Source organism: Blastococcus sp. SYSU DS0669 (assembly GCF_054050895.1).
In genome coordinates this window covers 171,185-226,877 of record NZ_JBJHAE010000004.1, presented here as the reverse complement: position 1 = coordinate 226,877, position 55,693 = coordinate 171,185, and the positions used below count along the sequence as shown (strand labels likewise).

General features: G+C 74.4%; 56 protein-coding genes and 4 tRNA genes (1 of these 60 only partly in view). 11 read left to right on the top strand and 49 right to left on the bottom strand.

Translation table 11 applies throughout. The annotated features are described in order from the left end of the window. Nucleotides 1-929: the 3' portion of a hypothetical protein gene (locus tag ACI792_RS07145; protein WP_456601987.1), read on the top strand. 97 nt of this gene lie to the left of the window's left edge; the window shows 929 of its 1,026 coding nt (coding positions 98-1,026); the start codon falls outside the window, past its left edge; it ends in the stop codon at nt 927-929. A gap of 154 nt (nt 930-1,083) precedes the next feature. Here the strand turns inward: ACI792_RS07145 and ACI792_RS07140 are convergent, their stop codons facing one another. From ACI792_RS07140 to ACI792_RS07065, 16 genes are all read right to left on the bottom strand, one after another. Then, a complete protein-coding gene (locus ACI792_RS07140; protein WP_456601986.1) occupies nt 1,084-3,234 on the bottom strand; it encodes an Ig-like domain-containing protein in 2,151 nt (716 codons plus the stop codon). Nucleotides 3,235-3,399: 165 nt separating this feature from the next. After that, nucleotides 3,400-3,807 (bottom strand): transcription antitermination factor NusB, encoded by a 408-nt coding sequence (nusB, locus tag ACI792_RS07135; protein ID WP_456601985.1) that lies wholly within the window; start codon nt 3,805-3,807, stop codon nt 3,400-3,402. 15 nt (nt 3,808-3,822) lie between these two features. After that, complete coding sequence (gene efp, locus ACI792_RS07130; protein WP_456582231.1) at nt 3,823-4,383, bottom strand: elongation factor P; 561 nt, start codon at nt 4,381-4,383, stop codon at nt 3,823-3,825. Then, a complete protein-coding gene (locus ACI792_RS07125) occupies nt 4,384-5,487 on the bottom strand; it encodes a M24 family metallopeptidase (protein WP_456601984.1) in 1,104 nt (367 codons plus the stop codon). It abuts the gene before it with no gap. Next, nucleotides 5,484-5,918 carry a type II 3-dehydroquinate dehydratase gene (gene aroQ, locus ACI792_RS07120; RefSeq protein ID WP_456582229.1) on the bottom strand — a complete coding sequence of 145 codons (435 nt, stop codon included), beginning with the start codon at nt 5,916-5,918 and terminating at the stop codon, nt 5,484-5,486. Before aroQ ends, ACI792_RS07125 begins: the two co-directional genes overlap by 4 nt. Next, entirely contained in the window at nt 5,915-7,003 is a 1,089-nt protein-coding gene (aroB, locus tag ACI792_RS07115) for a 3-dehydroquinate synthase (RefSeq protein ID WP_456601983.1), read from the bottom strand. The genes aroQ and aroB overlap by 4 nt, the downstream gene beginning before the upstream one ends. Then, a complete protein-coding gene (locus ACI792_RS07110; protein WP_456582227.1) occupies nt 7,000-7,533 on the bottom strand; it encodes a shikimate kinase in 534 nt (177 codons plus the stop codon). Before ACI792_RS07110 ends, aroB begins: the two co-directional genes overlap by 4 nt. Beyond that, nucleotides 7,530-8,714 (bottom strand): chorismate synthase, encoded by a 1,185-nt coding sequence (gene aroC, locus ACI792_RS07105; protein WP_456601982.1) that lies wholly within the window; start codon nt 8,712-8,714, stop codon nt 7,530-7,532. Before aroC ends, ACI792_RS07110 begins: the two co-directional genes overlap by 4 nt. A 92-nt stretch (nt 8,715-8,806) precedes the next feature. Then, a complete protein-coding gene (locus ACI792_RS07100; protein WP_456601981.1) occupies nt 8,807-9,472 on the bottom strand; it encodes a prepilin peptidase in 666 nt (221 codons plus the stop codon). A gap of 10 nt (nt 9,473-9,482) precedes the next feature. After that, the gene (locus ACI792_RS07095; protein ID WP_456601980.1) at nt 9,483-10,289 is read right to left on the bottom strand and encodes a shikimate dehydrogenase; all 807 of its coding nucleotides are present in this window, start codon (nt 10,287-10,289) and stop codon (nt 9,483-9,485) included. Then, nucleotides 10,282-11,880 carry an endolytic transglycosylase MltG gene (gene mltG, locus ACI792_RS07090; RefSeq protein ID WP_456601979.1) on the bottom strand — a complete coding sequence of 533 codons (1,599 nt, stop codon included), beginning with the start codon at nt 11,878-11,880 and terminating at the stop codon, nt 10,282-10,284. Before mltG ends, ACI792_RS07095 begins: the two co-directional genes overlap by 8 nt. A gap of 136 nt (nt 11,881-12,016) precedes the next feature. After that, the gene (gene ruvX, locus ACI792_RS07085) at nt 12,017-12,691 is read right to left on the bottom strand and encodes a Holliday junction resolvase RuvX (protein WP_456601978.1); all 675 of its coding nucleotides are present in this window, start codon (nt 12,689-12,691) and stop codon (nt 12,017-12,019) included. A gap of 5 nt (nt 12,692-12,696) precedes the next feature. Further along, the gene (alaS, locus tag ACI792_RS07080; RefSeq protein WP_456601977.1) at nt 12,697-15,381 is read right to left on the bottom strand and encodes an alanine--tRNA ligase; all 2,685 of its coding nucleotides are present in this window, start codon (nt 15,379-15,381) and stop codon (nt 12,697-12,699) included. Nucleotides 15,382-15,431: 50 nt separating this feature from the next. Beyond that, nucleotides 15,432-15,722 carry a hypothetical protein gene (locus tag ACI792_RS07075; protein WP_091931173.1) on the bottom strand — a complete coding sequence of 97 codons (291 nt, stop codon included), beginning with the start codon at nt 15,720-15,722 and terminating at the stop codon, nt 15,432-15,434. Beyond that, nucleotides 15,722-16,147 carry a DUF948 domain-containing protein gene (locus ACI792_RS07070; protein ID WP_456582219.1) on the bottom strand — a complete coding sequence of 142 codons (426 nt, stop codon included), beginning with the start codon at nt 16,145-16,147 and terminating at the stop codon, nt 15,722-15,724. Before ACI792_RS07070 ends, ACI792_RS07075 begins: the two co-directional genes overlap by 1 nt. Nucleotides 16,148-16,246: 99 nt before the next feature. Beyond that, entirely contained in the window at nt 16,247-17,584 is a 1,338-nt protein-coding gene (locus ACI792_RS07065; protein ID WP_456582218.1) for a replication-associated recombination protein A, read from the bottom strand. A gap of 35 nt (nt 17,585-17,619) precedes the next feature. Between ACI792_RS07065 and ACI792_RS07060 the strand changes: the two genes are divergently transcribed. Together ACI792_RS07060 and ACI792_RS07055 are read left to right on the top strand one after the other, a co-directional pair. Then, a complete protein-coding gene (locus tag ACI792_RS07060) occupies nt 17,620-18,480 on the top strand; it encodes an aldo/keto reductase (protein WP_456601976.1) in 861 nt (286 codons plus the stop codon). 818 nt (nt 18,481-19,298) lie between these two features. Further along, entirely contained in the window at nt 19,299-19,532 is a 234-nt protein-coding gene (locus tag ACI792_RS07055) for a DUF559 domain-containing protein (RefSeq protein WP_456601975.1), read from the top strand. A gap of 71 nt (nt 19,533-19,603) precedes the next feature. Here the strand turns inward: ACI792_RS07055 and ACI792_RS07050 are convergent, their stop codons facing one another. Then, complete coding sequence (locus ACI792_RS07050; RefSeq protein ID WP_456601974.1) at nt 19,604-20,695, bottom strand: pyridoxal-phosphate-dependent aminotransferase family protein; 1,092 nt, start codon at nt 20,693-20,695, stop codon at nt 19,604-19,606. A gap of 26 nt (nt 20,696-20,721) precedes the next feature. Between ACI792_RS07050 and ACI792_RS07045 the strand changes: the two genes are divergently transcribed. Continuing rightward, nucleotides 20,722-21,225, top strand: a complete 504-nt coding sequence (locus ACI792_RS07045; protein ID WP_456601973.1) for an ASCH domain-containing protein — start codon at nt 20,722-20,724, stop codon at nt 21,223-21,225. 65 nt (nt 21,226-21,290) lie between these two features. Here the strand turns inward: ACI792_RS07045 and aspS are convergent, their stop codons facing one another. The 4 genes from aspS to ACI792_RS07025 are packed head-to-tail and all read right to left on the bottom strand — an operon-like array spanning nt 21,291 to nt 26,044. Beyond that, nucleotides 21,291-23,066, bottom strand: a complete 1,776-nt coding sequence (gene aspS / locus ACI792_RS07040) for an aspartate--tRNA ligase (protein ID WP_456601972.1) — start codon at nt 23,064-23,066, stop codon at nt 21,291-21,293. Between the two features lie 40 nt (nt 23,067-23,106). Beyond that, complete coding sequence (locus ACI792_RS07035) at nt 23,107-24,090, bottom strand: aldo/keto reductase (RefSeq protein WP_456582212.1); 984 nt, start codon at nt 24,088-24,090, stop codon at nt 23,107-23,109. An 8-nt stretch (nt 24,091-24,098) separates the two neighbouring features. Then, on the bottom strand, nt 24,099-25,361 hold the full coding sequence (hisS, locus tag ACI792_RS07030) for a histidine--tRNA ligase (protein WP_456601971.1): 1,263 nt from the start codon (nt 25,359-25,361) through the stop codon (nt 24,099-24,101). Next, entirely contained in the window at nt 25,361-26,044 is a 684-nt protein-coding gene (locus ACI792_RS07025) for an MBL fold metallo-hydrolase (RefSeq protein WP_456601970.1), read from the bottom strand. Before ACI792_RS07025 ends, hisS begins: the two co-directional genes overlap by 1 nt. A 147-nt stretch (nt 26,045-26,191) precedes the next feature. On the opposite strand from ACI792_RS07025, the gene ACI792_RS07020 reads away from it, so the two are divergent. Next, nucleotides 26,192-27,031, top strand: coding sequence for a peptidylprolyl isomerase (locus ACI792_RS07020; protein ID WP_456601969.1), 840 nt, complete (start codon nt 26,192-26,194; stop codon nt 27,029-27,031). A gap of 61 nt (nt 27,032-27,092) precedes the next feature. Here ACI792_RS07020 and ACI792_RS07015 read toward each other — a convergent pair whose 3' ends face one another. Then, entirely contained in the window at nt 27,093-27,734 is a 642-nt protein-coding gene (locus tag ACI792_RS07015) for a TetR/AcrR family transcriptional regulator (protein ID WP_456601968.1), read from the bottom strand. A gap of 36 nt (nt 27,735-27,770) precedes the next feature. On the opposite strand from ACI792_RS07015, the gene ACI792_RS07010 reads away from it, so the two are divergent. Further along, a complete protein-coding gene (locus tag ACI792_RS07010) occupies nt 27,771-28,667 on the top strand; it encodes an NAD-dependent epimerase/dehydratase family protein (protein WP_456601967.1) in 897 nt (298 codons plus the stop codon). Between the two features lie 74 nt (nt 28,668-28,741). Here ACI792_RS07010 and ACI792_RS07005 read toward each other — a convergent pair whose 3' ends face one another. From ACI792_RS07005 to ACI792_RS06885, 25 genes are all read right to left on the bottom strand, one after another. Then, nucleotides 28,742-31,189, bottom strand: a complete 2,448-nt coding sequence (locus ACI792_RS07005) for a RelA/SpoT family protein (protein ID WP_456601966.1) — start codon at nt 31,187-31,189, stop codon at nt 28,742-28,744. Between the two features lie 92 nt (nt 31,190-31,281). Further along, the gene (locus tag ACI792_RS07000; protein WP_456601965.1) at nt 31,282-31,869 is read right to left on the bottom strand and encodes an adenine phosphoribosyltransferase; all 588 of its coding nucleotides are present in this window, start codon (nt 31,867-31,869) and stop codon (nt 31,282-31,284) included. After that, on the bottom strand, nt 31,866-33,200 hold the full coding sequence (gene secF, locus ACI792_RS06995) for a protein translocase subunit SecF (protein WP_456601964.1): 1,335 nt from the start codon (nt 33,198-33,200) through the stop codon (nt 31,866-31,868). Before secF ends, ACI792_RS07000 begins: the two co-directional genes overlap by 4 nt. Beyond that, the gene (secD, locus tag ACI792_RS06990; RefSeq protein ID WP_456601963.1) at nt 33,197-34,846 is read right to left on the bottom strand and encodes a protein translocase subunit SecD; all 1,650 of its coding nucleotides are present in this window, start codon (nt 34,844-34,846) and stop codon (nt 33,197-33,199) included. Before secD ends, secF begins: the two co-directional genes overlap by 4 nt. 14 nt (nt 34,847-34,860) lie before the next feature. After that, nucleotides 34,861-35,172, bottom strand: coding sequence for a preprotein translocase subunit YajC (gene yajC / locus ACI792_RS06985; protein WP_456601962.1), 312 nt, complete (start codon nt 35,170-35,172; stop codon nt 34,861-34,863). Nucleotides 35,173-35,319: 147 nt separating this feature from the next. Then, nucleotides 35,320-36,444, bottom strand: coding sequence for a Holliday junction branch migration DNA helicase RuvB (gene ruvB, locus ACI792_RS06980; RefSeq protein ID WP_456601961.1), 1,125 nt, complete (start codon nt 36,442-36,444; stop codon nt 35,320-35,322). A gap of 73 nt (nt 36,445-36,517) precedes the next feature. After that, nucleotides 36,518-37,156 carry a Holliday junction branch migration protein RuvA gene (ruvA, locus tag ACI792_RS06975; protein ID WP_456601960.1) on the bottom strand — a complete coding sequence of 213 codons (639 nt, stop codon included), beginning with the start codon at nt 37,154-37,156 and terminating at the stop codon, nt 36,518-36,520. Next, nucleotides 37,153-37,722 carry a crossover junction endodeoxyribonuclease RuvC gene (ruvC, locus tag ACI792_RS06970; protein WP_456602018.1) on the bottom strand — a complete coding sequence of 190 codons (570 nt, stop codon included), beginning with the start codon at nt 37,720-37,722 and terminating at the stop codon, nt 37,153-37,155. The genes ruvA and ruvC overlap by 4 nt, the downstream gene beginning before the upstream one ends. Nucleotides 37,723-37,933: 211 nt before the next feature. Then, a complete protein-coding gene (locus tag ACI792_RS06965) occupies nt 37,934-38,695 on the bottom strand; it encodes a YebC/PmpR family DNA-binding transcriptional regulator (RefSeq protein WP_456582199.1) in 762 nt (253 codons plus the stop codon). Further along, on the bottom strand, nt 38,692-39,333 hold the full coding sequence (gene pdxT / locus ACI792_RS06960; RefSeq protein WP_456601959.1) for a pyridoxal 5'-phosphate synthase glutaminase subunit PdxT: 642 nt from the start codon (nt 39,331-39,333) through the stop codon (nt 38,692-38,694). Before pdxT ends, ACI792_RS06965 begins: the two co-directional genes overlap by 4 nt. Nucleotides 39,334-39,356: 23 nt before the next feature. Continuing rightward, nucleotides 39,357-40,454 (bottom strand): heparan-alpha-glucosaminide N-acetyltransferase domain-containing protein, encoded by a 1,098-nt coding sequence (locus ACI792_RS06955; protein WP_456601958.1) that lies wholly within the window; start codon nt 40,452-40,454, stop codon nt 39,357-39,359. Next, nucleotides 40,451-41,359 (bottom strand): pyridoxal 5'-phosphate synthase lyase subunit PdxS, encoded by a 909-nt coding sequence (pdxS, locus tag ACI792_RS06950; RefSeq protein ID WP_456601957.1) that lies wholly within the window; start codon nt 41,357-41,359, stop codon nt 40,451-40,453. The genes ACI792_RS06955 and pdxS overlap by 4 nt, the downstream gene beginning before the upstream one ends. Nucleotides 41,360-41,407: 48 nt before the next feature. Continuing rightward, nucleotides 41,408-41,959 (bottom strand): hypothetical protein, encoded by a 552-nt coding sequence (locus tag ACI792_RS06945; RefSeq protein WP_456601956.1) that lies wholly within the window; start codon nt 41,957-41,959, stop codon nt 41,408-41,410. Nucleotides 41,960-41,970: 11 nt separating this feature from the next. Continuing rightward, the gene (locus ACI792_RS06940) at nt 41,971-43,182 is read right to left on the bottom strand and encodes a glycosyltransferase family 4 protein (protein ID WP_456601955.1); all 1,212 of its coding nucleotides are present in this window, start codon (nt 43,180-43,182) and stop codon (nt 41,971-41,973) included. Next, nucleotides 43,182-44,120: a phosphatidylinositol mannoside acyltransferase gene (locus tag ACI792_RS06935; protein ID WP_456601954.1), complete on the bottom strand. Its 939-nt coding sequence runs from the start codon at nt 44,118-44,120 to the stop codon at nt 43,182-43,184. The genes ACI792_RS06940 and ACI792_RS06935 overlap by 1 nt, the downstream gene beginning before the upstream one ends. After that, nucleotides 44,117-44,734 carry a phosphatidylinositol phosphate synthase gene (gene pgsA / locus ACI792_RS06930; protein WP_456601953.1) on the bottom strand — a complete coding sequence of 206 codons (618 nt, stop codon included), beginning with the start codon at nt 44,732-44,734 and terminating at the stop codon, nt 44,117-44,119. Before pgsA ends, ACI792_RS06935 begins: the two co-directional genes overlap by 4 nt. Beyond that, nucleotides 44,735-45,310: an HIT family protein gene (locus ACI792_RS06925; protein ID WP_456601952.1), complete on the bottom strand. Its 576-nt coding sequence runs from the start codon at nt 45,308-45,310 to the stop codon at nt 44,735-44,737. It lies immediately after the preceding gene. Next, the gene (thrS, locus tag ACI792_RS06920) at nt 45,307-47,337 is read right to left on the bottom strand and encodes a threonine--tRNA ligase (protein WP_456601951.1); all 2,031 of its coding nucleotides are present in this window, start codon (nt 47,335-47,337) and stop codon (nt 45,307-45,309) included. Before thrS ends, ACI792_RS06925 begins: the two co-directional genes overlap by 4 nt. A gap of 159 nt (nt 47,338-47,496) precedes the next feature. Further along, entirely contained in the window at nt 47,497-48,618 is a 1,122-nt protein-coding gene (locus ACI792_RS06915) for a CapA family protein (protein ID WP_456601950.1), read from the bottom strand. An 11-nt stretch (nt 48,619-48,629) separates the two neighbouring features. Further along, nucleotides 48,630-49,175 carry an MOSC N-terminal beta barrel domain-containing protein gene (locus ACI792_RS06910; RefSeq protein ID WP_456601949.1) on the bottom strand — a complete coding sequence of 182 codons (546 nt, stop codon included), beginning with the start codon at nt 49,173-49,175 and terminating at the stop codon, nt 48,630-48,632. Between the two features lie 10 nt (nt 49,176-49,185). Then, nucleotides 49,186-49,569, bottom strand: coding sequence for an HNH endonuclease (locus ACI792_RS06905; RefSeq protein ID WP_456582555.1), 384 nt, complete (start codon nt 49,567-49,569; stop codon nt 49,186-49,188). A 107-nt stretch (nt 49,570-49,676) separates the two neighbouring features. Next, nucleotides 49,677-49,748: transfer RNA gene (locus tag ACI792_RS06900), tRNA-Val, on the bottom strand. Between the two features lie 26 nt (nt 49,749-49,774). Next, nucleotides 49,775-50,239, bottom strand: a complete 465-nt coding sequence (locus tag ACI792_RS06895) for a TIGR02611 family protein (protein ID WP_456601948.1) — start codon at nt 50,237-50,239, stop codon at nt 49,775-49,777. A gap of 26 nt (nt 50,240-50,265) precedes the next feature. Beyond that, nucleotides 50,266-51,063 (bottom strand): anti-sigma factor, encoded by a 798-nt coding sequence (locus ACI792_RS06890; RefSeq protein WP_456601947.1) that lies wholly within the window; start codon nt 51,061-51,063, stop codon nt 50,266-50,268. Next, nucleotides 51,060-51,710 (bottom strand): sigma-70 family RNA polymerase sigma factor, encoded by a 651-nt coding sequence (locus tag ACI792_RS06885; protein WP_456601946.1) that lies wholly within the window; start codon nt 51,708-51,710, stop codon nt 51,060-51,062. Before ACI792_RS06885 ends, ACI792_RS06890 begins: the two co-directional genes overlap by 4 nt. Nucleotides 51,711-51,837: 127 nt before the next feature. On the opposite strand from ACI792_RS06885, the gene ACI792_RS06880 reads away from it, so the two are divergent. The 4 genes from ACI792_RS06880 to ACI792_RS06865 all read left to right on the top strand — a co-directional run bounded on the left by ACI792_RS06880 (nt 51,838) and on the right by ACI792_RS06865 (nt 52,712). Further along, entirely contained in the window at nt 51,838-52,302 is a 465-nt protein-coding gene (locus ACI792_RS06880; protein WP_456601945.1) for an SsgA family sporulation/cell division regulator, read from the top strand. A gap of 93 nt (nt 52,303-52,395) precedes the next feature. Beyond that, nucleotides 52,396-52,468, top strand: a tRNA-Gly gene (locus tag ACI792_RS06875). A gap of 41 nt (nt 52,469-52,509) precedes the next feature. Continuing rightward, nucleotides 52,510-52,580 (top strand) — tRNA-Cys (locus tag ACI792_RS06870). Nucleotides 52,581-52,637: 57 nt separating this feature from the next. Beyond that, a tRNA-Val gene (locus ACI792_RS06865) sits at nt 52,638-52,712 on the top strand. A 232-nt stretch (nt 52,713-52,944) separates the two neighbouring features. Here the strand turns inward: ACI792_RS06865 and coaE are convergent. Next, nucleotides 52,945-53,541 carry a dephospho-CoA kinase gene (coaE, locus tag ACI792_RS06860; protein WP_456601944.1) on the bottom strand — a complete coding sequence of 199 codons (597 nt, stop codon included), beginning with the start codon at nt 53,539-53,541 and terminating at the stop codon, nt 52,945-52,947. A gap of 147 nt (nt 53,542-53,688) precedes the next feature. On the opposite strand from coaE, the gene ACI792_RS06855 reads away from it, so the two are divergent. After that, nucleotides 53,689-53,949, top strand: a complete 261-nt coding sequence (locus ACI792_RS06855; protein ID WP_456582561.1) for a hypothetical protein — start codon at nt 53,689-53,691, stop codon at nt 53,947-53,949. 236 nt (nt 53,950-54,185) lie between these two features. On the opposite strand, the gene rpsA is transcribed toward ACI792_RS06855, so the two are convergent. Continuing rightward, a complete protein-coding gene (rpsA, locus tag ACI792_RS06850; protein ID WP_456582562.1) occupies nt 54,186-55,649 on the bottom strand; it encodes a 30S ribosomal protein S1 in 1,464 nt (487 codons plus the stop codon). Nucleotides 55,650-55,693 lie beyond the last annotated feature (44 nt).

Here is a 55,693-nt window from a genome sequence, read left to right as displayed (position 1 = left end):
GCCGGTTCATCCAGGTGCTCCTGGCGCTGGCCACCCTCGGCTGGCTCGGGGCGGTGGTCATCGGGCTGCTCAACTTCGGTGAACCGACCGCCGCCGACCTCGCCGCCGCGACCGAGCGCCGCGACGAGTTCCTCGCCGGCGAGCAGGAGTTCCGGCAGGTCTGCGAGCAGGACGCCGAGCAGGCGGGGCAGCCCGTGGACCAGTTCTGCGGCCCGCCCATCGACGCCTCGACCGTCCGCGTCGAGGACTTCGTCACCACGGCACCGTTCGACCTCGCCTCCTCCGGCGAGGCCGGCGCGGTGGGCTTCGCCGTCGCCGCGGCGGTGCTCGCCTTCCTGATCGGGGCCACCTGGATCGGGGCCGAGTGGTCCGCCCGCACCATCGTGGCGCTGCTCTTCTGGGTGCCCAGCCGGCTCCGGGTCATCGGCACCAAGACGGGCGTCCTCGCCCTCGCGGCGCTGATCCTCGGCGTCGCCGCGCAGCTCGGGTGGCTGGCCATGGCCTGGCTGCTGGACGCCCTCGTGGGCAGCGACGGCGGGGTCCCCGACGGGTTCTGGTCGGGGCTGCTCGCCGCCCAGGGCCGCGGGATCGTCCTCACGGTGCTGGTCGGCCTCATCGGCTTCGGCCTGGCGAACCTGGTGCGCAACACCGGGGCGGCCCTGGGCGTCGGCTTCGTCTACTTCGCGATCGCGGAGAACGCGCTGCGCATCCTCGAGCCCACGACGGACCGGTGGCTGCTGTCGACCAACTCCATCGCCCTGGTCCTCCCGGGCGGGCTGGAGCTCGTCGACTTCGGGGGCGGGCCCTCACCGGCCGCGCCGGCCACCTACCTGGTCACCAACCTGCAGGGCGGCCTCGTCGTCGGCTGCTTCGCCGCGGTGCTCGTGGGTGTCGGCACCTGGCTGTTCCTCCGCCGCGACCTGCACTGAGCACATCGTCGTCCTCCGGACGACACCGCGGCCAGGTGCCGTCTCGACCTGCGACGAGCGCGTCCGCCGACGTCTCGGGGACCCCTCCGGGGCCCCGCTCGACGCCGGCCCGGCATGACGGCGGGCCCCTGCGGAGAGGTCGGACGCGTCCGGGTCAGCGGGTGGTGAAGGACCACTCCTCGGCGGCGACGGGCAGGCCCGCGCGGTCCACGACCCCGGCCGTCAGCACCACCGTGTACGTCGTCGCCGCGGCGAGATCCGCATCCGGGTTGAGGACCACGGTGTTGTTCGTGGCGTTGTAGTTCACCGCCGTCGGCACCTGCGATCCGTCCGGTGCCTCGAGCCACACGACGGAGGCATCCGGTTTGGTCATCGGCTCGTCGAAGGTGATGAACACGTTCGCGGCGCGGCCGACGCCGGTGGTGTCGCGGTCCGGCGTACGGGTGGTCACCGTCGGCGCCACGGTGTCCTCCGAGGCCGCGCCGACGGTGAACGTCCAGCTGGTCGGTGCGAGCGCGTTGCCGGCCACGTCTTCCACCCCGTCTGTCAGCACGACCGTGTACGAGCCGGCCGCCAGGTCGCTTCCCGGGTTCAGGATGACCGTCCTGGTCGTGGCGTTGTAGTTGACCGCGGCGGGCACCCGCGACCCGTCCGCCGTCTCCAGCCACACCGCCGAGGAGTCCGGCTTGACGACCGGCTCGCTCATACCGGCCAGCACGTTGGCCCCCTTGGCGACGCCGGTCGCGCCCGGTGGAGGCGACTGGCTGGTGACCCTCGGCGGCACGGTGTCCCCGGACGCCGTCCCGCTCGTGGTGAACGTCCATGTCGTGGGCGCCAGCGCGTTGCCGGCGAGGTCCTTCACACCGTCGGTCAGGACGACCTGGTAGGTGGTGCCGGCGGCGAGATCGGCGTCCGGGTTGACGATCACCGTGTTCGTCGTGGCGTTGACGTTGACCACCGCGGGCACCGTCGAACCGTCCGGCGCGGCCAGCCGGACCGACGTCGCGTCGGGTTTCGCCACCGCCTCGCTCATGCCGACCAGCACGTTCACGCCCCGGGCCACGCCGGTCGCGCCGTCCTCCGGTGCACGGCTGACGACGGTGGGCGGGGTGCGGTCGTTGTCCGCGCCCTCGCCGCTGGTGACGAAGGACCAGCTGGTCTTCGGGAGCGGGTTCCCGGCGGCGTCGGTGACCGTCGCGCTGACGGTGGCGGTGTAGCGGGTGCCCGCTGCCAAGGGGGCGGTCGTGCCCGGGAACGGGTTGAGGGTGGCCACCCCGGTGGTCCGGTTGTAGGCGACCCCCGCCGTCACCGCCGTCCCGTCGGAGGCGGACAGCGTGAAGGTCGAGGCGCTCAGCCCGGTGACCGGCTCGTCGAAGCCGACGGTGACGTTGGTCAGCCGGCCCACGTCGCGGGCACCCGGTGCCGGCGTGTGGCTGACCGGCTTGGGCGGCAGCAGGTCCTGGGCGAAGGTCTCGCAGCCGGGCGCCGGGCCGGTGACGTCGGCGAGACCGTCGACCAGCATGGACTCCCGCGGCAGCGGCTCGGTGTGCCCGATCCCGATGGCGTGACCGTCCTCGGTGAGCAACGCCTGCCGCCGCTGGACCTCGGTCAGGCCGTCGCTGTTGCGGAAGCCGAGGTAGGGGGCGCGGTACCGCACGAGGAAGCCGCCGTGGACCCCCGGGTCGGCCTCGATGGCGTCCGGGGTGGCGCGGTACTTGCCGCTCTCGTTGCGGAACTCGCCGGAGTCGAGGACCGACGGCGGGATGACGGTGCCGTCGAAGCGCGCGGCGACCCCGCGGACGACGACGGAGTCGGAGGTCCCGTCCCCGTTCTCGTCCGCCGCCTCGGGGGTGCCGGTCCAGCGGATGTCGTCGACGGTGACCTCGTTGCGGATCGTCCCCGCGTACACCACGACCCGGTCGCCGGGCCTGATGTCGGGCGTGCCGCCGGCCCAGCAGTCGCCCGGGTACACCGGCGCCCCGGCCTCGACGCCGTGGTTGACCTCCAGGCCGACGCCTTCGTCGGTGTTCCAGGCCGGCCCCTCGGCGACGCCGATCACGGCACCGTCGCGGATCACCTCGACCCGCACGCTCTGGCCGACCGTGCCGTAACCGAAGACCCCGACGAAGTCGAGGTTGTGGAAGACGGTGATGTTCTTGTTCGGTCCGACCCCCGGACCGGTGAGGGACGCCGACGCCGGCGCCGTGCCGGCCAGAACCGGCGCGACGAGGGCCATCGCCGTCCCGGCGGCGGCCACGCCCCACCGACGACGACGGTCACGGGGTTGCTGCAGCTGGCGCGACAACGGACGCTCCTCGCACTCCGGTGGTCCGGGCCCCTGCCCTCACGGACCCCTGACGGCGCACCCCGCCGGACCCGGTCGACCACCTGCGACTGTGCTGCACCCCGTCGTCGGGGGGACCCCCCGGCAGGGGGGTGCCCCCACCCCCCGAGCCTGGCGAGGCCCGGGTCAGGTGGTGGGGACCTCGGCGGCGAGGATGGCGCCGAGCACGCCGTTCACGTAGCGGGGCGACTCGTCGGTCGAGATGGCCCGGGCCAGCTCCACCGCCTCGTCGATGACGACGGCGTCGGGCACGTCGTCCACCCACAGCAGCTCGTAGGTCGCCATGCGCAGGATCGCGCGGTCGACGTCGGGCAGCCGCTCCAGCGACCAGCCGGAGGTGTGTGCCTCGATCAGCTCGTCGATGCGGGCGCCGTGCTCGTCGACGCCCTCGACCAGGCGGATCGCGTGGTCCGGGACCGGCGGGTTGCCGTCGGCGACCCGCTCGCGGAGCAGCTCGACCCGCTCCCGGCCCCGGACGTCGGCCTCGTACAGGACGTCGACGGCGCGCTTGCGCGCCTTGGTCCGCGCAGCCACGGAGTCAGCCCGCGATCAGTTGACGCGGCCGAGGTAGCGGCCGTCGCGGGTGTCGACCTTCAGCTTCTCGCCGGTGCTGATGAACAGCGGCACCTGGATCTGCGCGCCGGTCTCCAGGGTGGCGGGCTTGGTGCCACCGGTGGAGCGGTCGCCCTGCAGGCCCGGGTCGGTGTGCTCGACGACCAGCTCCATGGTCACCGGGAGCTCGACGTACAGCGGGGTGCCGTCGTGGACCGCGACGACGACCTCGGTGTTGTCCAGCAGGTAGTTCGCGCCGTCGCCGACGGTCTCGGCCGGCACGTAGATCTGCTCGAAGGTGTCGCCGTCCATGAAGACGAAGTCGGTGCCCTCCTTGTACAGGTAGGTCATCGACCGCTTGTCCACGGTGGCCGTCTCGACCTTGGTGCCGGCGTTGAAGGTCTTGTCCACGACCTTGCCCGACAGCACGTTCTTCAGCGTCGTCCGCACGAAGGCCCCGCCCTTGCCGGGCTTGACGTGCTGGAAGTCGGTGACGGTCCAGAGCTGACCGTCCAGGTTGAGGACGATGCCGTTCTTCAGGTCGTTGGTGGTAGCCATCTAGAGGACCAGCAGTTCCTTGCTCGTGAGGGTCAACAACTCGGGCGCGTCATCGGTGACGATGAGGGTGTCCTCGATCCGGACACCGCCGTGGCCGGGCAGGTACACACCCGGCTCCACGGTGACGGCCATACCGGCGGCAAGCGTACCCGCGCCCTGCTGGCCGATGCCTGGCGCCTCGTGGATCTCCAGCCCCACGCCGTGCCCGAGGCCGTGGGTGAAGTGGTCGCCGTGGCCGGCCGCGACGATCACGTCGCGCGCCGCGGCGTCCACCGCGACGACGTCGGCACCGACGGCGAGCGCCGCCCGGCCCGCGGCCTGCGACTCGGCCACCAGCGCGTAGATCTCCCGCTGCCAGTCGGACGCGTGGCCGAGCACCAGGGTGCGGGTCATGTCCGAGTGGTAGCCGTCGACGGTGGCGCCGAAGTCCAGCTTGAGGAAGTCGCCGGCGCGCAGCTCGGTGCGGTCGGGCCGGTGGTGCGGCACGGCGGAGTTGGCCCCGGCCGCGACGATCGTCTCGAACGACGGCGCCTCGGCACCGAGCGCCAGCATCCGGGCGTCGAGCTCCCGGCCGACCTCCAGCTCGGTGCGCCCGGGGCGCAGCGCCCCCTCGGCGGCGAGCTCGGCCAGCGCCTGGTCGGCGACGGCGCACGCCCGGCGCAGCGACTCGACCTCCCCGGCGTCCTTGACCGCCCGCTGCCCCTCGACCGCCCGGCGCACCGAGGCGAGCTCCGGGACGGTGCCACCGGCGGCGGCGTCGGTGAGCACCCGCTCCAGGCCGTGCAGCCCGTCGACGGTGAGGTCGTGGGACTCGTAGCCGATCCGGCCCGCGCCGCGCCGCACCGCCTCCCGGGCCAGCGCCGGCACGGTCGCCCGGTCCACGAGCAGCTCCAGGTCGGGGACCTGGACCCCGGCCTGGGTCGTGTACCGGCCGTCGGTGCCGAAGAGGTCACCGCCGTCGACCCGCAGCAGCAGCGCGCCGTTGGAGCCGGTGAAGCCGGTGAGGTAGCGGACGTTCAGCAGGTTGGTGACGAGGACGGCGTCCAGCCCGCGCTCGGCGGCGGTGGCGCGCAGGACCTCCCGCCGTCCCGAGGCCGGGCTCACCGCACCCCCCGCAGCGTCATCCACTGCAGCGCCAGCACGTAGCCGTGCACCCCGAGCCCGGCGATGACGCCGTCGGCCACCCGGGAGACGTAGGAGTGGTGCCGGAACTCCTCGCGCCGGTGGATGTTGCTGATGTGCACCTCCACGACCGGCGCGGTCACCGCGGCCAGGGCGTCGTGCAGCACGATCGAGGTGTGCGACCAGCCACCGGGGTTGACCACGATGGGGTCGCCGGCGTCGGTGGCCTCGTGGATCCAGCGCAGCAGCTGGCCCTCGTCGTCGGTCTGGCGCACGGCCACCTCGATGCCGAGCTCCCGGGCGGCGGTCTCCACCAGCTCGACGAGCTGGTCGTAGGTCGTGGTGCCGTAGACCTCGGGCTCGCGGGTGCCGAGCCGGCCGAGGTTGGCGCCGTTGAGCACCTGGATCGTCATGGGTTCTCCGGATGGGGTGGCGGGGCGGGTGGGTGCTCGGCCACGGCGGCCCAGGCCGCGTCCAGCCAGGCCTGGTCGGGGTCGGTCAGGATGCGGGGGTTGCCCAGCCCGTCGAGGACGACGAAGCGCAGCGAGGCGCCGCGGGCCTTCTTGTCCACGCGCATCACCTGCTGCAGCCGCTCCCAGTCGCCGGCGTAGGTGGTGGGCAGGCCCATGGCGGTGAGGAGCTCGCGGTGCCGGTCGACCTCCGCGCGGGTCAGCAGCCCGGCCCGGCCGGCGAGCTCGGCGGCGAAGACCAGCCCGACGGCGACCGCCTCGCCGTGGCGCCAGCCGAAGTCCTCGACCCGCTCCACCGCGTGGCCCAGGGTGTGGCCGTAGTTGAGGAACTCGCGGACCCCGGTGTCGAGCAGGTCCTCCCCCACCGCGGCGGCCTTGACCCGCACCGCCCGCTCGATGAGCTCCTCGGTGTCGCGGCGGCCGGTCGGGTCGGCGGCGAGCAGCTCGAGGATGCGGCCGTCGGCGATGAAGCCGCACTTGACCACCTCGGCCAGCCCCGCGCGGAACTCGTCCCCGGGGAGGCCGGCCAGCAGGTCGGTGTCGGCCAGCACGGCGGCCGGCGGGTGGAAGGCGCCGACCAGGTTCTTGCCCGCCGCGGTGTTGATGCCGGTCTTGCCGCCCACGGCGGCGTCCACCATGCCGAGCAGGCTGGTGGGCACCTGGACGACGCGGATGCCGCGGGTCCACGTCGCCGCGAGGAAGCCGGCCAGGTCGGTGACGGCCCCGCCCCCGACGCCGACGACGGCGTCGGACCGGGTCAGCCCCAGACGGCCGAACTCCTCCCACACCTCGGCGGCGACCTGCGCGGTCTTGGCCGCCTCGCCGTCGGGGACCACGACCGCCTCGGCCGCGACGCCGGCGGTCTGCAGCGTCTCCACGGCGGCGCCGGCCGCGGCGGCGAGGGGCGGCGCGTGGACGACGGCGACCTTGGGCGTGCCGGCGAGCACGAGCGCCAGCTCCGCCTGGGCGCCGGGGCCGATGACGACCTCGTACGGCTGCTCCCCCGCGACCGGGACGCGCCGGGTCACCGGGCCTCCTCCGGGGTCAGGACGGCGAGCACCTCGGCGACGACCTCCTCCGGTGGGCGCCCCGCGGTGGGCACGCGGTGCGTGGCCACCTCCGCGTACAGGGGGGCGCGCTGTTCGAGCATGGACCGCAGCATGGCGCGCGGGTTGACGGCCAGCAGCGGACGGTCGCGGGAGAGCCCCACGCGGCGGGCGGCGGAGGCGACGTCGACGTCCAGCCAGACGACGGTGCCGCCGGCCCGGCCGTGGGCGACCAGCAGCTCCCGGGTGGCGGCGCTGGTCACCGCTCCGCCGCCGAGGGCCAGCACCCCGGTGTGCTCGCCGAGCGCCCGGGCGACCGCCCGCTCCTCGAGCGCGCGGAAGTGCGGCTCGCCGCGCTGGACGAACAGGTCGGCGACCGTCGCGCCGACCTCCTCCTCGACGTCGCGGTCGGTGTCCCGGAAGGGCAGCGCCCGCGCGGCGGCGACCGCCGTGCCGACCGTCGTCTTCCCCGAGGCCGGGGGACCGACGAGGACCAGGGCGGGACCGCTCACCGGTAGGGCAGGGAGTCGAGGTAGGCCTGGGCGTTGCGCCGGGTCTCGGCGACCGAGTCGCCGCCGAACTTCTCGAGCGCCGCGTCGGCCAGCACGAGGGCGACCATCGCCTCCATGACGACGCTGCCCCGGGGGACGGCGCAGGCGTCGCTGCGCTGGTTGATCGCGACCGCCGCCTCGCCGGTGGCGACGTCGACGGTCTGCAGCGCCCGGGGCACCGTGCTGATCGGCTTCATGGCGGCGCGGACGCGCAGCACCTCGCCGTTGGTCATCCCCCCCTCGATCCCGCCGGCGCGGTCGGTGAGCCGCTGGACCCGCGTCCCGCCGTCGGCGAGCACGATCTCGTCGTGGGCCACCGAGCCGCGGCGGCGGGCGGTCTCCAGCCCGTCGCCGACCTCCACGGCCTTGACCGACTGCACGCCCATGAGGGCGGCGGCCAGCCGCGCATCGAGGCGCCGGTCCCAGTGCACGTGGCTGCCCAGCCCCGGCGGCAGCCCGTGGACGACGACCTCGATGACGCCGCCCAGGGTGTCGCCGTTCTTCCGGGCGTCGTCGATCTCGGCGGTCATCCGGGCGCTGGTCGCGGGGTCGGCGCAGCGCACCGGGTCCTCGTCGAGCCGCGGGTTGTCGTCCGGACCGGGGACGATGCCGTCGGGGGCGACGACGGGGCCGATGCCCACGACGTGGCTGACCACAGAGACCCCGAGCGCCTGCCGCAGGAACGCCTGGGCGATCGCACCGAGGGCGACGCGAGCAGCGGTCTCCCGGGCGCTGGCCCGCTCGAGCACCGGCCGGGCGTCGTCGAAGCCGTACTTCTGCATGCCCGCCAGGTCGGCGTGGCCGGGCCGCGGGCGGGTCAGCGGCGCGTTGCGGGCCTGCCCGGCGAGGATCTCGGCGTCGACCGGGTCGGCGGACATGACCGTCTGCCACTTGGGCCACTCGGTGTTGCCCACCTGCACCGCGATCGGCCCGCCCTGGGTGCGGCCGTGGCGGACGCCCCCGGTGAGGGTGACGAGATCCTGCTCGAAGGACATCCGGGCACCCCGCCCGTGCCCCAGCCGGCGGCGGGCGAGCTGCAGGTCGAGGTCGGCCGTCTGCACCTCGACCCCGGCCGGGAGGCCCTCGAGGATGGCGGTGAGCTGCTGGCCGTGCGACTCACCGGCGGTCAGCCAGCGCAACATGCTGGGAAGTCTAGAAGCAGGAGGACCCCGGTCCTCCTCCCCCCTCGCAAGCTCGGGGCGAGCCTCTGGACCGGGGCCGTGCAGAGGGGCGATCACGGCACCGGCGGCAGCCCGCCGATCGCGAGCGCCAGGACGGCACCGGCGAGCAGCGGCGGGCCGAAGGGGACCGTGCTGCGCCAGCCCGCCCGCCGGGTCGCCACCAGGGCCACCGACACCGCCGCCCCGGTGAGCAGGCCGAGGAACACACCGGCGAGCAGCACCCCCCAGCCGAACCAGCCGAGCACCAGCCCCAGGAGCCCGAGCAGCTTGACGTCCCCGAGACCCAGGGCCGCGGGCGCGAGCAGCCGGAGCACCCCCGGGACGAGGAGGGCGACGGCGCCCGCCGCGCCGGCCCGCCCCAGCGGCAGCCAGGTGCCGAGCACGGCGGCGTCGACGAGCAGTGCGGCCCCGCACACGGCGGCGGCCGGCAGCACCACCCGGTCGGGCAGCCGGTGCGCCGCGAGGTCCACGCCGGCGAGCACGACCGCGGCCCCCGCGACCCAGAGCAGCGCCACGGTTGCGGGCCGGACGCCGCCCAGCAGGACGGCGGCGGCCAGCAGCGCGGCCGTGAGCGCCCCGGTCAGCGCGACCCGGGCCGGCGTGGGCAGGGCGGCGTCGTCCCGGGCGGCGAGCCGGACCGAGACGCGGGCCAGCACCGGTCCGAGGAGCAGCCCGGCGAGCACCGCGACGCCGGCGAGGACCGGGCGGGACACGTCCACGGCGGTCGGGTCAGCGGGCGTCGAGCGCGGCGCGCATGGCGCCGATGGGGGCCGGCTCCCCGGTCATCAGCTCCACCTGCACGGTGGCCTGCCAGAACAGCACCTCGAGCCCGCCGATCACCGTGCCGCCTGCAGCGGAGACGGTCTCGGCCAGCGGGGTGGGCCAGGGGGCGTACAGGACGTCCAGCACCGTCTGCCCGGGGTGCCACTCGAGGGCGGCCACGGCCGGCTGCCCGCCGACCGGCACGGTGCTGACGACGACGGGGGCCGTCACCCGGGCGCCCTCCAGGGGGAGCACCTGGGCCCGCACGCCGAGGGTCTGCAGCACCCGCACCACGTCACCCGCCCGGGCCGGGTCCCGCACGACGACGTCGACCTGCTCCGCGCCCAGCGAGGCCAGGGCGACGGCGGCGGCCGCCGCGGTGCCCCCGGCGCCGAGCACCGCCGCGTGCCCCACCTCGTCCACACCGGCCACCTGCAGGGCCGTGCCCACACCGGCGACGTCGGTGTTCTCCGCCCGCCAGCCGGCGTCGGTGCGGACGAGGGTGTTCGCCGCGCCCAGCAGCCGCGGGAGCGGCTCGACCACATCGGCGACCGCGACGGCGGCCTGCTTGCACGGCATCGTCACCGAGAACCCGCGCCACTCGTCCCCGAGGCCGGCGAGCAGCACCGGCACCTCCTCGGCCCCGACGTCCAGGGCGTCGTAGGTCCAGCCGGAGAGCCCCAGCGCCGCGTAGGCGGCGCGGTGCAGCAGCGGCGAGAGCGAGTGGCTCACCGGCCGCCCGAGGACCGCTGCCCGCTGCGGCCGGTCAGCCACCGCACCCGAGGCCGGCGTCGGCGCACCGCTGGCGGGCCTGCTGGAACTCGGCGTAGTCGCTGGTGAAGAAGTGCGTCCCGTCCTGCGACTCGAGCACGTAGTACAGGAGGTCGCCGGTGCTCGGGGCCAGCGCCGCCTCCAGGCTCGCCTCGCCCGGCGAGCTGATCGGCGTGGGCGGCAGGCCCTGGCGGGTGCGGGTGTTGTACGGGCTGTCGGTCTGCAGGTCGGTCACGGTGAGCTCGTTGCCGCTCTTGTCCAGGCCGTAGGCGAGCGTCGCGTCGATGCCGAGCGCGATGCCGGCCTCCAGCCGGTTGTAGATGACCTGGGCGACGTCGGCCCGCTCCTCGTCGAGGCGCGTCTCCGACTGGATCATCGAGGCGATGGTGACCACCTCACCGGGTGTGCGCCCGAGGGCGGCGGCCCGCTCCTCCAGCCGCAGCCGTGCGGCGACCCCGTTGAACGTCTCGACCATCCGCTGCAGCATCTCCTGCGGCGTGGTGCCGGGCTCGAAGTCGTAGGTCGCCGGGAAGAGATAGCCCTCGAGCTGCCCGCCCGCGTACGGGGGCAGGGGCAGCGCCGCGGGGTCGGCCGCCGCCTGCAGCTCCGCGAGCGGGGTGCCGGTCTCCTCCGCCAGCCGGGCGAGGACCTGGTCCACGGTGAAGCCCTCGGGCACGGTCACCCGCGAGACCTGGCGGGAGGCCGGGTCGAGGAGCATCTCCAGGGCCCCCTGCCCGCTCATCTGCAGCCGGAGGCTGTAGACGCCGGGCTGGATGCCCGTGGCCGCGGGCTCGGCCTGCGCGGCGTCCACGAACGGGCCGGTGGAGGCGATGACGTCGGCGTCGGCGAGGGTGCGGGCGATGTCGGTGAGGGTGTCGCCCTCCTGCACGCGCACGTCCACGCTCCCGGTGCCCGGGCCGGGGTAGTCCCGGGCGGCCGGGTCGATCATCGAGAGCAGCTGCTGGCCGGCGAGGACGATGCCCACGACCATGCCGCCGAGGATGAGCAGCGCCAGGCCGATGGCCAGCGGGCGGCGGCGCCGCCGCCGGCGCTGGGCGTCGGTGCGCGCGTCGTAGGGGGCGATCGGGATCTCGTCGTCGTGCAGCAGGCCGCCTCCGTCGGGGTCCTCGTGGACGGCGGAGTCGTCGTGCGCGCGCACGTCGGCCGGCTCGGGAGCGGACTCGTCGCCCCGGCGGCGGCGGAGCGCGCGCCGCCGCGGCCGGTCGTCGTCGACGTTCGCGCCGATGACGTCCAGCCCGCCGGTCGGGTCGTCCGCGGCGGACCGGGCCGGCGGCTCGTCGGGGATGTCGTCGGGGCCGGCGGAGAGCCGGGGCGCGGCGACGGTCGCGTCGTCGTCCACCGCGTCCTCGCGGGGCCGCAGCCGGCCCCACGCACCGCCCGGCAGCGGCGGCAGCGGCGCCGACGGGTGCTGGGCGCCGAAGCCGTGGTCGTCCCGGTCGGCGTGCCGCGAGGTCAGCGGGTGGTCCGACCACCCGCCCGCCGCGCCGAGCGGACCGGTCTCGTCGCCGGAGCGGCCCGGCGGGAAGCCACCCGCGGCAGAGGCACCGGAGCCGGTCCGGAACGGTGCCGGCATGCCGCCGGTCCCGTCGTCGGACGCGTGCCTCCCCCGTCGAGGCTTCCCGCCGGGCGCGGTCACGAGGACGCCTCGCTGCCGCTCGTCGTCCTCGAGACCGTGGCTGCTGCGCTCATGCATGCCCTCGCAAGCTCGGTCATGAGGGCGCCCGCCGGCTGTCGAGGTACTGCTGCAGGATGACCACGGCGGCGGCCTGGTCGATCACCGCGCGCTGGCGACGGCTGTCGACGCCGCCCTCCCGGAGGTGGCTGGCTGCGGTCACGGTCGAGAGCCTCTCGTCGATCAGGTTCACGGGCACGTCCGGGATCCGGTCGGCCAGTTCCTGTGCGTAATCGGCAGCATCCTGCGCGGAGGCACCGGAGGCGCCCGACAGGTGCACCGGCTCTCCCACCACCACCTCTGACACCTCGTGCTCCACGACCAGGGCGGCCAGCCGGTCCAGGTCCGAGCCGTCCTTGGCCCGGCGGAGGGTCTCCAGCGGGCTGGCGAGGGTCCCCGTGGCGTCCGACAGGGCCAGCCCGACCCGCACGGTGCCGACGTCCACGCCGAGCACCCGGCCGCGGGCGCGCCCGGCGCCGGAGCGGCGCGGGGGGATCTGCAGGTGCTGCGGCCAGCCGCCCGAGAGGTCGATCTCGGTGGTCTCGTGCTTCACCGGGGGGAAGCCCTGGCTCAGGTCGATCTCGGTGGTCGGGTGGTACGTCGGCTGCTCCCCCGTCGTCGGGCGCGGACGCGCCGGCGGGACCGCCGGCAGCTCGCGCCGCCGGCCACCGACGGGGCCGGTGTCCTCGCGGTTGTACTCGGTGTCGGACACGTTGGTCACCTTCCCGTGGCGGTCGCGACCGCCTGCTCGCCGGCCTGCAGTGCCGCGGGGATACCCGCGGGGTCGGTTCCGCCCCCCTGGGCGACGTCGGACTTGCCGCCTCCGCGGCCACCGACGGGAGCCGAGGCCGCCTTGAGGACGTCGTCGGCCGACAGCCCCCGGGTGACCGCGGCCGGGTTCAGTGCCGCCACCAGCGCCACCTTGCCACCGGACTCCGACGCCAGCAGCACGACCGCCGCCCGATCGGCGCCCAGCCGGCCGCGGACGTCGAGCGCCAGGGTGCGCAGATCACCCCCGCCGAGGCCGGCCGGCGAGCCGGTGACGACGGCGACGCCACCGACGTCACGGGCCGACGCGGCCAGCTCACCGGCGGCCGCCAGCGCCTGCTGCGCGCGCAGGTCGGCGAGCTCCCGGTCCAGGTCGCGCATGCGGGAGACCATGCCGCTCACCCGCTCGACGAGGCCGTCCTGCGGCGACTTGAGGATCTCGGCCAGCTGGCGCACCAGGTCCCGCTCGCGCGCCAGGTAGCGGAAACCCTCCAGCCCGACGACGGCCTCGACCCGGCGCGAGCCCGAGCCGACCGAGGACTCACCGGTGAGCGCGAGCGTGCCGATCTGGGCGCTGCCGCGCACGTGGGTGCCACCGCAGAGCTCCCGGGACCACGGGCCGCCGATCTCCACGACCCGCACCTGTTCGCCGTAGGTCTCGCCGAACAGCGCCAGCGCGCCCAACGCCTGCGCCTCGGGCAGCGTCATGTACTGGGCGGTGACCTTGTGGTCGGCGCGGACGGCGGCGTTGGCGACGTCCTCGATGTCGCTGCGCTGCTGGGGGGTGAGCGCACCCTGCCAGGCGAAGTCCAGCCGCAGGTAGCCCGGCCGGTTGTAGGAGCCGGACTGCAGCGCCTGCGGGCCCAGCACCTGGCGCAGCGCGGCGTGGACCACGTGGGTGCCCGAGTGCGCCTGGCAGGCCGAGAGCCGCCACTCGCGGTCGACCTCGGCGGTCAGCTCGGCGCCGGCGCGCAGCTCCCCTTCGAGCACCCGCACCTGGTGGGCCACCAGACCCTTGACCGGTCGCTGGACGTCGATCACCTCGGCCCGGCCGCCGTCCCAGGTGAGGATGCCGGCGTCGGCCACCTGGCCGCCCGACTCGGCGTAGAACGGCGTGCGGTCCAGCACGACCCGGGTGATCTCGCCCGGCCCGGCGGGGCGCGCACCCTCGTCCTCGCCCTCGGCGACGATGCCGAGCACGCGGGAGTCGGTGCGCAACGCCTCGTAGGCCCGCCAGTCGGTCGGCCCGTGCTCGGCGAGCAGCCGGCGGTAGGCCAGGACGTCGACCGACCCGGTGCGCTTGGCGCGGGCGTCGGCCCGGGCGCGGTCGCGCTGCTCCTTCATGAGCGCGCGGAACCCCTCCTCGTCGACGGTGACGCCCTGCTCGGCGGCCATCTCGAGGGTGACGTCGATCGGGAAGCCGTAGGTGTCGTGCAGGGAGAACGCCTGCTGCCCCGACAGCGTCGGGGTGCCCGCCTTCTTCGCCTGCGTCACGGCGGTGTCGAACAGCGCCGTCCCGGAGGCGAGGGTGCGGCGGAACGCCTCCTCCTCGGCGTAGGCCACCGCCGAGATCCGCGCGAAGTCCGTCTCCAGCTCGGGGTAGCTGGCCTTCATGGCGTCCTTGGACACCGGCAGGAGCTCGGGCAGGGTCGCCTCGTCGACGCCGAGCAGCTTCATGGAGCGGACGGCGCGGCGCAGCAGCCGGCGGAGGATGTACCCGCGCCCCTCGTTGCCCGGGGTCACGCCGTCGCCGATGAGCATCAGCCCGCTGCGCACGTGGTCGGCCACGACCCGCAGCCGGACGTCGGCCTCGACGTCCTTGCCGTAGGTGACGCCCGACAGCTCGGCGGCCCGGCGCAGCACCGGCGCGACCTCGTCGATCTCGTACATGTTGTCGACGCCCTGCAGCAGGAAGGCCACCCGCTCCAGGCCCATGCCGGTGTCGATGTTCTTCTTCGGCAGCTCGCCGAGGACCGTGAACTCCTCCTTGCTGCGGACGTCGGCGAGCTCGTACTGCATGAAGACGAGGTTCCAGATCTCCAGGAACCGGTCGCCCGCGGTGTCGACCAGCGGCCCGCCGTCCGGGCCGAACTGCGGGCCGCGGTCGAAGTAGATCTCCGAGCAGGGGCCGCCCGGGCCGGCCGCCCCGGTGTGCCAGTAGTTGTCCTTCTTGCCCAGCCGCTGGATGCGCTCGACCGGCAGGCCCGCGATGCGGCGCCAGGCCTCGGCGGCCTCGTCGTCGTCGAGGTAGACCGTCACCCAGATGCGGTCGGGGTCGAAGCCGAGCCCGCCGTCCTCGAGCCGCCCGGTGATCAGCTCCCAGGCGTGCTCGATGGCTCCTTCCTTGAAGTAGTCGCCGAAGGAGAAGTTGCCGTTCATCTGGAAGAACGTGCCGTGGCGGGTGGTCTTGCCCACCTCCTCGATGTCGAGGGTGCGCACGCACTTCTGCACGCTGGTGGCCCGCGGGAAGGGGGCGGGCTCGCGGCCGGTCAGGTACGGGATGAACGGCACCATGCCGGCGACCGTGAACAGCAGCGAGGGGTCGGGCGACACCAGCGAGGCGCTGGGGACGACGGTGTGCCCGCGCTGGGCGAAGTGCTCGAGGAAGCGGCGGCGGATCTCGGCGGTCTGCATCTCAACTCAGTTCTGCGGGGCCCGCTGCGCGTGCGGAGCGGGCCGGTGGGTCAGAGGTCGGCGGCGTGCGCGCCGCCGCGGCGGGCCGGGAGCTCGACCTGGGACGGGTCCGGTAGCGGAGCGTCGAGCCCCGTGCCGGCGCGCAGCTCCTGCTCCCGCTCGCTCATGGCCTCGCGGACGTCGGCGCCGAAGTCACCGATCGCGTCGGCGAGGTCGCGCAGCCCCTCGGCGATCGAGGCCCCGATGCCGGCCGGCGTCATCTTCTCGGCGGCGGCGGAGAGCTTGCGGACGACGAGCGCCCCGATGGTGATCCCCATCGCGAGCCAGAACAGCCGGCGCATCAGGCGGCCCGCCGGGCGGCCCGGCGCGCACGGCGCGCGTCCTTGTCGCGGCGGGCGGCCTCGGCGATCGCCTGGCCCTCCCGCTTCTTCTTCGCGGCGCTGCGGACGCCGTAGCTGAACGCGGCGACCTTGATCAGCGGGCTGCCCAGGGTGGCGGCGACGACGCTGGTGAGCGCGGCGACGTTGCTGGAGACGTTGGCGGCGTTGCCGGTGATGTCGTCGACGCGCTCCAGGTTGCTGTTCACGTGCGCGACCGTGGTGCTGGCCTGGCCGAGGATCGGCGCGCTCTGCTCGCGGACCTGGCGGATGGTCAGGGTGGTCTCGTCGAGCGTGCGGCCGAGCTTCAGCAGCGGGACGGCCACGAGCACCACCAGCAGCACCAGGGCCCCGGCTGCGATCAGCCCGGCGATCTCTCCTGCGGACACGCGTGCTCCTGTTCTGAGGGGGTGGGGCGCCGGGGGCGACGTTCCGGCGTCGTCACACTAGTCGCGGGCCCGCCGAGCCGTCCGTGCCCCGCCGTGGGCTCAACGCGTGCGGCGCAGGATCGCGCGCAGCTTCGCCAGCCGCTCCCCCAGCCGGGCCTCGACGCCGCGGTTGGTCGGGCGGTAGTAGTCCCTGCCCACCAGCGCGTCGGGCGGGTACTGCTGGGCCACGATGCCGTCCGGGTGGGCGTGGGGGTAGGAGTAGGTCTTCCCGTGGCCGAGCTTCTTCGCCCCCGCGTAGTGCGCGTCCCGCAGCCCGGGGGGCACGGGCCCGGCCAGCCCCGCGCGGACGTCGGCCACCGACTCCCCGATCGCCACCGTCACCGCGTTCGACTTCGGCGCGGTGGCCAGGTGGACGACGGCCTGGGCGAGCGGGAAGTGGCCCTCCGGCATGCCGATGAACTGCACCGCCTGCATGGCGGCCACCGCCGTGGTCAGGGCGGTGGGGTCGGCCATGCCGATGTCCTCGCTGGCGCTGATCACCAGGCGCCGGGCGATGAAGCGCGGGTCCTCCCCCGCCTCGACCATCCGGGCCAGGTAGTGCACGGCCGCGTCGACGTCGCTGCCGCGGATGCTCTTGATCAGGGCGCTGGCGACGTCGTAGTGCTGGTCGCCCTGCCGGTCGTAGCGGACCGCTGCCTGAGCGACCGCCGTCTCCAGCGTGGCGAGGTCGATCTCGGTGGCGCCCACCGCCCGGGCGGCACCGGCGCCGGACTCGAGGGCGGTCAGCGCCTTGCGGCCGTCGCCGCCGGCGATGCGGACCAGGTGCTCCTCCGCCTCGGGGGTCAGCGTGACCGCGCCGTCGAGGCCCCGCTCGCTGGTGAGCGCCCGGTGCAGCAGCCGGCGGACGTCGTCGTCGGTGAGCGGCTGCAGCGCCAGCACCAGGCTGCGGGACAGCAGCGGGCTCACCACGGAGAAGAACGGGTTCTCGGTGGTCGCGGCGATCAGGCTGACGATCCGGTCCTCGACCGCCGACAGCAGGCTGTCCTGCTGGGTCTTGGAGAAGCGGTGCACCTCGTCGATGAACAGCACGGTGCGGCGGCCGGCGTAGGTGAGCTCCCGCTTGGCGCTCTGGATGACCGCCCGCACCTCCTTCACCCCGGAGTCCAGCGCCGACAGCTGGACGAACTGGCGCTTGGTGGCCAGCGAGATGACGTGCGCGAGGGTGGTCTTGCCGGTGCCGGGCGGGCCGTACAGGACCAGCGACATCGGCTCGTCGGACTCGACCAGGCGGCGCAGCGGCGCGCGGTCGCCCAGGAGGTGCTGCTGCCCGACCACCTCGTCCAGCGAGCGCGGGCGCATGCGCACCGCCAGCGGCGCGCCCGGGTCGACGACCGGCGCGCCGGCGTCGTCCGGGGACGGGTCGAACAGCGAACTCACGAGTCGGAACGCTACCCGCGGGGCACGACAGCCCCATGGAGCAGCGACGCATCGGGGACGTGACCGTGGGCGCCATCGGGCTGGGCGCGATGCCCCTGTCCACCAAGGACGGGCGCCCGTCGGAGGAGGACGCCGTCGCCGTCGTGCACGCCGCGCTCGACGCCGGCATGACGCTGATCGACACCGCCGACGCCTACGCCCGAGACGAGGCGGAGTTCGGGCACAACGAGACGCTGGTCGCGCGGGCGCTGGCCGGCTTCGGGGGCGACACCTCCTCGGTGCTCGTGGCGACCAAGGGCGGGCACACCCGCCGCGGCACCGACTGGGAGCTCGACGGGACACCGGCCTACCTGCGGCGGGCCTGCGAGGACTCGCTGCGGCGCCTCGGCGTGGACGCCATCGGGCTCTACCAGTTCCACCGGCCCGACCCGGCGACGCCCTGGGAGGAGTCGATGGGGGCGCTCCGGCAGCTGGCCGACGACGGGCTGGTGCGCATGGTGGGCATCTCCAACGCCGACATCGCGCAGATCGACGTTGCCCGGTCGATCGTCGGCGACGCGCTGGTGAGCGTGCAGAACCAGTTCTCGCCGGGCTGGCGCTTCTCCGCCGACGAGCTGGCCCACTGCGCGGGCCACGGCCTGGCCTTCCTGCCGTGGAGCCCGTTCGGCGGCGTCTCCGCCGCGGGGTCGCTGGGCTCGACCGCGCCCGCGTTCGCGGAGGTGGCCGACGAGCTGGGGGTGTCGGTGTACCAGGTCACGCTGGCCTGGCACCTCGCCCAGAGCGACGCCGTCGTCCCGATCCCGGGCGCGTCGCGGGTGCAGTCCGTAGTCGACTCGGCGGCCGCCGCCGAGGTCGCCCTCTCCCCCGAGCAGCTGGCCCGGCTCGACGCCGCCTGACCCTCGCCCTCTCCCCCTTCTCCTCGTTGATCATCGTCATCCGGTCGGCCCGACCGGCGTGTCGGCCAGCCGGATGACGAAGGTCAAGGCGCGGTGGCCGCATCCACAGCACCCGTGGCGATCCACAGATCCCTGCGACGCCTCGGCCGGCGCCACGAGGGCGACCAGCGTCGGCGGCATGTCCCTCCCCCCGACCTGGACGACGAGCGAGGCGCGGGCGGCCGGTCTCACCCGCGCTCGCCTCCGTGGCCCCTCCTTCGTGCGACTCGCACACGGTTTCACCGCCCGGCTGGACGACGCCGTCGACGAGGCCGAGCGGCTGCAGCTGCTCGCCCGCGTGCTCCCCGCGGACGCGGCCTTCAGTCACGGGACCGCCGCCGCACTCCTTGGCGCGCCCGTCGACACACCACGCCGGGCGCACATCGTCCTGACCCCGCGACGGGTCCTCCCGCAGCGAGCTGAGTTCGTGACGCACGCGCGCCGGCTGCTGGCCGAGGACGTCGTCCAGCACCTGGGTCTGCGCCTCACCTCCGGTGCGCAGACCTACCTCGACCTCGCCGAGACGCTGCGGCCGTGGGACCTGGTCGCGGTCGGTGACGCGCTCATGCGGGCCCGGCCACCTCGACCCGGTCTCCCTGGCGCGACGCCTGGCACGGGCGGCCCGGGTGCGCGGCGTCGTCCGCGCGCGGGAGTGCGCGCCTCTGCTGTCGCCGCTGGCCATGTCTCACCCGGAGAGCGTCATCCGGTACCGGCTGGCGGTGAGCCACCTCCCGACACCGGTACCACAGGCGCCGGTGCACGACCGGCGGGGTCGGGCCGTGACGCACGCCGACCTGGGCTACGAGGAGTGGAAGGTCGCGCTGGAGTACGAGGGCAGGCAGCACGCAGAGGGCGACCAGTTCGACCGCGACATCGACCGCTACTCGCTCATGGCGGCCGACGGCTGGCTCGTCCTGAGGTTCGCCCGGCGGCACCTGCGGACCCCGTCCGTGGTGCTCGACCGCACCCGTCGGGCGTTGCTCAGCCGCGGCTGGCGGGACCCTCGCGGTTGATCATCGGCAGGTGGCCGGCCGACGCGCCGCCAGGGCCAGCCAGATGGCGATGATCAACCGCAGGCGAGCCATCAGCGGCCGAGGACGTCCCGCAGCGCCGCGACCACGAGCGCGACCCGGTCGGGAGCGGCGTTGGGCCCCATGAGGCCGATCCGCCAGACGGTCGAGGCGTAGGCACCCACTCCCCCGCCGATCTCCAGGTCGTACCGCTCCAGCAGCTCCTTGCGGACGGCAGCCGGGTCGACGCCCTCGGGCACCTTCACCGTCGTCAGCTCCGGCAGCCGGTGGCCCTCGGCGGCGAAGAGCTCCAGACCCAGCTCGGCCAGCCCCTCGTGCAGCAGCCGGCCCGCCTCGGCGTGCCGCGCGTGCACGGCGTCGAGCCCCTCGTCGAGGATCCGGCCGAGCCCGGCGTGCAGCGACACGACCATGCCGGTCGGCGCGGTGTGGTGGTACGTGCGCCCGCCCGACCCGGCGGCCTCACCCGCGTAGCCACCGAGCATCCCGAGGTCGAGGTACCAGCTCTGCGGCCTCTCGACCCGCCGCTCCCAGGCCCGGTCGGAGATGGTGAACGGGGCCAGCCCCGGCGGCACGCCCAGGCACTTCTGCGAGCCTGCGTACGCCAGGTCCACACCCCACTCGTCCAGCCGCACCGGGATGCCGCCCAGCGAGGTGACGCAGTCGGCCAGCAGGAGCGCGTCACCCTTGCCGGCGGCCAGCGGCTCGAGGTCCGAGCGGACCCCGGTGGAGGTCTCGGCGTGCACGGCCGCGATGAGCTTCGGCGACGGGTGCGCCGCCAGGACGCGCTCGGCGTCGACCGGCTGCCCCCACTCGTGGTCGACCGCGACGACCTCGGCCCCGCACCGGGCGGCGACGTCGGTCATCCGCTGCCCGAACAGGCCGTTCACCGCGACGACGACGACGTCGCCCGGGCCCACGGTGTTGACGAAGGCGGCCTCCATCCCCGCCGAGCCGGTGGCCGACAGCGGGAGCGTGCGGCGGTTCGCCGTGCCGAACACCTGTCGCAGGCGGTCGGATGTCTCGTCCAGGATCTGCAGGAAGAGCGGGTCCAGGTGGCCGAGCAGCGGCTGCCCGAGGGCGACCATGGCCTCCGGGTAGGGGTTGGACGGACCGGGACCGAGCAGGGTGCGGGCACGCAGCGGCATGCCCCGGACGCTACCGAGAGGCCACGATGAGCGCCGAGTCACCGGAACCGCTCCGCCACGACGAGGCCCGCGCCATGTGGTCGGCCTACGTCGAGGGGCGGGGCGAGCCCGTCCCGCCCGGTGACCAGCCCCCGGTCGAGCGGTTCGGGGACAACCCGCCGCTGGCCGACGAGCTGATCGGCCTGGTGCTGGCCGGCACCAAGCGCGCGACGGCGGCACTGGTCGTGGACTTCCTCGACGACGACCAGCCGCTGCCGCGCATCGGCGGGCACTGGATCGCCTGCGACGGCAGCGGGGCGCCGCGCTGCGTCCTCCGGACGACGGAGCTGCGGCTGGGCCCGCTGCGCAGCGTGGACGACGCCTTCGCCCGGGACGAGGGCGAGGGCGACCGGACGCGGGACAGCTGGCTGCGCGAGCACGACCGCTACTTCCGGCGCACCCTTCCCCGGCGCGGCCGGAGCTGGTCCGACGACCTCGAGGTGGTCTTCGAGCGCTTCCGGGTCGTCTGGCCGCCCGAGGTGGCCGACTGACGGTAGGCGTCGTCGGGTTCCATCGCCCGAGGAGCCGGGACGGCCCACCGCCCCGGGCCGGTCGGCTACTTCGTGGGGTCGGACGGGCCCGGGGCGCCGGGCTCGCCGGGCAGCGGCGGCTCCTCCGGCTTCGCGTCGATCCCCGCCTCCTTGCGCTGCGCCTCGGTGATCGGTGTCGGCGCGCCGGTCAGCGGGTCGAACCCGGCGCCCGTCTTCGGGAAGGCGATGACCTCGCGGATCGAGTCCACCCCCGACAGCAGCGCCGAGAGCCGGTCCCAGCCGAGCGCGGCGCCCGCGTGCGGCGGCGGCCCGTAGGCGAACGCCTCCAGGAAGAAGCCGAACCGCTCGCGGGCCTCCTCGCGGGACATGCCGAGGGTCTCGAACACCCGCTCCTGCAGCTCGGCGTCGTGGATGCGCACCGAACCGCTCATCACCTCGTTGCCGTTGATCACCATGTCGTAGGCGTCGGACAGCGCCGCGCCCTTGTCCTCGGCGAACCGGTCGCGCCACTCGGGGGTGGGCGAGGTGAAGGGGTGGTGCATGAAGGTCCAGTCGCCGTCCTCGGTCTCCTCGAACATCGGGAAGTCGACGACGAACAGGAACGACCAGGAGCCCGGCTCGATCAGCTCCAGCCGCTTGGCGATCTCGTTCCGCGCCGCCCCGAGCAGCTCCTGCGAGGAGCGGCGGGCGCCGGCGGCGAAGAAGACGCAGTCACCCGGCTTCGCCCCGACGGCCTCGACCAGCCCCGCGCGCTCGGCGTCGGAGATGTTCTTGGCGACCGGCCCGCCCAGGGTGCCGTCCTCGGCGATCGTCACGTACGCCAGCCCGCGGGCGCCGCGCGACTTCGCCCAGTCCTGCCACGCGTCGAACGCCCGCCGCGGCTGCGAGCCGCCACCGGGCATGACGACGGCGCCGACGTAGGGCGCCTGGAAGACGCGGAACGGCGTCCCGGCGAAGTAGGAGGTCAGCTCGGTGAGCTCGATGCCGAAGCGCAGGTCGGGCTTGTCCGAGCCGAAGCGGTCCATCGCCTCGCGGTAGGTCATCCGCGGGATCTCGGGGATGTCGTAGGACGCCAGCTCCCGCCACAGCGCCCGGACGACGTCCTCCGCGATCGCCAGCACGTCGTCCCGCTCGACGAAGCTCATCTCGAAGTCCAGCTGGGTGAACTCCGGCTGCCGGTCGGCGCGGAAGTCCTCGTCCCGGAAGCAGCGGGCGATCTGGTAGTAGCGCTCCAGGCCGCCGATCATCAGCAGCTGCTTGAACAGCTGCGGCGACTGCGGGAGGGCGTACCACTTGCCCTGCTGCAGCCGCACCGGCACCAGGAAGTCGCGCGCGCCCTCGGGGGTGGAGCGGGTCAGGTTCGGCGTCTCGACCTCGGTGAACCCGTGCCCGGCCATCACCCCGCGGGCGATGCGGCTGATCTCCGAGCGCAGCCGCATCGCCCTGGCCGGGCCCTGGCGGCGCAGGTCGAGGTAGCGGTACCGGTACCGGACGTCGTCCGACGCCGCCTGGTCGGTCTCGATCGGGAACGGCAGCGGCGCAGCGGTCGACAGCACCCGCAGCTCGGAGGTCGCCACCTCGACCTCACCGGTGGGCAGCTCGGGGTTCTCGTTGCCCTCCGGGCGGCGCCGCACCTCGCCGGTGACGAGCACGCAGTACTCGTTGCGCAGGTGGTGGGCCTCCTCCTCGCGGACGACGACCTGCACGTACCCGGAGGCGTCGCGCAGGTCGAGGAAGACCACCCCGCCGTGGTCGCGGCGGCGGGCGACCCAGCCGGCGAGGGTGACGGTGGTGCCGGCGTCGGACGCGCGCAGCGTTCCGGCGTCGTGGGTGCGGAGCACGGAGGATTCCTTCGGGTGGGTGGAGGGAGCGGTGGAGCGGTTACCAGCGGTCGTGCACGTGGGCGCGGATGCGCTCGTCGTACAGCCGCTCGAGGTCGGCGAGCTGCGCGTCGGAGAGCGGCGCCATGGTGGCGGCCGCGACGTTGCCCCGCACCTGGGTGACGTTGCGCGCCCCCGGGATCACGGTGGTGACGCCGGGCTGGTCGATGACCCAGCGCAGCGCGAAGGCGGCGGTGGGCACGGCGTCGCCGGCGATCTGGGCGACCTCGCGGGCCGCCGCGACGCCGACGTCGAACGGCACGCCGGCGAAGGTCTCCCCGACGTCGAAGGCCTCGCCGTTGCGGTTGAAGTTCCGGTGGTCGTCGGCGGGGAACGTCGTCGACTCGTCGTACTTGCCGGTGAGCAGCCCGCTGGCCAGCGGCACGCGGGCGAGGACGCCCACCCCGGCGGCGGCAGCGGCGGGCAGCAGCTCCTCCAGCGGCTTGCGCCGGAAGATGTTGAGGATGACCTGGATGGTGGCGACGCCCTCGTGCTGCAGCGCGGTGAGCCCCTCCTGCACCGTCTCCACCGAGACGCCGTAGGCCGCGATCGAGCCGTCGGCGACGAGTGCGTCGAGCGTGTCGTACACGCGCTGGTCGGAGTAGACGGCGGTCGGCGGGCAGTGCAGCTGCACCAGGTCGAGGGTGTCGACCCCGAGGTTGCGGCGCGAGCGGTCGACCCAGGCGCGCAGGTTCTCCGGTGTGTACTGCGCCGCCTCGAACGGGTCGGCGCGGCGGCCGGCCTTGGTGGCCACGAACGGCCGGTCGGCCCGGGGGGCGAGCGCCTTGCGGATCCGCTCCTCGGAGCGGCCGTCGCCGTAGACGTCGGCGGTGTCGAGCAGGGTCACCCCCGCGTCGAGCGCGGCGTCCAGGACGTCGGTGGCGGTGTCCTCGTCGACGTCACCCCAGTCGCCGCCGAGCTGCCAGGTGCCCAACCCGATCACGCCGACCTCGGCGCCGGTCTTCCCGAGCGGTCGCTGCTCCATCGAAGTACTCACTCCCCCACACTCGCACGCACCGTCTCGAACAGCTCGGCCACGGGGACGGGCCGCTGCTCGCCGGTGCGCATGTCCTTCAGCTGGCCGACGCCCTCGGCCAGGTCCCGCTCCCCCACGACGACGACGTGCGTCGCGCCGGAGCGGTCGGCGGCCTTCATGGCGCCCTTGAGCCCGCGGTCGCCGTACACGGTGTCCGCCGCGACCCCCGCCTGGCGCAGCTGCCCGACCAGCCGGACCGCCACCCGCTTCGCCTCGGCCCCGAGCGGGACGACGAAGGCCTGCACGCCGGCCGTCGCGCCGATGTCCAGCCCCTCGGCCTGCACCGCCAGCAGCGTCCGGTCCACCCCGACGGCGTAGCCGATGCCGGAGACGTCCGGCCCGCCCAGCGCCGCCGACAGCCCGTCGTAGCGCCCGCCCCCGCCGATGGCCGACTGCGCGCCGAGCCCGGAGTGCACGAACTCGAACGTCGTCTTCGTGTAGTAGTCCAGCCCGCGCACCAGCCGCGGCGCCTCCGTCCAGCTCACGCCGAGGTCGGTGAGGTGCTGGCGGACGGCGTCGTAGTGGGCCTTCGTGGAGTCCGAGAGGTGGTCGACCATCAGCGGGGCGTCGCCGAGCTGCGCCTGCACCTCGGGACGCTTGTCGTCGAGCACCCGCAGCGGGTTGATCGCCGCCCGGCGCCGCGTCTCCGCGTCGAGGTCCAGCTTCTCCAGGAAGGCGACCAGCAGCTCGCGGTACTGCGGGCGGCAGGTCGCGTCGCCCAGCGAGGTCAGCAGCAGCTCGAAGTCGGTGAGCCCCAGGTCGCGGAAGCCCTGCACGCCCAGCGCCACCACCTCGGCGTCCAGCGCCGGGTCGTCGACGCCGAGGGCCTCCATGTCGACCTGGGTGAAGTGCCGGTAACGACCGGCCTGCGGGCGCTCGTAGCGGAACGCGGTGCCGACGGTCCAGAGCTTCGCCGGCAGCGCACCGCCGTGCAGCCGGTGCTCGATGAACGCGCGCATCAGCCCGGCGGTGAGCTCGGGGCGCAGCGTCAGCGAGCGGCCGCCGCGGTCGGTGAAGGTGTACATCTCCTTCGTGACGACGTCGGTCGACTCGCCCACGCCCCGGGAGAAGACCTCGGTGTGCTCGAACACCGGCGTCTCGACGTACCCGTAGCCCGCCCGCCGGAGCGGGGCCGTCAGCGTGTCGCGGACGGCGAGGAAGCGCGCGGAGTCCGGCGGCAGCGTGTCGAAGGCGCCCTTCGGGGCGGTGAGGCCGGTCATCAGAGCCCTCGTCCCCTCGGCGCCTGTGCGGCCTCGGCCAGGTAGGGGTTGGTCGCCCGCTCGCGGCCGATCGTCGTCGCCGGGCCGTGGCCGGGCAGGACGACGGTCTCGTCGTCCAGCGGCAGCACGACGTCGCGGAGCGAGCGCAGCATGTCCTCCCACGACCCGCCGGGCAGGTCCACCCGCCCCACCGACCCGGCGAAGAGCACGTCGCCGGCCAGCAGCCCCGGCGCCTCGCCGAGGTCGACGGAGAACATGACCGAGCCCTGGGTGTGCCCCGGCGCGTGCCGCACGGTCAGGTCGACGCCGGCCAGCGAGAGGACGGCGCCGTCGTCGAGCGCCCGCACCTCGGAGGGGTCGGGCAGCCGGACGCCGGTGATCAGCGGCGCCAGCGCAGGGCCGTGCCAGCGGGCGGGGTCGCTGAGCATCCCGAAGTCGTCCGGGTGGAGGTAGGCGGGGATGTCGTAGCCGTCGCAGACCGGCAGCACCGAGAAGGTGTGGTCCAGGTGGCCGTGGGTCAGCACGACGGCCACGGGCTTGAGCCCGTCCTCGGCCAGCATCCGGGCCAGCGGCTCGACGGCGTCCATGCCCGGGTCGACGACGACGCACTCCTGCCGCGGCCCGGAGGCGACGGCGTAGCAGTTGGTGCCGAAGGCGCCGGCGGGGAACGAGCGGATGAGCACCCGTGCAGGTTACGCGGGGGCCCCCGCCGCACCCGGCGCTGCCAGGGATCGGCCAGCCCCGCCACCTAGACTCGCACCCCGACCAGCGCGCCCGCCCGCCGTCGCGGCCGCCCACGTACGCCCCGCCCGCCCGAGGAGTCCGCCCCCGTGCCCACGAACAAGCAGCGCCGGGAAGCCGCGCAGCGTCACCTGCAGCGCCAGTTGGAGCGCCGCGCCGAGCAGGCGAAGAAGCGCCGCCGGAACCTCGGGCTGCTGCTCACCGCGCTCGCCCTCGTCGTGGTCGTCGGGGCCGCCCTGCTGCTCACCGACGTGTTCGGCGGCGACGACGAGAGCGACGACCTCGCGGCCGAGCCGACGACGCCGGCGGCCACGTCCTCGGCCGCGCGCACCACCAACGCCGACGGCACGGTCACCTGCGAGTACCTGCCCGACGAGTCGGGGAACACCAACCTCACCGACGTCGGCACGCCACCGAACCCGGAGGCCACGCCCACCCAGGGCACCGCCACCGTGCTGATGAGCACCGACCAGGGCGACCTGACCCTCACGCTGGACCGGGCGCAGGCCCCGTGCGCCGCGGCCAGCTTCGTGTACCTCACCGAGCAGGGCTTCTACGACGGCACCCCGTGCCACCGGCTGGTCGACGCCGACACCTTCGGCCTGCTGCAGTGCGGCGACCCGACCGGCACCGGCTCCGGCGGCCCGACGTACAAGTACGCCGAGGAGGTCACGCCGGACACGACCTACCCCCGCGGGACCGTCGCCATGGCCAAGACCGCCGCGCCGAACAGCACGGGCGGCCAGTTCTTCCTGACCTTCGTCGACACCGAGCTGCCGCCGGAGTACACGGTGGTCGGCCGGATCGACGAGGCCGGTCTCGGTGTGCTCGACGCGGTCGCGGCGGGCGGGGTCCAGGGCGCCGAGGGCCCCGGCGACGGCACCCCGAACATCCCGGTGACGATCGAGGACATGGCCGTCGTCGGCTAGGGCGGGGCACCCACCCGACAGGTGGCTGTCGCCCACGACGGCGCGTCGGGCCCCGGCGTGGTCAACGGTCCGCGCCGGCGACGCTTCGCGCGAGCCGGGACAGGGCCGCACCCAGGGCGGCGGCCGGGCGTTCCTCCACACGCGTCCAGTGGTGCACCTGCTCGGCGGACAGCCCGGCGAGGAGCAACTCCGCCCGCTCCAGGGGGTCCGCGGCTCCGCTCGCGCGCAGCAGCACCGCACAGTGCTGCCGCCAGAACCCGTACGAGCCCTTGCGCAGACGTGATCCGGGAGTCGACGTCTCCGAGAGCAGGACCAGGTCGAGGTGGCGCACCTGGAACTCCAGGTAGCCGGTCACGAAGGCCACCAGGCGATCGACGGCAGGGGCGCCCGGACCCAGCGGTGGCGGCCCGCCGAGGATGGCCTCCTGGAACTGGCGGCCCCGCTCGTCGAGGAGCGCTGCGGCCAGCCCGCCCTTGTCGGTGAACCGGCGGTAGAGCGTGCCCTTGCCCACGCCGGCCTCGGCCGCGATGTCGTCCATCGTCACGCCGGGGACGCCCCGCTCGGCGAAGAGCCCCTCGGCCGCAGCGAGGATGCGGAGCCGGTTGCGCGCGGCGTCCGCGCGCTCGGTGACCGGCCGCTCCCCCGCGATGCGGACCAACCCCGTCGACAAACCGGACCCTGGTCCGCTAACGTCCTCACCCATGAAACGGACTGTAGTCCACTACGAGGGGAGAACGTCGTGAAGGTGCTCGTACTGGGGGCCACCGGTTACATCGGCTCGGTCCTCGTCGAACGGCTGGTGGGTGCCGGGCACGAGGTGGTCGCGCTGACCCGCCCGGGGGTCGACGAGCCGCCGGCGATCGCGTCGGTGGGCACCGTCGTGGGTGACCTGGCAGAGCCCGAGGGCCTGTCGGCCGTGGTCGCGCCCGACATCGACGCCGTCGTCCACGTCGCCCCGCCGACGGGGGTCGCCGCCGCGGACATCGCCGCGGTCGAGGCCCTGCTCCTCCCCCTGCGCGGAACCGGCCGCACCTTCCTCTACACCAGCGGCCTCTGGGTGCTGGGGGCGACCGGCACCGACCCGGCCGACGAGGACAGCCCCCTCGACGCCATCGAGCTGGTCGCTCACCGGCCCGTGATCGAGCGACTGGTCCTCGACGCTGTCGAGACCGACGTCCGCGGCCTCGTCGTCCGTCCGGCGATTGCGCACGGCCGCGGCGGTGGCATCCCCGGGCTCCTCGTAAGCACAGCGCGGGACCACGGCGCCGGGCGTTTCGTCGGCAGCGCCGACACGCGGTGGCCGATGGTGCACGTCGACGACCTGGCGGAGCTGTTCCTGCTGGTGCTGGAGCAGGCTCCCGCGGGGCGCCTCTTCCACGGGGTCGCCGAGGAGGCGGTCCCGGTGCGCGAGTTGGCTGCCGCGGCTGCACGGGCCGCCGGCCTCGACGGATCCGCCGAGTCCTGGCCCGTGGAAGACGCTCGGGACGTCCTGGGGGCGGCCTTCGCCGACGCGCTCGCGTTGAGCCAGTCGGCCACCGGCGCCCGCGCCCGCGAGGAGCTGGGATGGCATCCCCGGAGGCCGGGCGCGGTGGAGGAGCTCGGAGCCGGCTCCTACGCGGCCAGCTGCGTGGGCTGACGGCGACCCGCCGGACCGGCCCCGCTGCAGGGGCCCGCGCCGAGCGTGCGAGGCGCGGGGGCAGCGGGGTCCTTCTAGGCGGTGACGCGCTCGACGTCGAAGACGCCCTCGACGTTGCGCACCGTCTGCAGCACCGCGCCCAGGTGCGCGGGGTCGGCGAGCTCGAAGGTGAACCGGCTGATCGCCACGCGGTCGCGGCTGGTCTGCACCGACGCCGAGAGGATGTTGACCCGCTCGTCGGCCAGCGCCTTGGTCACGTCCGACAGCAGGCGGTGCCGGTCGAGGGCCTCCACCTGGATGGCCACCAGGAACACCGACCCCGGGGACGACGCCCACTCCACCTCTACCAGACGTTCAGGCTTGCTCCGCAGGTCACCGGCGTTGGTGCAGTCGGTGCGGTGCACGCTGACGCCCCCGCCGCGGGTGACGAAGCCCAGGATCTCGTCGCCGGGCACCGGGGTGCAGCACTTGGCGAGCTTGGCCCAGACGTCGGTCATGCCGTGGACGATGATCCCCGGGTCGCCGCGGGCCGTGCGCCGCGTCGACGGCCGGCGGGTCGGGATGGCGGTCTCGGCGATGTCCTCCGCCGCGCCCTCGCTGCCACCCAGGGCCACCATGAGCTTCTCGACCACCGAGGCGGCCGAGAGCTGGTGCTCCCCCACCGCCGCGTAGAGCGCGGTGACGTCGGCGAACCGCAGGTCCTTGGCCAGGGTGGACAGCGCCTCGCCGCCGAGCAGCCGCTGCAGCGGCAGGCCGGCCTTGCGCATCGCCCGGGTCAGGGCTTCCTTGCCGGCGTCGACGGCGTCCTCGCGCCGCTCCTTGGTGAACCACTGGCGGATCTTGGTCCGGGCGCGGGAGGAGCCGACGAAGGTCAGCCAGTCCTTCGACGGGCCCGCCGTCGGCGACTTGGAGGTGAAGATCTCGACGACGTCGCCGTTGGAGAGCTTGCTGTCCAGGGAGACCAGCGAGCCGTTGACCCGGGCGCCGATGGTGCGGTAGCCGACCTCGGTGTGCACCGCGAAGGCGAAGTCGACGGGCGTGGACTCCCCCGGCAGGCTCACCACGTCGCCCTTGGGCGTGAAGACGAAGACCTCCTGCGGACCGAGGTCGTAGCGCAGGGTCTCGAGGAACTCCCCGGGCTCCTGCGCCTCCCGCTGCCAGTCCAGCAGCTGGCGCAGCCACAGCATGTCGTCGGCCGAGCCGGCCTTCGGCGGCGCGCCGCTCTCCCCGGCCGCGGGCTTCCCGCCGGCGCGCGCCTTCTCCTTGTACTTCCAGTGCGCCGCGATGCCGTACTCGGCGGTGCGGTGCATGTCGTGGGTGCGGATCTGCAGCTCGACCGGCTTGCCCTGCGGCCCGATGACCGTCGTGTGCAGCGACTGGTACATGTTGAACTTCGGCATCGCCACGAAGTCCTTGAAGCGACCGGGCACCGGCTGCCAGTGGGCGTGCATGATGCCCAGCGCCGCGTAGCAGTCGCGCACCGAGTCGACCAGGATGCGGATGCCGACGAGGTCCCAGATGTCGGTGAAGTCCCGGCCGCGGACGATCATCTTCTGGTAGATCGAGTAGTAGTGCTTCGGCCGGCCGGTGACGACGGCCTCGATCTTCGCCGCCCGCAGCTGCTCGGTGACCGACGCGGTGACCTCGGCCAGGTAGGTGTCGCGGGACGGCGCGCGCTCGGCGACCAGGCGGACGATCTCGTCGTAGCGCTTGGGGTACAGCGTGGCGAAGGCGAGGTCCTCGAGCTCCCACTTGATGGTGTTCATGCCCAGCCGGTGGGCGAGCGGGGCGAGGATCTCGAGCGTCTCGCGGGCCTTCTTCTCCTGCTTCTCGGGCGGGAGGAAGCGCAGCGTGCGCATGTTGTGCAGCCGGTCGGCCAGCTTGATGACCAGCACCCGCGGATCGCGGGACATCGCGACGATCATCTTGCGGATCGTCTCGGCCTGGGCGGCGTCACCCAGCTTCACCTTGTCGATCTTGGTGACGCCGTCGACGAGGTGGGCGACCTCCGAGCCGAAGTCGGTGGTGATCGTCTCGAGGGTGACGCCGGTGTCCTCGACGGTGTCGTGCAGCAGCGCCGCGATCAGCGTCGTGGTGTCCATGCCGAGCCCGGCGAGGATCGTGGCGACGGCGAGCGGGTGGGTGATGTAGGGATCGCCGCTCTTGCGCTTCTGGCTGCTGTGCGCGGCCTCGGCGACGTCGTAGGCCCGCTGCAGGAGCACCAGGTCGGCCTTGGGGTGGCTCTGCCGGTGGAGGGCGGCGAGCGGCTCCAGGACCGGGCGGACCAGGCCGCTGCGCTGGCCGGCGACGATGCGCCGGGCGAGGCGGTCGCGGACGCGGCGGCGGGGGGTCCCGGGCTCGACGTCGGGCGGATCGGCCCCCACGTCCTCGGGCCGGCGCACCGCGGGCCGCTCGGGGAGCGGGCTGCGCACCGGCGCCTCGGCCACGGCGTCGGTGACCGCTCCACCGGCGGCTGCCCCGGCCCGCGCGGCAGCCGCGTCGGCGGCTACTTCGGAGGCCACGGCTGCTCCTGCGGCTGGCAGAGGGGGGACCCTCACCATGCTAGCGGGACGACGCCCGCCGGCGTCGGGAGCGCGACCGGGATCTCCCCCGCTCAGGTGGTCCAGAGGGCGTGCACCGTGTGCGGCGCCAGCAGCTGCCGGCCCCCCAGCGCGGCGAGCTCCACGACCACCGAGATCGCCGACACCACCCCGCCGAGCTGCTCGACCAGCGCGACGGCGGCGCCCAGCGTGCCCCCGGTGGCGAGCACGTCGTCGACGACCAGGACCCGCTGCCCGGGCCGGATGGAGTCCGCGTGCAGCTCCAGGGTCGCGGTGCCGTACTCCAGGGTGTAGTCGGCCGAGACCCGCTCGCGCGGCAGCTTCCCGGCCTTGCGGACGGGCACCACGCCGACGCCGGCGTCCAGCGCCACCGCGGCGGCGAGCAGGAACCCGCGCGCCTCCACCCCGGCGACGACGTCGAACGGCCGCTCGCCGGAGCGCCGGGCGGTGAGCGCGGCCGTCCGCGGGTCCGACACCCCCGGGGACGCCAGCCCGTCGACCATCCGGCGGAAGGCGGGGCCGTCGGCGAAGACCGGCGTCAGGTCCCGGAAGACGATTCCCGGCTCGGGGTGGTCCGGGACGTCGACGGTGAGCGAGGCGATGAGCTCGTCGAGCGGCTGCTCCGCGGGTGCTGCGCTCACCGGCGCCGCTTGCCCGACGGCCGGCTGGCGCCGGGGCGCTGCGGGCGGGCGCCCGGGCGCGGCGCAGCGGTGGCGCCCCGCGGGGCGTCCGGGCGCACCGAGGACGGCGACTCCACCACGACGTCCGCGGTCACGGTGCCGGGCAGCTCCGCGGTGGCGACCGCACTGGGGCTCCGGCGACGGCGGGCGCTGGCCACCGGGCCGGTCGGCGCGGCCGTGCCACCGGTCCGGGCGGCCGAGGACCGCCGGGCCAGCACGCGGCGGCGCAGCGCCTGGACCTCGGGCTCCCGCTCCTTGAGGTCCGCGACGATCGGCGTGGCCAGCACGATCGAGGAGTAGGTGCCGGCGGCCAGGCCCACGAAGAGCACGAGGGCGAGGTCCTTGAGGGTGCCGACGCCGAGCAGCCCGGCCCCGACGAAGAGCAGGCCCGCGACCGGCAGCAGGGCGATGACCGAGGTGTTGATCGAGCGCATCAGGGTCTGGTTGACGGCCAGGTTCGCCGCCTCGCCCCAGGTCATGCGCGCACTGCGCTCCAGGTCGCGGGTGTTCTCGTCGACCTTGTCGAACACCACCACGGTGTCGTAGAGGGAGAAGCCGAGGATGGTCAGGAAGCCGATGACCGTCGACGGCGTCACCTCGAAGCCCACCAGGGAGTAGACCCCGGCGGTGATCACGATGTCGTGCACCAGCGCGGCCATGGCGCCGACCGCCATCTTCGGCTGGAATCGCACGGCCAGGAAGAGCACGACCGCGACCAGGAAGACCGCCAGCGCGACGAGCGCCTGGTCGGTGATGTCCTGGCCCCACTCGGCGCTGACCGACTCGGGGCTGACCTCGGCGGGGGTGATGCCGGCGACCTCGGCCAGCCCCTCCACCACGGCGCGCTCGGTCTCGTTGTCCAGCTGCGCGGTGCGGATCAGCAGGGTGTCCCCGCCCACGATCTGCGCCGTCGCCACCTCCGCCCCGGCGTCCTCGGCCGCGGCGCGCGCCTCCTGCAGCTGCTCCTGGGTGCCGGGCAGCCGGAAGCTGTTGCCGCCGGCGAAGTCGATGCCGAAGTTGAAGCCCCGGAACACCATCGAGGCGATGCACAGCAGCACCACGATCGCGGTGATCTTGTAGATCAGCCGGCTGCGGCCGACCACGTCGAGGCCCGCCTCGCCGTTGTAGAGCCGGTGCGCGAGCCCCGCGCGCCCGGCTCGCGGGGCCGGGGCCGCGGCGACGTCGTCGTCGGCCGGGTCCTGGGGCAGCCCGGCGTCCGCGAGCGCCTCCTCACCGGTGCCCACCGGCTCGTCCGCGGGCGTCCGCTCCGCCGGGTCCGTCGGGCGGGTCATGAGGTGCTCCTGTCCTGGCGACCGCCCGCGGCGGCGCCGACGAGTTCCCCGGCCGGGGCGCTCGCGGCGGGGCGGCGGGTGTGCTCCACCCGTCCGAGCCCGGAGAAGCGGTTCCGGCCGAAGCCCTTCAGCCGCGAGAGCACGGCCATGAGCGGGTGGGTGAAGAGGAAGACGACGACGAGGTCCAGCACGGTGGACATGCCGAGGGTGAAGGCGAAGCCCTTCACGTCGCCGATCGCCAGCAGGTAGAGGATCGCCGCGGCCAGGAAGCTGACCGCGTCCGCCGACAGGATGGTGCGCCGCGCGCGGACCCAGGCCCGCGGGACGGCGGACCGCAGCGAGCGGCCTTCCCGGATCTCGTCCTTGAGCCGCTCGAAGTAGACGACGAAGGAGTCGGCGGTGATGCCGATCGAGACGATGAACCCGGCGATGCCGGCGAGGCTCAGGGTGAACCCGATCTCGCGGCCCAGCAGGATCAGGCAGGCGTAGACCACCACCGCCGAGAGCACGAGGCTGGCGATCATCACCAGGCCGAGCAGCCGGTAGTAGAACAGCGCGTACACGAAGACCAGGGCGATGCCGATGGCCCCGGCGATCAGCCCGGCCTCGAGCTGCTCCTCGCCGAGCTCGGTGGAGATCGACTGCGCCGTCGCCTGGGTGAAGGTCAGCGGCAGGGCGCCGTAGCGGAGCTGGTTGGCCAGCTCGGTGGCCGACTCCTGGTCGAACTGACCGGTGATCGTCGTCGGGTTGGTCGTGATCGCGCTGTTGATCGTCGGCGCGGAGATGACCCGCCCGTCGAGCGTGAAGGCGACCGGCGAGCCGACGTTGGCCGTGGTGTAGGCGGCCCACGTGTCCAGGCCCTGGGCCTGGAAGTCCAGCAGCACGACCCACTCGCCGGTCCCCGGCTCGGTCCCCGCGGTGGCGTCGTCGATCTGCGTGCCCTCGATGATCGTGGGGCCGAGCAGGTACTTGACCGCGCCGTCCTCGCTGCAGGCGGCCACGAAGTCCTGGGGCCGGGTCACCTCGCCGGTGACGTTCTCCGCCTCGCAGGTGAGGGTGGCGAACTCGGCCGCCGCCTCCTCCTGGGTCACGGCGGGCGCGTCCGGGTCGGGCAGGGACGGGTCCGCGACCGCGCCGTCCCCGGTCGCCGGGTCCTCGGCGGGCGCCTCGGCGTCGTCGCCGGCCGCGCCGCCGTCGGCGGTCTCGGCGTCGGCACCCTCCTCGGTGCCGGTGCCCTCCTCGGTGCCGGTGCCCTCCTCGGCCGGGACGGCGGGGGCGGGGCCCTGGACCACCGGGCGGAAGCGGAGCTGCGCGGTGGCGCCGAGCTCACGGGCCTGCTCGCCGTCGTCACCGGGGACGGAGATGACGATGTTGCTGTCGCCCTCGGTGACCACCTCGGCCTCGGCGACGCCGAGGCCGTTGACGCGCTGCTCGATGATCCGGCGGGCCAGCTCCAGGTCCTCCTGGGCCGGCGCCTGACCGTCGGGGGTGCGCGCGGTCAGGGTCACCGTGGTGCCGCCGCGCAGGTCGAGCCCGAGCTGCGGCGTGCGGGTGTCCCCGGTGAAGAACACCAGCCCGTAGAGCAGGGCGACGATCAGCGCGAACGCGCCGAAGTAGCGCCCCGCCGGGAGGGTGCGGTTGGCCACGGAGCTCCTCCGGGTCAGACGGTGCCGTCGGCGGGGCGCGCGGTGTCCCCGTCGGACGGCGTGGCACCGGCCGGGCGGCGCACCTCGAGGATCGCCTGCCGGGCGAAGGTGACGACCACGCCGGGCGAGATCTCCAGGTCCAGGGTGGTGTCCCCCAGCGCGGCGACGGTGCCGTGCATGCCGCTGGTGGTCATGACCGGGGTGCCGATCGCGAGGGAGGCCTGCAGCGCGGCCTGCTGCTCCTGCATGCGCTTGCGCTGCCGCGCGGGCAGCACGAACAGCACGACGGCCAGCAGGGCCAGCATGATCAGCGGGAAGTACTCCACGACAGGTGTGCCTCTCTTCCGCGACGGGTGCCTCGCGGTGGTGCGGCCCGGGACGGGACCGCTCGGGTGCATCGGTTGCCGTACGCGCGGCTACCAGGCGGGACGCGCACGGCCCGGCCTGCGAGTTGCGCGCCAGCGTCCGGGAGTCTAGGCGTCGAAGAGGGTCTCTGACGACGACCCCGGTACCGGTGGGTCGGCGGTGACCCGCCCGAGGGGGACGCCGCCGCGCGGCACCGGCCGGCCCAGGTGCTCCCAGGCGGCCTCGGTGGCGACCCGTCCGCGGGGGGTGCGCGCCAGCAGACCGGCCCGCACGAGAAAGGGCTCGCAGACCTCCTCGACGGTGTGCGGCTCCTCCCCGACGGCCACCGCGAGGGTGGCGACGCCGACCGGCCCGCCCCCGAACTTGCCCACCAGCGCCTCGAGGACGGCGCGGTCCAGCCGGTCCAGCCCGAGGTGGTCGACGTCGTACAGCGCGAGCGCGGCCTCGGCGACCTCGCGGGTGACGCGGCCGTCGGCCTCCACCTCGGCGTAGTCGCGCACCCGGCGCAGCAGCCGGTTGGCGATGCGCGGTGTCCCGCGGGAGCGCCCGGCGATCTCGGCGGAACCTTCGTCGGTGAGCTCGACGCCGAGCAGGTCGGCGCTGCGGGCGAGCACCCGCTGCAGCTCGGCCGGCTCGTAGAACTCCATCTGCCCGACGAAGCCGAACCGGTCGCGCAGCGGCCCGGTGAGCAGCCCGGCCCGGGTGGTGGCCCCGACGAGGGTGAACGGGTTGATCTCCAGCGGGATCGCCGTCGCCCCGGGCCCCTTGCCGACGACGACGTCGACGCGGAAGTCCTCCATCGCCATGTAGAGCAGCTCCTCGGCGGGCCGGGCGATGCGGTGGATCTCGTCGATGAACAGGACGTCGCCGGGCGCCAGGTTGGACAGCATCGCCGCCAGGTCGCCCGACCGCTCGATCGCCGGACCACTGGTGATCTTCACCGAGGTGCCGAGCTCGGAGCCGATGATCAGCGCCAGGCTCGTCTTGCCGAGCCCGGGTGGCCCCGACAGGAGCACGTGGTCCGGGGTGCGCCCACGCCGCTTGGCCCCCTCGAGGACCAGGGCCAGCTGGCGGGCGACCTTCGGCTGGCCGATGAAGTCGTGCAGCGAGTGCGGCCGGAGCGCGGACTCGACGACCCGCTCCTCCTCGCCGGCCTGCGGCGACACCGTCCACTCCGGCGTCGCGTCGGCGGCGAGGTCACCGGTCAGCGACCGGTCGAACGGGGCGCTCACGCGTCCTCCTCGCTGGCGCTCGTCGCCCGCGTGAGCGGCGCTGCTCTGCTCATCGGTTCGCTCGCAAGCTCGCTCACGTCCTACCCAGCAGCTGGAGCGCCCGTCGGAGCAGCACCGCGACCTCCACGCTCCCGGTCGCGGCGACCTGCTCGTCGGCCACCGGGGCGAGCTGGGTCACCGCCGTCTCGGCCTCCTTGCCGCTCCAGCCCAGGCCGACCAGCGCGCTGGTGAGCTGGTCCCGCCAGGGCGCCACCGGCGTCACGGACGGCAGCCCGACAGGGGCGGGCGCGTCCAGCGAGGTGTCGGTGGTCGTGGACCCCAGCCGGTCGCGCAGCTCCAGGATCAGCCGCTCGGCGCCCTTCTTGCCGATGCCCGGCACCTGCATCAGCGCCTTGACGTCCGCCATCGACACCGCCCGGCGCACCTCGCGCGGCGGGTGGATCGCCAGCACCGCCTGCGCGAGCCGGGGGCCGACGCCGTTGGCGGTCTGCAGCAGCTCGAACAGCTGGCGCTCGTCGTCGTCGGCGAAGCCGTAGAGGGTGAGGCTGTCCTCGCGCACGACGAGGCTGGTCGCCAGCCGGGCGGACTCCCCCACCTGCAGGCGGGCGATGGTGCCGGGGGTGCACTGCACCGCGAGGCCGATGCCGCCCACCTCGACGACGGCGCCGTCCGGGGATACCGCGGCGACCCGGCCGCTGACGCTGGCGATCATCGCGCCGCCACCCCCGTCCACCGCGGCAGCGTGGTGCTGCGCACCGGCGCGCCGATCCCGCCGGCCAGCGCGGCGGTGCGCAGCCGCTGCTGGGCCGGGCCGCGCCAGGCGTGGCAGACCGCGAGCGCGAGGGCGTCGGCGGCGTCGGCCGGCTTCGGGGCGGCGGCGAGCCCGAGGACCCGGGTGACCATGAGGGTGACCTGCTCCTTGTCCGCGCGGCCGTTGCCGGAGATGGCCGCCTTGACCTCGCTGGGCGTGTGCCAGGCGACCGGGCGGTCGGCCTGGGCCGCGGCGAGCGCGGCGACCCCGGCTGCCTGCGCCGTCCCCGTGGCGGTGCCCTTGTTGTTCTGGGTGAACACCCGCTCGATGGCCACCACGTCAGGGCGGTGCTCGCGCAGCAGCGCCGTGACGGCGGTGTGCAGCTCGAGCAGCCGCAGCTCCAGGTCGAGCTCCGCGAGCGTGCGGACGACCCCGACCCCGACCGCCGTCGGTCGCGTCCCGGGGCGCCCGTCGACCACTCCCCACCCGCACCGGGTGAGGCCCGGGTCTATGCCGAGCACCCGCATGGTCACGCTCCCGTCAGCCGAACTGGTGTTCGACCGAGGCTAACCGGCCTCCCCGACCGAACCCCGCCAACACGCCCTGGCGACGTACTGGAACCGGCCGCGGTGCAGGGACCCGCGGCGAGCGGAGCGAGTCGTGGGGGGCACCGGGTAGAAGGACCCCCCCCTCACCCCCCAGCACTCGCATACTCGCGCCGGGCCCCTGCGAGGGGGCCTAAGCGTCCGCCGCGACCTGCTCCATGACCTCGTCGGGCACGTCGTAGTTGGCGTAGACGTTCTGCACGTCGTCGCAGTCCTCGAGCGCGTCGATCAGCCGGAACACCTTGGCGGCCCCCTCGGCGTCGAGCTCCACCTGGACGCTGGGCTGGAAGCCGGCCTCGGCGGAGTCGTAGTCGATGCCCGCGTCCTGCAGCGCGGTGCGGACGGCGACCAGGTCGGTGGGCTCGCAGAGCACCTCGAGGGTGTCGCCGAGGTCGCGCACCTCCTCGGCGCCGGCGTCGAGCACCGCCATGAGCACGGTGTCCTCGTCGACGTCACCGGACTTCGGCACCGTCACCACGCCCTTGCGGGAGAAGAGGTAGGAGACCGAGCCGGGGTCGGCCATGGACCCGCCGTTGCGGGTCATGGCGGTGCGGACCTCCATGGCCGAGCGGTTCTTGTTGTCGGTCAGGCACTCGACGAGGACGGCGACACCGCCGGCGGCGTAGCCCTCGTAGGTGATGCCCTGGTAGTCGACGCCGCCGGCCTCGAGACCGGCGCCGCGCTTGACCGCCCGGTCGATGTTGTCGTTGGGCACCGAGCTCTTCTTCGCCTTCTGGATGGCGTCGTAGAGCGTCGGGTTGCCGGCCGGGTCGCCGCCGCCGGTGCGGGCCGCGACCTCGATGTTCTTGATGAGCTTGGCGAACAGCTTGCCGCGCTTGGCGTCGATCCCGGCCTTCTTGTGCTTGGTCGTCGCCCACTTGGAGTGGCCGCTCACGGCTCTCCCCTCTCTGCGTCGGCCAGGTGACGGCGCACGATGTCGACGAACAGCGCGTGCACCCGGCGGTCCCCGGTCAGCTCGGGGTGGAAGCTGGTCGCCACGACGTCCCCCTGGCGGACCGCGACGATCCTACCGTCGGCCGCTCCCCCGACGACCCGGCCGAGGACGTGCACCCCCGGCCCGGCCTCCTCGACCCACGGCGCCCGGATGAAGACGGCGTGCAGCGGCCCACCGTCGACGCCGTCCAGCTCGACGCGGGTCTCGAAGGAGTCGACCTGGCGGCCGAAGGCGTTGCGGCGGACCGTCACGTCGAGCCCGCCGACCGTCTCCTGGCCGGGGGGCGCCCCGACCAGCCGGTCGGCGAGCAGGATCATGCCCGCGCAGCTGCCGTAGGCCGGCAGCCCGGCACGGACGGCGTCCCGCAGCGGCGCCAGCAGGCCCCACCGGGCGGCCAGCTTGGCCATGGTCGTCGACTCCCCGCCGGGGACGACGATCCCGTCGACGCCGGCGAGCTCCTCCGGGCGGCGCACAGGCAGGGCGTCGGCGCCCTCGGCACGCAGCGCGGCGAGGTGCTCGCGCACGTCGCCCTGGAGGGCCAGGACCCCGACGACGGGGCGGGCGGGGCCGGTGGACACGGCCGCCCACGCTACGGCGTGGCTCAGACCGCCGGCGCCGACGGGGCGAGGCCGGCCGCCCGGCTCGACGTCCAGGTGAGCAGCCACTCCAGCGGGCCGCGGCCGACGGTGCGCCGCCAGATCCAGGCACCGGCCAGCGCGGCCGCGGCGAACCCGAGCCACGTGCCCGCGCCCTGCACGCGGCCGGGGACGACGTCCATCAGCACCCGGATCGCCAGGAGGTGGGCCGCGTAGACGCTGAGCGCCAGCGCCCCCACCGCCGCGACGGGGTCGGTCACCCGCGGCAGCCGCTCGGCCGCCAGCAGGCAGCCCACCACCACGAGGACGGCGAAGCCGGTGGAGCCGACCACCTCGAACGTCGTCCCGCTGTGCGCCTCTGCGCCGGTCAGCCAGCGGGCGTCGAAGACGCCCGGGACGGTGAAGCCGGTCTCCGGGCCGGCGGATGGCACGCCGCCGGCCAGGAGCTCCGAGCTCGCCCAGCCCCCGCCGTAGCCCACGACCGCGGCGACCGCGCCCGCGGCCGCCAGCCGCGCACGCACCGCCCCGGAGGAGAGGTCCAGCCGCCCCACCGCCAGGCCGACCAGGACGAATGCGATCCAGAGCAGCGCCGGGTAGTAGCCGGTGACCAGCAGCGAGGGTCCCAGCGCCTGCGCCGAACCGATCGTGGTCAGCACCTGGCCGAGGACGACGAGCACCGGCGGGGCGACGACGGCGACGAGGCCCGCGGTCACCAGCAGCCGGCGGACCGGCCAGCGCAGGAAGGGCAGCACCATCAGGAAGAGGACCCCGTAGACACCCAGGATCACCGCGACGAAGGTGTCCAGCTCCTGCAGCGCCAGTCCGATCGCGAAGACCCACAGCGCGCGGACGGCGATCCGCACGCGCACCCGGGACAGCACCGGCCCCTCGGGGGGCCGGCTGCGCCCGGAGAGCAGTGCGACCGAGATGCCGGCCAGGGTCGCGAAGAGGATCGACGAGCGGCCGTCGACGACCGCCGTCCAGGTCCGCGGGTCCGGCCCGAACTCGCCGCCCACCCGCAGGTGGGCGGCGAACATGCCGAGCACGGCGAGCCCGCGCGCGACGTCCAGCCCGGCGATGCGCCGCTGGACGTCCACGGTCACCAGCCGCGGGTGGCGTACCGCTCGCTCTCCGGGAGCGTCGCGACGTTGATGCCGACCATCGGCTCGCCGAGGCCCCGGGAGACCTTGGCGATCACGTCCGGGTCGTCGAAGAAGGTGGTGGCCTGGACGATCGCCGCCGCCCGCTGCACCGGGTCGCCGGACTTGAAGATGCCCGAGCCGACGAACACGCCCTCGGCGCCGAGCTGCATCATCATCGCCGCGTCGGCGGGGGTGGCGATGCCGCCCGCGGTGAAGAGGACGACGGGGAGCTTGCCGAGCCGAGCCACCTCGACCACCAGGTCGTGCGGGGCGCGGAGCTCCTTGGCCGCCACGAACAGCTCGGTCTCGTCCAGGGTCGCCAGCTTCCGGATGCCGGCGCGCAGCGCCCGCATGTGCCGGGTGGCCTCGACGACGTTGCCGGTGCCGGCCTCGCCCTTGGAGCGGATCATCGCCGCACCCTCGGAGATGCGCCGCAGCGCCTCGCCGAGGTCGGTGGCGCCGCAGACGAACGGCACGGTGAACGCGTGCTTGTCGATGTGGTGCGCCTCGTCCGCGGGGGTCAGCACCTCGGACTCGTCGATGTAGTCGACGCCGAGGGCCTGCAGCACCTGGGCCTCGACGAAGTGGCCGATGCGGGCCTTGGCCATCACGGGGATGGAGACGGCGTCGATGATGCCCTGCACCATGTCGGGATCGCTCATCCGCGCGATCCCGCCCTGGGCGCGGATGTCGGCGGGCACCCGCTCGAGGGCCATGACCGCGACGGCGCCGGCGTCCTCGGCGATGCGGGCCTGCTCGGGGGTGACGACGTCCATGATGACGCCCCCCTTGAGCTGCTCGGCCATGCCGCGCTTCACGCGGTCGGTGCCGGTCCGGCCGCCGGCGGGCTCGGGGTGCGTGGTCACGTGTGTCCGCCTCGGGGTGGGCTGATGGGGCGCCTCACCATACGGCGGTCAGGCCGAGCGGCGGACGGCCGCGTCGGCGCCCGCCCCCACCTCGGCCAGCCGGTCGTCGATGTCGAAGTAGCGCGGCAGCGGGCGGGACCGGTGCAGCCCCGCCCACCGGCAGGAGCGGCGGCCGCGCAGCTCGCGGGTGTCGCGGACGGCGTCGTTGTAGAAGCGGCGGGCGAGGGCGACCCGGGTCTGGGTGCCCGCCAGGTCGCCGCGCAGCGCGGCGGCGACGCCGGGCAGGTCGGGCGGGAGCTCGCGCAGCTGGTGGCCGAGCGCGTTCTCCACCAGCTCCCGGTCTCCCGCGCCGCGGGCGCCCCGTGCCTCGGCGGCGACGGCGGCCAGCCGGACGCGGACGTCGTGCCGCAGGGCGGCGGGGTGCTCGCGGGCCAGCTCCTCGGCCAGGCGAGCGCGGCGCTGCAGCTGGGCGTCCAGCGTCGCCCACGCCCGGTCGACCCGCGCGGACAGCCGCCGCAACCGGGTGAGGGTCCACCCGGTCCAGGCCACCAGGAGCAGGAGCACTCCGGCGGCGAGCAGCAGCCAGTCCTGGGGCGTCACGGTCCCCGAGGCTAGCGGCGCGGGCGCCGGATGCGGGGACGTCCGGCCGCGGTACCGGTCGGGGGGACCCCGGGGAAGTCGTGCTCGGGCGCGGCGGTCACCACGCCGCCACCGGGCGGGAGCACCGTCTCGTAGACCGCGAGGATGCGCCGGGCGAGCACCTGCCAGTCGTACGCCGCGGCCACCCGCGAGCCGCGCGCGGCCAGCTCGGCGCGCCGCCCGGGGTCGGCGAGCAGGTCCGACAGCGCCCGCCCGAGGGCGCCGGGGTCGTCCCGGCGCACCACCACGCCGGCCGCGCCGTCGTCCAGCACCCGGACGAAGGCGTCGAGGTCGCTGGCGACGACCGGCGCCCCCGCGGCCATCGCCTCGATGAGGATCACGCCGAAGGACTCGCCGAGCAGGTTCGGCGCGCAGTAGACGTCGACGCTGCGCAGCATCGCCGCCTTGTCCGCCTCCGACACCTCCCCCAGCAGCGTCACGTGCGGTCGGAGATCGGTGCCGACCATCGACCACAGCTGGTCGGCGTCCCCGCGGCCGGCGATGAGAAGGCGCGCGCCCGGGTGCGCCCGCACGACGGTGCGCATGGCCTCGAGCAGCACCGGCAGGCCCTTGCGCGGCTCGTCGAAGCGCCCCACGAAGCCGACCGTCGGCGGGCCGTCGCCCCGCGGGCGCCCGGTCAGCGTGGGCCCCTCGGCGAAGAACCCGACGTGCACGCCGTTGGGGATGATCACCGCGTCCCCGCCCAGGTGCTCGACCTGCACCCGGCGGGCGAAGTCGGAGACGGCGATCCGCCCGGCGATGCGCTCGAGCCAGGGACGGACCATCGGCCCGAGGACGGCGAGCACCTTGGACCGGGTGGTGGCCGTGTGGAACGTCGCCACGATCGGCCCCCGGGCGATCATGCACACCAGGAGGGACACCGACGGCGACGACGGCTCGTGCACGTGGACGACGTCGAAACGCCCCTCGCGCAGCCAGCGGCGCACCCGCGCGGCCGACACCGGCCCGAACTGCAGGCTGGCCATCGAGCCGTTGTACGGGACCGGGACGGTGCGGCCGGCGAAGGTGAGGAAGGGGTCGGTGATCGACTCCTCGTGCTGCGCGGGGGTGAGCACCTCGACGTGGTGACCCATGCCGCGCAGCGTTCCGGCCAGGTCGCGCACGTGGTACTGGACGCCGCCGGGGACGTCCCACCGGTAGGGGGAGACCAGGCCGATGCGCATCAGGCGGTCGCCTCCGAGCGGGGCGGGTCGGGCGGGACGTCGGGCCAGATCCGGCCGAGCACGTGCCAGTCCTCGGGGCGCTCGGCGATACCGGCGGCGAACACGTCGGCGACCCGCTGCATCGCCGTCGTCACCCGGTCGGCGAGCCGGCCGGGACCCCGCACCGGCACCTCCGGGTGCACGCACATCCGCCACCCGGACGGCGTGAACTGGCAGACGGCCGGGATCAGCGCGGCGTTCGTGCGGTCGGCGAGCAGCGCCGCCCCACCGGGCACGGTGGCCGCCCGCCCGAAGAACGTCACCGGGACCCCGCCGGCGCCGAGGTTCCGGTCGACCAGCAGGCAGGCGACGCCGCCGCCGGCGAGCCACCCGCGCAGCACCTCCGAGCTCGGCCGCTCCCCGCCGGTGAGCGGCACCACCCGGAAGCCCAGGGACTCGCGGTAGTCGAGGAAGCGCCGGTAGAGGGACTCGGGGCGCAGCCGCTCGGCGACCGTCATGAACGGCCCGTCCAGCCAGTCGGTGAACCAGGCGCCGGCGGCGTCCCAGTTGCCGCTGTGCGGCAGCGCCACGACGACCCCGCGCCCCTCGGCGCGGGCGCGGGCGATGTGCTCGATCCCGGGGACGTCGCTGTCTCGGCGGATCCGCTCCGCGGTCAGCGTCGGCAGCCGGAACGCCTCCTGCCAGTAGCGGGCGTAGGAGCGCATCGCCCGGCGGGTCAGCTCGTCGAGCTCGGCGTCGGTCAGCCGGTCGCCGGTGACCACGCGCAGGTTGGCCCGCAGCTGGCGGACACCCCTGCCGTCGCGCGCGGCGGCCCAGTCCCCGGCCCGGTCGAACAGCCCACGCGCGGCCGGCTCCGGCAGCATCCGCACCGCCCGCCAGCCCGCCGCGTAGCCCGCGTCGGACAGCCGCCCGGCCAGCCGCGCCCGGGCGCCGGTCACGGCGTGATCCGCCGGCCGTCGGCGGCCCGCTTCACCGCCAGGACGCGCTGGGCCACCGTCACCGCGCTGCCGGCCAGGAGCACCCAGAGCGCGACGTGCACGGCGTACGGGATGCCCAGCCCGGTGAACCCGGTGCCGGTCAGCACGAGGATCAGCCGCTCGGTCCGCTCGACGACCCCGACGTCGCAGGCCAGGCCCATGCCCTCGGCGCGGGCCTTGATGTAGCTGGTGAGCACGCCCAGGACCAGGCAGAGCAGGGCCAGCAGCACCAGCAGCCGGTTGTCGCCGGTGCCGGAGAACCACCAGACCAGCGCGCCGAAGATGGCGGCGTCGGCGGCGCGGTCGCCGGTGGAGTCCAGCACCGCGCCGAAGACCGAGCCACCGCCGCGGAGCCGGGCCAGCGCCCCGTCGAGCATGTCGAGCAGGACGAACACCGTGACGGTGAACGCGCCCCAGAAGAGGTGGCCGGTGGCGATGAGGCCGGCGGCCCCGGCGATCGCGCCGACCGTGCCGGTGATGGTCACCATGTCCGGGGTGACCCCGACGCGGGCCAGCCGCGCGGCCAGCGGGTTGACCACCTTGGCCACCACGGGCCGGGCGTTGACGCCGAGCACTCAGGCCTCCGTCCTGCTGGCGTGGTCGGCCCAGGCCGCGGCGAGCAGGGTGCGCGTCTCGCCCAGCACCTGCGGCAGCACGCGCGTGAGCCCCACGACCGGCATGAAGTTGGTGTCCCCACCCCAGCGCGGCACGGCGTGCTGGTGCAGGTGGTCGGCGATGCCCGCGCCCGCGACGGCGCCCTGGTTCATCCCGATGTTGAACCCGTGCGCCCCGGTCACCGCGCGCACCACCCGCATCGCCGTCTGGGTGAAGGCACCCAGCTCGGCGACCTCCTCGGCGGTGAGGTCGGTGTAGTCCGGCACGTGCCGGTACGGCACGAGCATCAGGTGACCGGCGTTGTACGGGTACAGGTTGAGGACGGCGAACACCGACGCCCCCCGCGCCACGACCAGCCCCTCCTCGTCGCCGAGCGTGGGGATGACGCAGAACGGGCAGTCGTGCGCCCCGGTGGGCTTGCCCTCGCCGCGGATGTAGGCCATCCGGTAGGGCGTCCACAGGTGCTCGAACACCGTCGCCGGGCCGCCGTCGTCGGAGGACACCGGCACCCGGTAGGGGGCGTTGTCCTCGCTCATCCGGGGACCGCCGCGGTCTCCGCCGTCGGATCGGCGTTGCTGCGGGCCGCGATCCAGGCGGCGATCCGCTCGACGGCGGCGTCGACGGCGACCCCGTTGTCCTGGCTGCCGTCGCGGAAGCGGAAGGAGACCGCCCCGGCCTCGGCGTCGGTGGCCCCGGCGATGAGCACGAAGGGCACCTTCTGCTTCGACGCGGTCCGGATCTTCTTCTGCATGCGGTCGTCGGAGTCGTCGATCTCCACCCGGATGCCGCGGGCGCGCAGCTCCAGCGCGACGTCGGTCAGGTAGGGCACCTGGTCGTCGGTGACCGGGATGCCCACCACCTGCACCGGGGCCAGCCAGGCCGGGAAGGCGCCGGCGTAGTGCTCGGTGAGGACGCCGAAGAACCGCTCGATGGAGCCGAACTTCGCCGAGTGGATCATCACCGGCTGCTGGCGGGAGCCGTCGGCGGTCGTGTACTCCAGGCCGAAGCGGGCGGGCTGGTTGAAGTCGTACTGGATGGTCGACATCTGCCAGGTGCGGCCGATGGCGTCGCGCGCCTGCACGGAGATCTTCGGGCCGTAGAACGCCGCACCACCCGGGTCGGGCACGAGCTCCAGGCCGGTCTCGCGGGCAGCCGCCTCGAGCACGGCGGTGGCCTCCGCCCACTGCTCGTCGGAGCCGATGAACTTCTCCGACTCCCCACGGGTGGAGAGCTCCAGGTAGTAGTCGTCCAGGCCGAAGTCGCGCAGCAGGCTGAGCACGAAGTCCAGCAGGTGCCGCACCTCCCCCGGCGCCTGCTCCGGGGTGACGTAGCTGTGCGAGTCGTCCTGGGTGAGCCCGCGCACGCGGGTGAGGCCGTGGACGACGCCCGACTTCTCGTACCGGTAGACCGACCCGAACTCGAAGAAGCGCAGCGGCAGCTCGCGGTAGGACCGCCCGCGCGACCGGAAGATCAGGTTGTGCATCGGGCAGTTCATGGCCTTGAGGTAGTACGTCGAGTTCTCCAGGTCCATGCCCGGGAACATCGTGTCCTCGTAGTAGGGCAGGTGCCCCGAGGTCTCGAACAGCCCGCCCTTGCTGATGTGCGGGGTGCCGACGTAGTCGAAGCCCTCCTCGATGTGGCGACGGCGGACGTAGTCCTCCATCTCCCGCTTCACCACACCGCCCTTGGGGTGGAAGACCACCAGGCCCGAGCCGATCTCGTCGGGGAAGCTGAACAGGTCCAGCTCCACGCCCAGCCGGCGGTGGTCGCGCCGCTCGGCCTCGGCCAGGTGCTCCAGGTACGCCTTGTGCGCGTCCTTGCTCTCCCATGCGGTGCCGTAGACGCGCTGCAGCTGCGGGTTCTTCTCGCTGCCCCGCCAGTAGGCCGCCGCGGACCGGGTGAGGGAGAACGCCGGGATGCTGCTGGTGCGCGGCAGGTGGGGGCCGCGGCACAGGTCGGTCCACACGCGGTCGCCGGTGCGGGCGTCGAGGTTGTCGTACATGGTCAGCTGCGCGCCGCCGACCTCGACGGAGGCGCCGTCCTCCGAGGACGCAGCCTCGCCGCCCTTCAGCCCGATGAGCTCGAGCTTGAACGGCTCGTGCGCGAGCTCGGCCTGGGCGTCGGCGTCGCTGATCTCCCGGCGGGAGAAGCGCTGCCCGGCGCGGACGATCTCGGTCATCTTCTTCTCGAGGGCCTGCAGGTCCTCGGGGGTGAAGGGGCGCTCGGGGTCGAAGTCGTAGTAGAAGCCGTTCTCGACCGGCGGGCCGATGCCCAGCCGGGTGCCGGGGAAGAGCTCCTGCACGGCCTGGGCGAGCACGTGGGCGGCCGAGTGGCGGATGACCGCCCGCCCGTCCGCGCTGGCCGCCGCGACGGCCTCGACCTCGGCGTCGGCGTCCGGGGTCCAGGCGAGGTCCTTGAGGTCACCGGTGGCCACCTCGCGGACGACGACCGCGCCGTCGGGGCCCTTCAGCGGGACACCGGCCGCCTTGAGCGCGTCCTGCGCCGTCGTCCCGGCCGGCACCCGGATCGGTCCGACGGCGGTGGGCGAGGGCTGGGTGGACACGAGATGCTCCAGGGATCGGGACGGCGGGGGGGGGGGGGGGGGGGGGGGGGGGGGGGGGGGGGGGGGGGGGGGGGGGTGCGGGGGGGGGGGGGGCGGGGGGGGGCGGGGGGGCCCCCCCCCCCCCCCCTTCTGCGGTCCCGAGCCTAGTGCGCGCCCGGCTCAGTCCCGGACGACCTCCAGCCCGGCCGCGACCGCGCCCCGACCGTCGAGGACGTCGACGATCCGCGCGAAGCTGACCGGGTCGGCCGGCACCACCCGCACGCCGGCGCCGAACTCGATGCGCAGCGGCACCGCTTCGGCCACCGAGACGGCGAACCGGCCGTCGTCCCCGCGGGTGAAGGTGAAGCGCGCGGCCACCGAGTCCTCCGTCGGGTAGCCCCGGGTGGCGTGCTCGGCGATGTGGTTGCCCAGGCCGTAGGCGACCCACTCGCCGTCGATGCGCTCGAAGGGCTGCACCACGTGCGCGTGGTGGCCCAGCACCAGGTCGACGTCCGGGGAGGCGAGCAGCGCACGGGCCGCGGCGACCTGGCCCTCCGTCGGGTCGTGGTCGTACTCCTGGCAGCAGTGCAGGCTGGCGACGACGACGTCCGCGCCCGCGGCCCGCGCCCGCGCCGCCCCGGCCAGCATCCCGGAGACGTCCGGCACCGCGACGACGTCGACCGACCACTCCCGGCCCGCGGGCAGCGGCACCCCGTTGAGGCTGAACGTCGCGGCGACGTGGCCCACCCGCACGCCGGCCACGTCGACGATCGTCGGCTCCGCGCCCTCCCCCTCGCTGCGGTACGTGCCGGTGGCCGCGATCCCCACCCGCTCGAGGGCGTCCAGGGTGCGGGTGAGCCCGTCGAAGCCGGCGTCCAGCGAGTGGTTGGACGCCGTCGAGCACACGTCGTAGCCCGCACCGGCCAGCGCGTCGAGGATCTCGGGCTGGACGCTGAAGCTCGGGTAGCCGCGGTACGGCCCGCCCTCCGGCGCCACCGGCGTCTCCAGGTGGCAGATGGCCAGGTCGGCCCCGCCGATGATCCCGGAGACCGGCGCGAGCACACCGCTGAAGTCGTAGGAGCCGTCGGGGCGGAGCGCGCCGGAGGTCAGCGCCCGCCCCTGGTGCACCAGCACGTCGCCGGTCGCCACGAGCGTGAAGCTCTCCGGCTCCGGCGGCGGTCCCGGGGTACCGGCGGGGGCCGTGGCGACGGGGTCCCCGGCCCGCTCGGCGGGCGCACCCGCCTCGCTGCCGCAGCCGGTCAGCAGGAGCGCGGCCGCCCCGGCGGCCCACCAGCGACGCATGGGCGACGACGCTAGAGCAGCACGGGGTCGCCGACGGAGATCTCGCCGGGCTGCCGGACCTCGGCGTAGACGCCCAGGCAGTGCTTGGGGGTCCGGACGACGGTCAGCCGGGCGGTGCCGATGCGCAGCTCGCGGCCGACCCAGGTGCGCTCGTCGTCGTCGGGCAGGTCGAGCAGCACGTTGGCGCGCGGATCGTCGACCGAGCAGCCCTCGGGGACGTCGCCGGCCGCGGCCCGGTCGATCGCCTGGCGGGAGACCAGGTGCACGGGAGCGGCGTCGGCCGCGGAGCCGCCGGGCGCCGGCTCGATCCGCACCGGGCGGCCGAGCGCCCCGGTGACCGCCCGGGCATCGGCGTCGGGGTCGCCGGTCGGGGTGAGCACGGCCAGGCCCGGGGCGTGCTTGCCGCGCACGACCTCGCCGCTGGCCGCGTCGACGACGGTCCAGGCGCGGTCGCCCGCCGGGCCGGCCGTGTCCACGTGGACGCTCTCCCGGGCGGTGCCGCCGAGGGACTTCACGGGGTAGACCCAGATGCGCGCCACGCGCCCGGTCGTCGTCACGGCACCGACCCTAGGCCGCCGGCCGGGACCGGCGCAGGCGCCGGAGCTGGGCGTCCAGGTAGGGGCGGGCCCGCCGCTGGCCACCGGTGCGGGCGATCGCCACGGCCAGGCCGTCCAGGGCGCGGGCCAGGCGGGTCGCGTCGGCCGGCCACCCCCGCCGGCGGCACTCCTCCAGCCACTCGACCGGGCTGCGGTGCCCCCGCTCCCCGTTGCACCGGCGGCACGCCGCCACCTCGTTCTCCAGCCACGACGGCCCGCCCTTGACGCGGGGCACGACGTGCTCGGTGGTGGGGGTGACCAGCGGGGAGAAGGTGCGCCCGCACCACACGCAGGTGGGGCCGTCGCGGTCCAGCACCAGCTGGAGCCGGGCGGCGCGGTCGGGCTGCGCGGTCATCGCCGTCCATGGTCCCGCGATCCGCGCCCCGGCGCCCCCGCGCCCGCCGGGAGACGACGCAGGGCCAGGTTCCCCCGTCTCCGGGTTTCCCTGGCCCTGCGTGCCGGTGGGCGATACTGGGTTCGAACCAGTGACCTCTTCGGTGTGAACGAAGCGCTCTACCACTGAGCCAATCGCCCGTTGCGCGTCCGATTGTGCCAGACGCTCACCGCCAGAGCGGCACCCACCCCGGCACCCAGTCGGGCACCCCCATGAGGTGCAGCGAGACGACGAGGATGCCGTACACGAACGCGGCGGTCGCCAGCCCGATGAGCAGCCGGACCCAGACCCGCTGGGCGCCGACCCACTCGGTCCAGCGGGTGACGTGGCGCTTGGTGAACTCCAACGTCCGCTCGGCCCACGTGAACTCCGTGGCGAGGATGAACAGGCCGGCGAGCACGGTGAGCCAGCCCGGGCCGGGCAGCGGGATGGTGAGCAGGCCCATGGCGACGATCAGGCTGCCGACGATGCCGACGCCCACCCGGTAGCTGTGGTTCAGGCCGCGGCGGAGCGCGAGACGCCGGCGCCAGCGTGCCCCGGCGACGCGCTCGCGCAGGCTGTGCACGTCGTCGTTGTCGTACCGCGTCCGCCGCTCGCCCGGGGTCTCCGGCTGCTGGCGCGCCTCAGCCACGGGCCCCGTCGTCGTCTCTCGCGCGCTCAGCTGGTCACCTGCCCGGTCGCCACTACCTCCGTCGGTGCCGACGGAGCCTGCCGACCGGGCTCGATGCTGATGCCGTATGCGGGGAAGTCGTCGAGGCCGGTCCCCTCGGAGCGTACGGCCCGGACCTCGATCTGCGAACGCACGACGTCGAACTCCCCGAGCGCCACCGGGTCCCCGGCGCCGAGCCCCCACACCACGTAGGTCGTGGACGACGTGTCGTTGCGCTCCAGCCCGTCGGTGACCACCTGGACGTCCCCCTCCCGGACCACGACGGTTGCCACCTGGCGCTCGTCCTCGGCGGTCAGCGGCGCGATCGCGGCCCGGCCGGGGCGCAGCAGCTCGGCAACGACCTCCTCCTGGGCCGCGACCGTGGCGCGCAGGTCGTCACGGGCGCGGTCCAGCGCGGCCACCCACACGCCCAGCCCGACGACGGCGGCGACCGCCGCCGCGACCAGCGCCCGGGGCAGCAGCCTGCGCCGCCCCGGCGCCGGGCGGGGCACCGGAGGCGCCTCCTCGCGGAGGGGTGCGGGAGCCGGCGCCTCGGCGGCCGCCCGGGACGGCAGCTGCTCGGTCGCGTCGACGGCGGCCCGGAGGCGGTCACGGAGCTGCGGGGAGGGCTCAGCGGCCGGCAGGTCGTGCGCCATGGCGGCCATGAGCTCCGAGGTCTCGGCCACCGTGCGGGCGCAGCGCTCGCAGGTGGGCAGGTGCCGCGCGAACCGGGCGTCGTCCTCCGGCTCGAGGGAGTGCAGGGCCCAGCCGACCGCGAGCTCGTCGTACGCGTGCTCGCCGTTCATCGCGTCGTCCCGTCCACCGGCGAGCCGCCCTCCAGCGCACTGCCCCCTGGCGGGCCGGCCAGCCCGCCGAGCTCCGAGCGGAGCCGGCGCATGCCGGCCAGCATCCTGGTCTTGACCGTGCCGAGCGGCGTCCCCGTCAGGGCCGCCACCTCCCGCTGCGTGAAGCCCCCGTAGTAGGCCAGCGTCAGCGCCTCCTTCTGGGCCGCGGGCAGCTCGCCCAGCGCTGAGCGCACCTGCTGGGACACCACGCGGGACCAGGCGTCGTCCTCGACGTCCCGGGCGGCCACCGGCCCCTCGAGCGCCGCCTCGTCCTCGGCCCGGTGCTGACGACGGCGCTGCGACTCCTCGCGGCGCACGGCGTCGACCGCCTTGTGGTGGACGACGGCCAGCAGCCAGGAGGAGAAGCTGCCGCGGGCCTGGTCGTAGGCGTCCGGGTCCCGCCACACGCCGAGGAACACGTCCTGCAGCACGTCCTCGGCCAGACCGTCGTCCCCGAGGATGCGCCGCGCCAGGGCGAACGCCGGCCGGCGGAAGCGCTGGTACAGCTCGTCGACGGCGTTCCGGTCCCCGGCACGGATGCGCCGGAGGATCTCGACGTCGCCGACGCCGTCCTCCGGCCGGAGGACCGGTCGGCTCACGGCGCCCATCGTCACACGAGGAGTTCGGTGCGACGCGCCCATCCGGTTTGCAACACCCGTCCGTGACGCATGATGCTGCTGTGACTCGACGAGACCCAGCACGTCACTTCTGCCAAGCGCGCTCGTTGGAACTGTCATGACGAGCCGATGGACCTCGGGCCACATCTCGCCCATCACTCTCCAGCTGGTCGGCCCGCGGTCCTGGACCGAGGTCCCGGCGCTGCTGTGCTACGACCCGACCGACCCCTACGCGGTGCGCATCGCCTTCGGCGACGCCGGCGAGCAGGACGGCGCGGTCGACGGCGAGGAGGGCATCGCCTGGCTGGTCAGCCGCGAGCTGCTCCAGGCCGGTCTCGAGCACCCCGCGGGCGACGGCGACGTCCGGATCTGGCCGGCGCGCGCGACGTCGGACCTGCTCTACCTGCACCTGCGCGCCCCGTCGGGAGAGGCCCTCTTCGAGCTCTCCCGCGCGACGGTCTCGGCCTTCCTGCGGCACACCGAGGCCCTGGTGCCGTCGGGTTCGGAGGGCGCGCTGCTGCAGCTCGACCAGGAGCTCGACGCCCTGCTGTCCAACGGCGGACCCGACACACCGGGGCGCTGACCAGCGGAAACGCTCCGGCGGGCCACCGGGGAGAGGGATGGGGGCCCCCCCTGCACACCCCCTCAGGGCGTCCGCTAGAGTTCTTCCCGTAACGCGGACGTGGCTCAGTTGGTAGAGCATCACCTTGCCAAGGTGAGGGTCGCGGGTTCGAATCCCGTCGTCCGCTCGGAACCTCGGGCACCGGTCGAGAGACTGGTGCCCGCGTGCGGTGGAGTGGCCGAGAGGCGAGGCAACGGCCTGCAAAGCCGTCTACACGGGTTCAAATCCCGTCTCCACCTCGTCGCTTCCTCGCGGGGCACGAGCGCGGAGGAGGGAGCCGGCCCACCGGCCGGATCGGGCGATTGGCGCAGTGGTAGCGCGCTTCCTTGACACGGAAGAGGTCACTGGTTCGAACCCAGTATCGCCCACCACACGAAGGCCCCGGGATGCCGACAGGCGCCCGGGGTCTTGTCGTTCCGGCGGCCTACCGGCGGAGGTGGAGGTCGCCGACGAGACGGTCGCCGTCCTCCGCACGGCGAGATCGAGCCGGCGCGGCCGCCCCGTCTCGGGCCGTCCCCTCCTGGCGCAACCGTCGCCGCGAGGCCAGGGCCCAGCCGAGGCACAGCAGGAGCTGCCGGCGGCGACGGAGCAGCGAGTCCCCCGTCAGCCACGGATCGGCTGGACCCGCTCCGCCCAGAACCGGTCGACCTGCTCGGCCAGGTGCTGCAGGTTCCCGCTGTTGTCGAGGACGACGTCGGCGACCGCGCGCCGCTGCCCGTCGGTCGCCTGGGCGGCGATGCGGGCGCGCGCGTCGGCCTCGGTCAGGCCCCGCTCCACCAGTCGGGCCACGCGGATCTCCTGCCGCGTCTCCACGACGACGACGAGGTCGTAGCTCCCCGCCTGCCCGGTCTCCACGAGCAATGGCACGTCGTTGACGACGACGGCGTCCTCGGGAGCCGCGGCGACCAGCTCGGCCGACCGCTGCCGCACGAGCGGGTGGACCAGGGCGTCGAGACGCCGCCGCGCCTCCTCGTCGGAGAAGACGATGGCCGCCAGCGCCGCCCGGTCCAGGGAGCCATCCTCGGCCAGCACCCCCTCGCCGAACTCCCTCACGACCGCGGCGAGGCCCGGCGTCCCGGGTTCGAGCACCTCCCGGGCGATCAGGTCGGCGTCCACGACCACGGCGCCACGTTCGGCCAGCAACCTGGACACGGTGCTCTTGCCCGAGCCGATCCCGCCCGTCAGTCCGATCCTCAGCACGCACGGACAGTAGCGACCCATCCCTCCCGGAGATCACGGAGAGGTAACACGCCGGCGACGCGCCGGGCGCGTCGCAGCAGTCACACGCGCACCACCGTTAACGTCTGCCCCGGCGATCTTCCCCGCCGAGAGAGGTAGACCGAGAACATGTCCCGTCACACGCCCGCTGCGTCCCCGTCGTCCCGCGCCGCCGGCCGGCACCGGCTCGGCTCTGCCACGGGCGTGCGCTGCGCCGACATCCCGGCCGTCCGGGAGCGCATGCAGTACCAGCGCCCCGCCGTCGCCCACCGCAGCTCGCTGCTGCGCTGGATGTTCTCCACGCCGACCACCGGCCGGCACACCTGGAGCTTCCTCGCGGGCTCCGGCGGGCGCCCCCGCACGGCGTTCGCCATCATCCTCAGCCTGTAGCCCCCCGCCCGCCCCGCCCTCGCGGTGGCGCAGCGCAGGAGCGCGCAGGAGCGGGCCCCGTGCACCCGGCTTCCGACGAAGGCCCGTGGACACCGTCCACGGGCCTTCGTCGTGCTCGCGCAGTTCGGTGCACCCGCCGCTCCCGAATGGTCGCCGGGCCCGGGAACGCCAGAGGCCCAGGACCACCGGGTCCTGGGCCTCCGACGTGCGGTGCCTGCGGGTCTCAGACCCTCAGATCACTCCCCGCCGGCCAGCTTCGCGCGCAGCGCGGCGAGCGCCTCGTCGCTGGCGAGCGTGCCACCGGTGCTCGGGGCGTCCGGCGTGGGCTCGGCGCTGGAGTAGCTGCCGCCGGCCGCAGCCTCGGCGTCGGCCTCCTTGGCCGCCGCGATCTGCTTGCGGTGCGCCTCGAAGCGGGCCTGGGCCTCGGCGTACTGCCGCTCCCACGTCTCGCGGGCCTCGTCGTAGCCCTCGAGCCACTCGCCGGTCTCGGCGTCGAAGCCCTCGGGGTAGATGTAGTTGCCCTGCTCGTCGTAGGAGGCGGCCATGCCGTAGGCGGCCGGGTCGAAGGTCTCCTCGTCGCCGACGACACCCTCGTTGGCCTGCTTGAGCGACAGCGAGATCCGGCGGCGGTCCAGGTCGATGTCGATGACCTTGACCAGGATCTCGTCGCCGACCTGCACGACCTGCTCCGGGATCTCCACGTGGCGCTCGGCCAGCTCGGAGATGTGCACCAGGCCCTCGATGCCCTCGTCGACGCGCACGAACGCACCGAAGGGGACCAGCTTGGTGACCTTGCCGGGGACGACCTGCCCGATCTGGTGCGTGCGGGCGAACTGACGCCACGGGTCCTCCTGCGTCGCCTTCAGCGACAGGGAGACCCGCTCGCGGTCCAGGTCGACGTCGAGGACCTCGACGGTGACCTCCTGGCCCACCTCGACGACCTCGGACGGGTGGTCGATGTGCTTCCAGGACAGCTCGGAGACGTGCACGAGGCCGTCGACGCCGCCCAGGTCCACGAACGCACCGAAGTTGACGATCGAGGAGACGACACCCGAGCGCACCTGGCCCTTGGCGAGCTTGTTGAGGAACTCGCTGCGCACCTCGGACTGCGTCTGCTCCAGCCACTGGCGGCGCGAGAGGACGACGTTGTTGCGGTTCTTGTCGAGCTCGATGATCTTCGCCTCGAGCTCGCGGCCCACGTAGGGCTGCAGGTCGCGGACGCGACGCATCTCGACCAGCGAGGCGGGGAGGAACCCGCGGAGGCCGATGTCGAGGATGAGGCCACCCTTGACGACCTCGATGACGGTGCCGGTGACGACCTCGTCGGCTTCCTTCTTGGCCTCGATCGTGCCCCAGGCGCGCTCGTACTGCGCACGCTTCTTGGAGAGGATCAGCCGCCCTTCCTTGTCCTCCTTCTGGAGGACCAGGGCTTCCACCTCGTCGCCGACGCTCACGACCTCGTTGGGGTCGACGTCGTGCTTGATGGACAGCTCGCGCGAGGGGATGACGCCCTCGGTCTTGTAGCCGATGTCCAGCAGCACCTCGTCCCGGTCCACCTTGACGATGACGCCCTCGACGATGTCGCCATCGTTGAAGTACTTGATCGTCTGGTCGATCGCCGCGAGGAAGTCCTCGGCGGTGCCGATGTCGTTGATGGCGACCTGGGGGGTGCTGGAAGGACGGACCTGAGTGGAGGTCATGTGGTTGGTTGCTCCGGACGGTTTATGCGTAGGGACAGGACGAC

What these genes read in the sequence shown, in the direction of transcription:
- ACI792_RS07060 (WP_456601976.1), top strand. Translation starts at nt 17,620, where the DNA reads ATGGAGCAGCGACGCATCGGGGACGTGACCGTGGGCGCCATCGGGCTG.
- ruvC (WP_456602018.1), bottom strand. Translation starts at nt 37,722, where the DNA reads ATGCGGGTGCTCGGCATAGACCCGGGCCTCACCCGGTGCGGGTGGGGA.
- ruvA (WP_456601960.1), bottom strand. Translation starts at nt 37,156, where the DNA reads ATGATCGCCAGCGTCAGCGGCCGGGTCGCCGCGGTATCCCCGGACGGC.
- ACI792_RS06905 (WP_456582555.1), bottom strand. Translation starts at nt 49,569, where the DNA reads ATGACCGCGCAGCCCGACCGCGCCGCCCGGCTCCAGCTGGTGCTGGAC.
- ACI792_RS07035 (WP_456582212.1), bottom strand. Translation starts at nt 24,090, where the DNA reads ATGGAGCAGCGACCGCTCGGGAAGACCGGCGCCGAGGTCGGCGTGATC.
- ACI792_RS07045 (WP_456601973.1), top strand. Translation starts at nt 20,722, where the DNA reads ATGAGCGCCGAGTCACCGGAACCGCTCCGCCACGACGAGGCCCGCGCC.
- aroQ (WP_456582229.1), bottom strand. Translation starts at nt 5,918, where the DNA reads ATGACGATCCAGGTGCTCAACGGCGCCAACCTCGGCCGGCTCGGCACC.
- ACI792_RS06885 (WP_456601946.1), bottom strand. Translation starts at nt 51,710, where the DNA reads ATGGGCGCCGTGAGCCGACCGGTCCTCCGGCCGGAGGACGGCGTCGGC.
- efp (WP_456582231.1), bottom strand. Translation starts at nt 4,383, where the DNA reads ATGGCTACCACCAACGACCTGAAGAACGGCATCGTCCTCAACCTGGAC.
- ACI792_RS06855 (WP_456582561.1), top strand. Translation starts at nt 53,689, where the DNA reads ATGTCCCGTCACACGCCCGCTGCGTCCCCGTCGTCCCGCGCCGCCGGC.
- ACI792_RS06880 (WP_456601945.1), top strand. Translation starts at nt 51,838, where the DNA reads ATGACGAGCCGATGGACCTCGGGCCACATCTCGCCCATCACTCTCCAG.
- ACI792_RS06940 (WP_456601955.1), bottom strand. Translation starts at nt 43,182, where the DNA reads ATGCGCATCGGCCTGGTCTCCCCCTACCGGTGGGACGTCCCCGGCGGC.
- secF (WP_456601964.1), bottom strand. Translation starts at nt 33,200, where the DNA reads ATGACCCGCCCGACGGACCCGGCGGAGCGGACGCCCGCGGACGAGCCG.
- ACI792_RS07075 (WP_091931173.1), bottom strand. Translation starts at nt 15,722, where the DNA reads ATGCGCCGGCTGTTCTGGCTCGCGATGGGGATCACCATCGGGGCGCTC.
- rpsA (WP_456582562.1), bottom strand. Translation starts at nt 55,649, where the DNA reads ATGACCTCCACTCAGGTCCGTCCTTCCAGCACCCCCCAGGTCGCCATC.
- ACI792_RS07015 (WP_456601968.1), bottom strand. Translation starts at nt 27,734, where the DNA reads ATGGGTGAGGACGTTAGCGGACCAGGGTCCGGTTTGTCGACGGGGTTG.
- ACI792_RS07050 (WP_456601974.1), bottom strand. Translation starts at nt 20,695, where the DNA reads ATGCCGCTGCGTGCCCGCACCCTGCTCGGTCCCGGTCCGTCCAACCCC.
- aroC (WP_456601982.1), bottom strand. Translation starts at nt 8,714, where the DNA reads ATGTTGCGCTGGCTGACCGCCGGTGAGTCGCACGGCCAGCAGCTCACC.
- ACI792_RS06925 (WP_456601952.1), bottom strand. Translation starts at nt 45,310, where the DNA reads ATGAGCGAGGACAACGCCCCCTACCGGGTGCCGGTGTCCTCCGACGAC.
- ACI792_RS06915 (WP_456601950.1), bottom strand. Translation starts at nt 48,618, where the DNA reads ATGCGTCGCTGGTGGGCCGCCGGGGCGGCCGCGCTCCTGCTGACCGGC.
- hisS (WP_456601971.1), bottom strand. Translation starts at nt 25,361, where the DNA reads ATGACCGGCCTCACCGCCCCGAAGGGCGCCTTCGACACGCTGCCGCCG.
- mltG (WP_456601979.1), bottom strand. Translation starts at nt 11,880, where the DNA reads ATGCCGGCACCGTTCCGGACCGGCTCCGGTGCCTCTGCCGCGGGTGGC.
- ACI792_RS06890 (WP_456601947.1), bottom strand. Translation starts at nt 51,063, where the DNA reads ATGAACGGCGAGCACGCGTACGACGAGCTCGCGGTCGGCTGGGCCCTG.
- alaS (WP_456601977.1), bottom strand. Translation starts at nt 15,381, where the DNA reads ATGCAGACCGCCGAGATCCGCCGCCGCTTCCTCGAGCACTTCGCCCAG.